48 protein-coding genes, 3 tRNA genes and 1 riboswitch (1 of these 52 running past the window's edge) are annotated in these 57671 nt (G+C 51.3%); of the genes, 11 read left to right on the top strand and 40 right to left on the bottom strand.

Features of this window, described 5'->3' with window-relative positions:
* Positions 1 to 191: 191 nt before the first annotated feature.
* The 7 genes from HMPREF3201_RS05425 to HMPREF3201_RS05455 are packed head-to-tail and all read right to left on the bottom strand — an operon-like array spanning position 192 to position 7657.
* Positions 192 to 1328: an amidohydrolase gene (locus HMPREF3201_RS05425; protein ID WP_062412106.1), complete on the bottom strand. Its 1137-nt coding sequence runs from the start codon at positions 1326 to 1328 to the stop codon at positions 192 to 194.
* Positions 1329 to 1346: 18 nt separating this feature from the next.
* The gene (locus HMPREF3201_RS05430) at positions 1347 to 2276 is read right to left on the bottom strand and encodes a S66 peptidase family protein (protein ID WP_062412107.1); all 930 of its coding nucleotides are present in this window, start codon (positions 2274 to 2276) and stop codon (positions 1347 to 1349) included.
* A gap of 4 nt (positions 2277 to 2280) precedes the next feature.
* A complete protein-coding gene (locus tag HMPREF3201_RS05435; protein WP_062412108.1) occupies positions 2281 to 3870 on the bottom strand; it encodes a peptide ABC transporter substrate-binding protein in 1590 nt (529 codons plus the stop codon).
* Positions 3867 to 4838: an ABC transporter ATP-binding protein gene (locus HMPREF3201_RS05440; protein ID WP_062412109.1), complete on the bottom strand. Its 972-nt coding sequence runs from the start codon at positions 4836 to 4838 to the stop codon at positions 3867 to 3869. The genes HMPREF3201_RS05435 and HMPREF3201_RS05440 overlap by 4 nt, the downstream gene beginning before the upstream one ends.
* Positions 4825 to 5820 carry an ABC transporter ATP-binding protein gene (locus tag HMPREF3201_RS05445; protein WP_062412110.1) on the bottom strand — a complete coding sequence of 332 codons (996 nt, stop codon included), beginning with the start codon at positions 5818 to 5820 and terminating at the stop codon, positions 4825 to 4827. The genes HMPREF3201_RS05440 and HMPREF3201_RS05445 overlap by 14 nt, the downstream gene beginning before the upstream one ends.
* Positions 5817 to 6722: an ABC transporter permease gene (locus tag HMPREF3201_RS05450; RefSeq protein WP_062412111.1), complete on the bottom strand. Its 906-nt coding sequence runs from the start codon at positions 6720 to 6722 to the stop codon at positions 5817 to 5819. Before HMPREF3201_RS05450 ends, HMPREF3201_RS05445 begins: the two co-directional genes overlap by 4 nt.
* Positions 6723 to 6724: 2 nt before the next feature.
* Positions 6725 to 7657 carry an ABC transporter permease gene (locus HMPREF3201_RS05455; RefSeq protein WP_062412112.1) on the bottom strand — a complete coding sequence of 311 codons (933 nt, stop codon included), beginning with the start codon at positions 7655 to 7657 and terminating at the stop codon, positions 6725 to 6727.
* Between the two features lie 145 nt (positions 7658 to 7802).
* Between HMPREF3201_RS05455 and HMPREF3201_RS05460 the strand changes: the two genes are divergently transcribed.
* Positions 7803 to 9011 (top strand): MFS transporter, encoded by a 1209-nt coding sequence (locus HMPREF3201_RS05460; protein ID WP_062412113.1) that lies wholly within the window; start codon positions 7803 to 7805, stop codon positions 9009 to 9011.
* A 5-nt stretch (positions 9012 to 9016) separates the two neighbouring features.
* On the opposite strand, the gene HMPREF3201_RS05465 is transcribed toward HMPREF3201_RS05460, so the two are convergent.
* The 15 genes from HMPREF3201_RS05465 to recG form a co-directional block, all read right to left on the bottom strand.
* A complete protein-coding gene (locus HMPREF3201_RS05465; protein WP_062412114.1) occupies positions 9017 to 10627 on the bottom strand; it encodes an FAD-dependent oxidoreductase in 1611 nt (536 codons plus the stop codon).
* A gap of 9 nt (positions 10628 to 10636) precedes the next feature.
* Entirely contained in the window at positions 10637 to 11308 is a 672-nt protein-coding gene (locus tag HMPREF3201_RS05470; RefSeq protein WP_062412115.1) for a 2Fe-2S iron-sulfur cluster-binding protein, read from the bottom strand.
* A gap of 75 nt (positions 11309 to 11383) precedes the next feature.
* A complete protein-coding gene (locus HMPREF3201_RS05475) occupies positions 11384 to 14818 on the bottom strand; it encodes a pyruvate carboxylase (RefSeq protein WP_062412116.1) in 3435 nt (1144 codons plus the stop codon).
* A gap of 187 nt (positions 14819 to 15005) precedes the next feature.
* Positions 15006 to 15701 (bottom strand): twin-arginine translocase subunit TatC, encoded by a 696-nt coding sequence (gene tatC, locus HMPREF3201_RS05480; RefSeq protein ID WP_062412117.1) that lies wholly within the window; start codon positions 15699 to 15701, stop codon positions 15006 to 15008.
* 68 nt (positions 15702 to 15769) lie between these two features.
* Positions 15770 to 16282: a nitroreductase family protein gene (locus HMPREF3201_RS05485; RefSeq protein WP_062412118.1), complete on the bottom strand. Its 513-nt coding sequence runs from the start codon at positions 16280 to 16282 to the stop codon at positions 15770 to 15772.
* A gap of 175 nt (positions 16283 to 16457) precedes the next feature.
* Positions 16458 to 16541: transfer RNA gene (locus HMPREF3201_RS05490), tRNA-Leu, on the bottom strand.
* Between the two features lie 96 nt (positions 16542 to 16637).
* Positions 16638 to 18023 (bottom strand): alanine/glycine:cation symporter family protein, encoded by a 1386-nt coding sequence (locus HMPREF3201_RS05495; RefSeq protein WP_062412119.1) that lies wholly within the window; start codon positions 18021 to 18023, stop codon positions 16638 to 16640.
* A 106-nt stretch (positions 18024 to 18129) separates the two neighbouring features.
* A riboswitch (glycine riboswitch) is annotated at positions 18130 to 18217 on the bottom strand.
* Positions 18218 to 18385: 168 nt separating this feature from the next.
* Positions 18386 to 18778: a cytidine deaminase gene (locus tag HMPREF3201_RS05500; protein ID WP_062412120.1), complete on the bottom strand. Its 393-nt coding sequence runs from the start codon at positions 18776 to 18778 to the stop codon at positions 18386 to 18388.
* Entirely contained in the window at positions 18775 to 19536 is a 762-nt protein-coding gene (gene surE / locus HMPREF3201_RS05505; RefSeq protein WP_062412121.1) for a 5'/3'-nucleotidase SurE, read from the bottom strand. Before surE ends, HMPREF3201_RS05500 begins: the two co-directional genes overlap by 4 nt.
* 11 nt (positions 19537 to 19547) lie before the next feature.
* Entirely contained in the window at positions 19548 to 20798 is a 1251-nt protein-coding gene (locus HMPREF3201_RS05510; protein ID WP_062412122.1) for a glycosyltransferase family 2 protein, read from the bottom strand.
* A 20-nt stretch (positions 20799 to 20818) separates the two neighbouring features.
* Positions 20819 to 21490, bottom strand: coding sequence for a CDP-alcohol phosphatidyltransferase family protein (locus HMPREF3201_RS05515; RefSeq protein WP_062412123.1), 672 nt, complete (start codon positions 21488 to 21490; stop codon positions 20819 to 20821).
* Positions 21487 to 22140, bottom strand: coding sequence for a phosphatidylserine decarboxylase (locus tag HMPREF3201_RS05520; RefSeq protein ID WP_062412124.1), 654 nt, complete (start codon positions 22138 to 22140; stop codon positions 21487 to 21489). The genes HMPREF3201_RS05515 and HMPREF3201_RS05520 overlap by 4 nt, the downstream gene beginning before the upstream one ends.
* A gap of 14 nt (positions 22141 to 22154) precedes the next feature.
* Positions 22155 to 22886: a WecB/TagA/CpsF family glycosyltransferase gene (locus HMPREF3201_RS05525; RefSeq protein WP_172980543.1), complete on the bottom strand. Its 732-nt coding sequence runs from the start codon at positions 22884 to 22886 to the stop codon at positions 22155 to 22157.
* Positions 22887 to 22904: 18 nt separating this feature from the next.
* Complete coding sequence (gene guaB / locus HMPREF3201_RS05530) at positions 22905 to 24368, bottom strand: IMP dehydrogenase (RefSeq protein WP_062412125.1); 1464 nt, start codon at positions 24366 to 24368, stop codon at positions 22905 to 22907.
* A 119-nt stretch (positions 24369 to 24487) separates the two neighbouring features.
* Positions 24488 to 26527 carry an ATP-dependent DNA helicase RecG gene (gene recG, locus HMPREF3201_RS05535; protein WP_062412126.1) on the bottom strand — a complete coding sequence of 680 codons (2040 nt, stop codon included), beginning with the start codon at positions 26525 to 26527 and terminating at the stop codon, positions 24488 to 24490.
* A 135-nt stretch (positions 26528 to 26662) separates the two neighbouring features.
* Between recG and rpmB the strand changes: the two genes are divergently transcribed.
* Complete coding sequence (gene rpmB, locus HMPREF3201_RS05540; RefSeq protein ID WP_062412127.1) at positions 26663 to 26854, top strand: 50S ribosomal protein L28; 192 nt, start codon at positions 26663 to 26665, stop codon at positions 26852 to 26854.
* Between the two features lie 159 nt (positions 26855 to 27013).
* Here rpmB and HMPREF3201_RS05545 read toward each other — a convergent pair whose 3' ends face one another.
* The 3 genes from HMPREF3201_RS05545 to ppsA form a co-directional block, all read right to left on the bottom strand.
* Positions 27014 to 27844 carry a pyruvate, water dikinase regulatory protein gene (locus HMPREF3201_RS05545; protein WP_369794833.1) on the bottom strand — a complete coding sequence of 277 codons (831 nt, stop codon included), beginning with the start codon at positions 27842 to 27844 and terminating at the stop codon, positions 27014 to 27016.
* Between the two features lie 2 nt (positions 27845 to 27846).
* Positions 27847 to 28485: a helix-turn-helix transcriptional regulator gene (locus tag HMPREF3201_RS05550; RefSeq protein ID WP_044503208.1), complete on the bottom strand. Its 639-nt coding sequence runs from the start codon at positions 28483 to 28485 to the stop codon at positions 27847 to 27849.
* 189 nt (positions 28486 to 28674) lie between these two features.
* Complete coding sequence (gene ppsA, locus HMPREF3201_RS05555) at positions 28675 to 31077, bottom strand: phosphoenolpyruvate synthase (RefSeq protein ID WP_062412181.1); 2403 nt, start codon at positions 31075 to 31077, stop codon at positions 28675 to 28677.
* Between the two features lie 330 nt (positions 31078 to 31407).
* Here ppsA and HMPREF3201_RS05560 point away from each other — a divergent pair, with 330 nt between their 5' ends.
* Complete coding sequence (locus HMPREF3201_RS05560) at positions 31408 to 33486, top strand: transglycosylase domain-containing protein (protein WP_062412129.1); 2079 nt, start codon at positions 31408 to 31410, stop codon at positions 33484 to 33486.
* 61 nt (positions 33487 to 33547) lie between these two features.
* Here HMPREF3201_RS05560 and HMPREF3201_RS05565 read toward each other — a convergent pair whose 3' ends face one another.
* Positions 33548 to 33997, bottom strand: coding sequence for a GNAT family N-acetyltransferase (locus HMPREF3201_RS05565; RefSeq protein WP_062412130.1), 450 nt, complete (start codon positions 33995 to 33997; stop codon positions 33548 to 33550).
* Positions 33998 to 34201: 204 nt separating this feature from the next.
* Positions 34202 to 35365 carry a putative hydroxymethylpyrimidine transporter CytX gene (gene cytX, locus HMPREF3201_RS05570; protein ID WP_062412131.1) on the bottom strand — a complete coding sequence of 388 codons (1164 nt, stop codon included), beginning with the start codon at positions 35363 to 35365 and terminating at the stop codon, positions 34202 to 34204.
* Between the two features lie 239 nt (positions 35366 to 35604).
* Here cytX and HMPREF3201_RS05575 point away from each other — a divergent pair, with 239 nt between their 5' ends.
* The 3 genes from HMPREF3201_RS05575 to HMPREF3201_RS05585 are packed head-to-tail and all read left to right on the top strand — an operon-like array spanning position 35605 to position 38676.
* Complete coding sequence (locus HMPREF3201_RS05575) at positions 35605 to 36750, top strand: efflux RND transporter periplasmic adaptor subunit (RefSeq protein WP_062412132.1); 1146 nt, start codon at positions 35605 to 35607, stop codon at positions 36748 to 36750.
* A gap of 14 nt (positions 36751 to 36764) precedes the next feature.
* Entirely contained in the window at positions 36765 to 37469 is a 705-nt protein-coding gene (locus HMPREF3201_RS05580) for an ABC transporter ATP-binding protein (RefSeq protein WP_062412133.1), read from the top strand.
* The gene (locus tag HMPREF3201_RS05585; RefSeq protein ID WP_062412134.1) at positions 37459 to 38676 is read left to right on the top strand and encodes an ABC transporter permease; all 1218 of its coding nucleotides are present in this window, start codon (positions 37459 to 37461) and stop codon (positions 38674 to 38676) included. The genes HMPREF3201_RS05580 and HMPREF3201_RS05585 overlap by 11 nt, the downstream gene beginning before the upstream one ends.
* Before the next feature lie 48 nt (positions 38677 to 38724).
* On the opposite strand, the gene HMPREF3201_RS05590 is transcribed toward HMPREF3201_RS05585, so the two are convergent.
* On the bottom strand, positions 38725 to 39246 hold the full coding sequence (locus HMPREF3201_RS05590) for a flavodoxin (protein ID WP_062412135.1): 522 nt from the start codon (positions 39244 to 39246) through the stop codon (positions 38725 to 38727).
* Between the two features lie 218 nt (positions 39247 to 39464).
* Here HMPREF3201_RS05590 and HMPREF3201_RS05595 point away from each other — a divergent pair, with 218 nt between their 5' ends.
* Both HMPREF3201_RS05595 and ychF read left to right on the top strand, forming a co-directional pair.
* The gene (locus HMPREF3201_RS05595) at positions 39465 to 40706 is read left to right on the top strand and encodes an LL-diaminopimelate aminotransferase (RefSeq protein ID WP_062412136.1); all 1242 of its coding nucleotides are present in this window, start codon (positions 39465 to 39467) and stop codon (positions 40704 to 40706) included.
* Between the two features lie 14 nt (positions 40707 to 40720).
* Entirely contained in the window at positions 40721 to 41827 is a 1107-nt protein-coding gene (gene ychF, locus HMPREF3201_RS05600; RefSeq protein WP_062412137.1) for a redox-regulated ATPase YchF, read from the top strand.
* A gap of 84 nt (positions 41828 to 41911) precedes the next feature.
* Here the strand turns inward: ychF and HMPREF3201_RS05605 are convergent, their stop codons facing one another.
* The 6 genes from HMPREF3201_RS05605 to HMPREF3201_RS05630 all read right to left on the bottom strand — a co-directional run bounded on the left by HMPREF3201_RS05605 (position 41912) and on the right by HMPREF3201_RS05630 (position 47682).
* Complete coding sequence (locus HMPREF3201_RS05605) at positions 41912 to 42184, bottom strand: helix-turn-helix domain-containing protein (RefSeq protein WP_227163151.1); 273 nt, start codon at positions 42182 to 42184, stop codon at positions 41912 to 41914.
* 128 nt (positions 42185 to 42312) lie between these two features.
* Positions 42313 to 43722, bottom strand: a complete 1410-nt coding sequence (locus HMPREF3201_RS05610) for an FAD-binding oxidoreductase (RefSeq protein WP_062412138.1) — start codon at positions 43720 to 43722, stop codon at positions 42313 to 42315.
* A gap of 257 nt (positions 43723 to 43979) precedes the next feature.
* Entirely contained in the window at positions 43980 to 45881 is a 1902-nt protein-coding gene (locus HMPREF3201_RS05615) for an ABC transporter ATP-binding protein (RefSeq protein ID WP_062412139.1), read from the bottom strand.
* A gap of 257 nt (positions 45882 to 46138) precedes the next feature.
* A tRNA-Ala gene (locus HMPREF3201_RS05620) sits at positions 46139 to 46214 on the bottom strand.
* Between the two features lie 55 nt (positions 46215 to 46269).
* Positions 46270 to 46725: a flavodoxin family protein gene (locus tag HMPREF3201_RS05625; protein WP_062412140.1), complete on the bottom strand. Its 456-nt coding sequence runs from the start codon at positions 46723 to 46725 to the stop codon at positions 46270 to 46272.
* 219 nt (positions 46726 to 46944) lie between these two features.
* Positions 46945 to 47682: a hypothetical protein gene (locus tag HMPREF3201_RS05630; RefSeq protein ID WP_062412141.1), complete on the bottom strand. Its 738-nt coding sequence runs from the start codon at positions 47680 to 47682 to the stop codon at positions 46945 to 46947.
* A gap of 1719 nt (positions 47683 to 49401) precedes the next feature.
* Between HMPREF3201_RS05630 and HMPREF3201_RS05635 the strand changes: the two genes are divergently transcribed.
* Positions 49402 to 50253, top strand: coding sequence for a hypothetical protein (locus HMPREF3201_RS05635; protein ID WP_062412142.1), 852 nt, complete (start codon positions 49402 to 49404; stop codon positions 50251 to 50253).
* Between the two features lie 100 nt (positions 50254 to 50353).
* Here HMPREF3201_RS05635 and HMPREF3201_RS05640 read toward each other — a convergent pair whose 3' ends face one another.
* The 3 genes from HMPREF3201_RS05640 to HMPREF3201_RS05650 form a co-directional block, all read right to left on the bottom strand.
* Positions 50354 to 51820 carry a pyruvate kinase gene (locus HMPREF3201_RS05640; protein WP_231726830.1) on the bottom strand — a complete coding sequence of 489 codons (1467 nt, stop codon included), beginning with the start codon at positions 51818 to 51820 and terminating at the stop codon, positions 50354 to 50356.
* 335 nt (positions 51821 to 52155) lie between these two features.
* Positions 52156 to 53319, bottom strand: coding sequence for an acyl-CoA dehydrogenase family protein (locus HMPREF3201_RS05645; RefSeq protein ID WP_062412144.1), 1164 nt, complete (start codon positions 53317 to 53319; stop codon positions 52156 to 52158).
* 360 nt (positions 53320 to 53679) lie between these two features.
* Positions 53680 to 53756, bottom strand: a tRNA-Pro gene (locus HMPREF3201_RS05650).
* Positions 53757 to 54000: 244 nt separating this feature from the next.
* Between HMPREF3201_RS05650 and HMPREF3201_RS11755 the strand changes: the two genes are divergently transcribed.
* Both HMPREF3201_RS11755 and HMPREF3201_RS05655 read left to right on the top strand, forming a co-directional pair.
* Positions 54001 to 54360 carry a hypothetical protein gene (locus HMPREF3201_RS11755; protein WP_154254178.1) on the top strand — a complete coding sequence of 120 codons (360 nt, stop codon included), beginning with the start codon at positions 54001 to 54003 and terminating at the stop codon, positions 54358 to 54360.
* Between the two features lie 40 nt (positions 54361 to 54400).
* Positions 54401 to 54763: a hypothetical protein gene (locus tag HMPREF3201_RS05655; protein WP_082709400.1), complete on the top strand. Its 363-nt coding sequence runs from the start codon at positions 54401 to 54403 to the stop codon at positions 54761 to 54763.
* Between the two features lie 128 nt (positions 54764 to 54891).
* On the opposite strand, the gene HMPREF3201_RS05660 is transcribed toward HMPREF3201_RS05655, so the two are convergent.
* The 3 genes from HMPREF3201_RS05660 to HMPREF3201_RS05670 all read right to left on the bottom strand — a co-directional run.
* Positions 54892 to 55911: a LacI family DNA-binding transcriptional regulator gene (locus HMPREF3201_RS05660; protein WP_062412145.1), complete on the bottom strand. Its 1020-nt coding sequence runs from the start codon at positions 55909 to 55911 to the stop codon at positions 54892 to 54894.
* Between the two features lie 121 nt (positions 55912 to 56032).
* Positions 56033 to 56650 (bottom strand): DUF4867 family protein, encoded by a 618-nt coding sequence (locus tag HMPREF3201_RS05665; RefSeq protein WP_062412146.1) that lies wholly within the window; start codon positions 56648 to 56650, stop codon positions 56033 to 56035.
* A protein-coding gene (locus HMPREF3201_RS05670) for a sugar porter family MFS transporter (RefSeq protein ID WP_082709401.1) crosses the window boundary here: on the bottom strand, positions 56650 to 57671 show its 3' portion. 418 nt of this gene lie beyond the right edge of the window; 1022 of the gene's 1440 nt are visible here — the last part of the coding sequence; the start codon falls outside the window, past its right edge; the stop codon is at positions 56650 to 56652. The genes HMPREF3201_RS05665 and HMPREF3201_RS05670 overlap by 1 nt, the downstream gene beginning before the upstream one ends.

The following is a 57671-nucleotide window of genomic DNA, read 5'->3' on the forward strand; positions in this document are numbered from 1 at the left end:
ACGACTTGTTTATCTTACCAAACTACGAAGAGCTTGTCAAGCATTATTTTGAATTTCTTCATAAAACCCGACAACCATAAACAGGCACAATAAAAAAAATTGCATTTTCTTTCTCACGTCTCGTTGCAGCTGGTTTTTATATAATAACATTAACGCCGAGAAAAGTCAATCACTTTTCTCGGCGTTTTTTCTTAATGTTCTTCTCCCATGACGTCAAGTCCTACCATAGCCATGGCTTTGGCCCCGGTCAGGGCCTGCATTTTTCCAAGGTCACTGCCGGCCGCTGCTGCAAATTCCGACGTATGACCGGACATGCCATAACCGATACAGATTTCCGGTTGGCTGACTCGCGTCACTTGACTGACATTGCCCACATCCGTCGAACCTTCGGCAAAATCATCGCTGCGAAGGCCGAATTCTTCATAGAGCTGATTGAAGGCGTCGGCAAAGTAGACGTCCATCTTCGGATCATTGATCATATTTTTATAAAGCGGTTCATAATGTACCATCTCTACCGATGCCTGGTGAGCCGCCGCAACATCCTGAGCCATCTGTTTGATATCGGGCAGCATTTTATTTTCTAAATAGTCCACCGTCAAAGCTCGAATCGTCGCCTTGAGAACGGCCCTGTCGGGGACGATGTTCGGGGCCGTACCGCCTTCGGTAATGATAGCACCGATGATATGGCGTTCGGTCAAGGTCTTTTCGTACTCTTTCAGACGGGCGTAAAAGTCAACTAGGGCATCGAGGGCGTTGATGCCGTGATACTCCGTATCGGCGACATGGGCGGATTTTCCCCAAAAGGTAAATTGTAAGGGATGGGTCGCATAGGACGTACCGCCAATATAAGTCTTATCGACACCGGGATGGACGATGACAGCCGCATGAAGAGCGTCGAAGACACCGTGTTCACTCATATAAACTTTACTGCCCACCGTTTCTTCGGCAGGGCAGCCGTAGACATGAACCGTCGCTTTATCGCCGGCAGCTTTGGCAAAAGCCAGGGCCGCACCGATACTCATGGCAGCAATGAGGTTGTGTCCGCATCCGTGTCCGATTTTCGGCAGGGCATCGTATTCCGCTAAAAAGCCCATCTGAAAAGGCCCCTTTCCAAGGGTTCCATGAAAGGCCGTCGGAAAAGCATCGGCAACGGGATTGTCGATGGTAAAACCGTGGTCGGTCAAGATGTCTTTCAGTAAAGACGAAGCAAAAAATTCCTCTTGCCCCAGTTCCGGACGGGCGTGCAGCTTATCGGCGATTTCATAGATGAGGGGTTTCAATTCGTCGACATAACGGCAGGCGTCTTCTTTTAATTGTTTATACTCCATCAGGATTTCCTCCTACAGTCAGGGTAAAAATACGAGTTCTGCCCGATCCGGCTTGGCATCCAGGCGAACCTTCTGGCCTAAGGGCAGCCAGGCATTATCGGCACCGTGGCCAAAGGACAGGCCCTTAATGGCCGGCTTTCCCCATTTTTTGGCATAGGCCTGAATGACTTCGTTGACGGTCCATTCATAAGTGCTCCCTTCCGTGGGATTGCAGCGGTAAAATTCACCAAAGGCGATGCCTTTCACCCCGTCGATGAGGCCGGCCTGCTCGATATGACAGAGCATTCTGTCGAGAGAATAGGCGTCTTCCCCGACTTCTTCCAAGCAGAGAATGCCGCCTTCAGACTGTAACGCATAAGGTGTCCCCATGGTAACCGACAGCAGCATCAAGTTGCCGCCTAAGAGGGGGCCCGTCGCCGATCCGGGAACGAGGGTCTCAGGATGCATTTCCGGTGCCGAGGGCAGGACCCGGGGATCATAGGGATGGGCCAGGCCCCAGCGCAGTTCATCCCTCGTATACGCGGAAGCCTTGCGAGCCAGGGACATGACCATCGTCCCGTGGATGGGGCGAAAATGGCAGCGCTGCAAAAAGACGGTATGCAGGGCCGTAATGTCACTGAAACCGACGAAAATTTTCGGATGGGCAGCAATCAAATCGTAGTCGAGGAGCGGCAAAATCCGCGTTGCTCCGTAGCCGCCGCGAAGGCAGATAATAGCCTTCACCTGATCATCGGCAAAAGCAGCGTTGATGTCGGCCGCCCGCAGTTCGTCACTGCCGGCCAGATAGCCGTCATGAGCCGATACGGATTTCCCTACGGCTACCTGATAGCCAAGTTCTTTTAAAAAGGCAATGCCCTGGGCCGCGTCATCTTCAGCAAGGGCCGCGGATGGGGCCACGACGGCAATCGTATCGCCCGGATTCAACGGGGCGGCACAACGATAATCCATAAAGTTACGTCCTTTCTTCGTCATCGATATAGGCGTTTTTAAAATCTACCAACCCCAACTGCGACCAATGATAGCCTTTAATATAAGGCTGGGCCACGTACGGCTGGGTCGTGTAGTAGATGGGAATGATGACACAATCGTCAAAAAGCATCTGTTCGGCCTGATGCATATAGGCCATGCGCTGGGCTTCATCATTCGTCGACTTGGCCCGGCGAATCAATTCATTATAAGCCGGATTGTGGTACTGAGCGTCGTTTTCCTCATCGGCAAAGACGTCGAGGAAGGTCATGGGATCGGCATAATCGGCAATCCACGAAGCTCGGGCGACCTGGTAGTCCCCTTGGGCCCGGGAAGCCATGAATACCTTCGATTCCTGATTCATGAGCGATACGGACACGCCAAGATTGTTTTTCCACATTTCCTGAATGGCTTCGGCTACCGCCTTGTGCATCTCGTTGGTGTTAAACAAGATGGTCACCGGCGGCAGGGGATGGGTTTCATCGTAACCGGCTTCACGCAGGAGCTCTCGTGCCTTTTCCGGATCTTCCGTAATGAGATTGCCCCCTTCTTCCCGAAAATCACGGCCCGTAGCCTTATCTTTCAGTCCCGGCGGGACCCAGGCATAGGCCGGTTCCTTTTCAGCCCGGATGATATGGTCGATGAGCCCTTGCCGTTGAACGGAAAGGGCAAAGGCCTTGCGAACACGGACGTCGTCAAAGGGCTTTTGCTGGACATTAAAGACGTAGTAATAGGCGCCTAAATAAGGAGCAATTTTATACAGCCCCATTTTTTCCAGACGCTCTTGGTCGGCCGGCGGCGGTTCAACGGTCATATTAGCCTGATTGCTTTCGACCAGAGTCAATCTCGTCGCCTGAGAATCGCTGATGGGCAGGTCGATGTGGCTGAGTTTCACCGCATCGGCATCCCAATAGCGTTCATTTTTAACCAATTTAATTTCACTGGAATGGTTCCAACTGACGATTTTAAAAGGTCCGCTGGAAACCATACCTTCAGCATCGGCAGCCCACGTATCAGGCTTTTCTTCGACGAGTTTCCGAGGTACGGGATAGTAGCAGTGAAAGGCTGTCAGATTCAGGAAATAAGAAGTCGGCTCTTTTAAACGGACTTCTAAGGTTTTATCGTCGAGGGCTTTGACCCCGACTTCATCGGCAGAGGCCTTCTTCTTAAAGTAATCTTCGGCCTTATCGATACAAAAGAGCATATACGCATTTTCCGAAGCTACGTCAGGATTTACGACGCGCTTCCAAGAATATTCGATATCGCCGGCCGTAATGGGCGTACCGTCGCTCCACTCGATTCCGTCGCGGAGATGAAAGATATAAGTCCGTCCGTCATCTGAAATATCCCAGCTCTTGGCCAGGGCCGGTTGAGGCACGTCATCGACGAGACGGGTCAGGCCTTCAAAAATTTGTAATTCCGTATTGCTTTCAGCTAAGGCCGTCGTCATCGCCGGATCGAGGCGGGACGGTTCTGCTTCTAAGACGTAACTCACCGTATCCGGCCGTTCTACGCCGCAGGCGCTGAGAAAGACGGTCATGAGGATGGCCATGAATAACAGGATATATTTTTTCATCGGTCCGTCCCTCCTTTCGCATGGTGACAGGCAACGAGGCGCCCTTCCCCGACGGGACGAAGAACAGGCACTTCTCTCCGACACCGTTCATCACCATAGGGACAGCGGGGATGGAAGACACAGCCCGACGGTACATCGAGGGGACTGGGGACTTCACCTGACACAAGAGTCTTTCGCCGATAATGAGGATCCGGTCGGGGCACGGACGCAATGAGCATCTGCGTATAAGGATGGAGGGGTCGATGAAAGACGGCATCGCTCGGACCTAATTCAACGAGACTTCCCAAGTACATGACGCCGATGCGTCGACTGAGGTGATGAACCATACTCAAATCATGGGCAATAAAGAGATAGGACAACTGTCGTTCCCCTTGGAGCCGCTTCAGCATATTGACGATTTGGACCTGGACCGACACGTCGAGGGCTGAAATCGGTTCATCGCAGAAGATGCATTCCGGATCGACCGCCAGAGCTCTGGCAATGCCGATGCGCTGGCGTTGACCGCCGCTGAATTCATGGGGATAACGCTGGGCTGTTTCCGGTCTCAAATCGACTTGCGTCAATAAGTCAGCCACGCGCTGACGCCGCTCCGTATCGTTAGAGCAGAGTCCGTAATTGCGAAGAGGCTCGCTGATGATATCTTCGACAGTCATCCGCGGGTCCAAAGAGGCATAGGGATCCTGAAAGATCATCTGAACCTGACGGCGATAGGCCTGGCCTACGCCAGGATCGTCGATGTTACGGTCTTTATAAAAGATACTTCCCGCGGTCTTAGGATATAAGCCCAATAAGGTACGGGCAAAGGTCGACTTACCACAGCCCGATTCCCCGACCAAGCCGACGGTTTCACCCGGTTCAATCGTAAGGGATACACCATTGACAGCGGTCAACAGCTTTTTCGGACGGCCCAGCCAATTGCGATCGACGACAAATTGCTTGGTAAGTCCTTTAGCTTCAATGAGTGCCATCGTCTCCCCTCCTTTCTGCCGCTGCCAGCCAGCAGGCATAGTGATGATGGGGACCTGCTTCTTCCCGCGGCGGTTCCGCTTCCATACAGACTTTCATCGCCTGAGGGCAGCGCCGATAGAAACGGCAGCCTTTTGGCATGTGGAATAAATCCGGGGCCTGGCCGGGAATCCCCGTCAATACCTTATCCCGGTCAGACGGATCAGGCAGGGAGGCTAAAAGACCTTTGGTGTAAGGATGAACAGGACGGTAAAAAATATCGTCGGCCGTCCCTTCTTCGACGACGGTACCGGCATACATGACATAAATGCGGCGGCACATCTGAGCGATGACGCCTAGGTTATGGGAAATGAGGACGACAGCCATACCGAGTTCTGCCTGCAGTTTCTTCAAGACATCCAGGACCTGGGCTTCTGTCGTAACGTCGAGGGCCGTCGTCGGTTCGTCGGCAAAGAGGAGTTTCGGCGAACAGGATAGGGCCATGGCAATGAGACAGCGTTGGCGCATGCCACCCGATAATTGGTGCGGATATTGATCGAGCCGCTTTTCCGGCGACGTCAGGCCGACGGCCTTTAAGAGTTCTAACGCCTTTTCCCGCTGCTCATTTTTGGACAGCTTCTGATAGAGGGCAAGGCCTTCACAAAGCTGGGCACCGATGGTGAGGACCGGATTTAAAGACGTCATGGGGGCCTGAAAAATCATGGCCATATCGCGGCCGCGAAGACCATTCATGTCGCGTTCTGACAAGGGAAGGATGTCGCGGCCTTCCCATAAAATCTCTCCGGATTGGTATTCTGCCGCCCTTTGAGGCAGTAATTTCATGACCGCCTGAGACGTAACCGACTTGCCGCAGCCCGATTCACCGACGATGCCGACAGTTTCACCGGCGTGGACCGTAAGCGATACGGCATGAACCGCTTCTAACAGGCCCCGATAGGTATGGAACGAAATGGACAGGTGACGCACTTCAAGTAACGGTTTCATCGACTTCCCTCCTTCTGGTTCTGCGGATCTAAGGCATCGCGCAGGCCGTCGCCTAAGAACATGAAGCCCAGCATGGTAATGCACAGAGCCAAGGCCGGAAAGACGAGCTGAAAGGGAAAGGACCGCATGCTGTTAATGCCTTCGGAAGCGAGAACGCCCCAGCTGGCCATCGGTGCCGATACGCCGAGACCGATAAAGCTTAAAAAGGCTTCCGTAAAGATCGCTTCCGGAATCGATAAGGTCAAGGTGACGATAATCGGTCCGACGCAGTTGGGAATCATATGACGCCGCAAGATCTGCCAGGTCGACGTCCCGCAGGAACGGGCGGCCATGACGTATTCCTGCTGTTTCAGACTGAGGATCTGACCGCGGACGACGCGGGCCATATTGAGCCAGTAGGCGATGCCTAAGGCCAAATAAATATTGAGCAGTCCCGGTTTGAAGACGACCATCAGCAAGATGACGTACAGCAGCATGGGAATGGAGTACAGAATATCGACGATGTGCATCATGATCCGGTCGACTCGACCGCCAACCAGGGCTGAAATCCCGCCGTAGAGGACGCCGATGAAGACGTTGATAAGACTGGCTACCAGGCCGATGGACAAGGAAATGCGGGCGCCGTACAGGACGCGGACAAAGAGATCTCGTCCGAGCGAATCGGTACCGAACCAGTGTGCCGCCGACGGCCAGGCGTTGGCATCGGCCAGGCTCTGATCGGCATAGGTATAAGGGGATAAAAAAGGCCCGATGACAGCCAGGAGGGTCATGACGATGACGATAGCCATCCCCCAGAGGGCCAGGGGATTTCCTTTCATTCGGCGCCAGCCCCGGTCCCGCAGCGTTTGAGGTGCCACATAAGGTTCCTGACGGTCGGCTGCCGTAATCGGTGTGAAATCCATGGCTATTCCTCCTTTCGGCTGTCGACAGTGATGCGCGGATCTAAGAGCGGATAGATGATGTCGACGAGTAAATTCATCATCATGATGAGAAAACTGTAAAAAATCGTAATGCCTAAGATGACCGTATAATCGCGGTTATAAATACTGGTAACAAAATGACGCCCCAAGCCGGGAATGGCAAAAATCGTCTCGACGATAAAGCTCCCGGTCATCAAGGCCGCCGCCAAGGGGCCGATATAACTGACGACAGGCAAGAGGGCATTGCGCAGGGCATGGCGGTACAATAAAGACCAGGGACCAATCCCCCGCGAACGGGCCGTCCGTATATAATCTTGTCCCAAGGCATCGACCAGGCTCGACCGCGTCAAACGCATGATAAAAGCCGTCGGCTGCGCAGCCAGGGCCAAGGCCGGCAGGATGACATAGGCCGGTCCCTTCCACAAGGCCGCCGGCAAGACGGGCCAGGTAAAGGCAAAGAGTTGTATGAGGACAGCCGCTAAAATAAAACTGGGCACCGAAACACCGAGGGTAGCCCCGATCATCATCCCGTAATCGACCCAGGTATTCTTATACCAGGCAGCGGCCATGCCAGCCAGGATACCGGCCCCGATAGCCAGAAGAAGGCTGATCAGCCCGAGCTCAGCCGAGACGGGCAAGGTTTCGGCGATAATGTCGTTGACCGTTTTTCCGGGATACTTGTAGGACGGGCCGAGGTCGAGCACGGCGGCGTGGCGGACGTAATCGACATACTGATCCCACAACGGTTCATCGAGATGGTACCGGGCTTCGACCGTCGCCATGACGGCCGGCGGCAGTTTCTTTTCCTGTGTAAACGGTCCGCCGGGAATGGCGTGCATCAGGCCAAAGGTAATGGTAATGACCGCCCATAGGACGATACAGGCGCCAATCAGGCGCTTTGCAAGATAAATGGCCAAGGAGAATCATTCCTTTCCAACATAGATAAATTCATTATACGGCGCGATATCGCTCATGACAAGGCGATAGCCGTTGTTATTATCACGGCGGCGGCGTATAATAGTAAATTGACTACGTTAACAAATCGAAAGAAAGGTGATCGCTGTGAACTGGAAACTTTGTTTAGCAATTCTAACGTGTAACGTCGTCTTCATGTCCTCAAGCTACACCATGCTCATCCCCTTCCTTCCTATGTACCTGACGAGAGATCTCGGCGTCGATGCAGCGTCGGTCAATATTTGGTCGGGCATCGTCTTTTCCTCGACGTTTCTCATCAGCGCCGTCATGGCCCCTATCTGGGGACGGATGGCCGATAAACGAGGCAAGCGGCTCATGGCTATTCGAGCCAGTTTTCTCTTATCCATCAGTTACTTTCTCGGCGGCATCGTAACGTCACCGCTGGAACTGACCTTCATGCGCATGTTCCAAGGTTTTGCCTCGGGCCTGTGGCCCATGGAGCTGGCCATCATGACCACCTATGCGCCACCAAAAAAACTGGGGATCTGCCTGGGCGTCATGCAGGGGGCTCTCACGGCCGGCGGCATCATCGGCCCCCTCTTCGGCGGCATCTTAGCCGAAGCCTTCGGCATGCGCCGGTCCTTCTTTTTGGCAGCCGCCGCCTTGTTCCTCAACTTTTTAGTCCTGGTCTTCTTCATTAAAGAACCGCCGACGGACACGGCACCGGCTGCCGATACGGCAAAGGCCGATGACAAAAGCGGCAAAGTCAGCCTCTGGAAGATTCCCGTCATCCGCCTGATGCTCCTCAGCGCCGCCTTGGTACAGGCCGTCATCCTCATCGTCCAGCCGATTTTAACGACCTATATTTCCCACCTGGCCGGAGATATTGACAACCTGGTCTTCGTAGCCGGCCTGATCTTTTCGCTGGGCGGCTTTGCCAGCGCCATTACGGCTCCTCTTTGGGGCCGCTTCGGTCAGCGTCACGGCTTCGTCAAGACCTTGCGCATCGTCCTGATTTTGGCAGGTATTTTCTTCCTCATCCAGTCGCTGCCCGATACGCTGTATACCTTCGCCGCCAGTCAATTTGCCGTCGGCCTGTTCTTCTCCGGCATCTATCCGTCGATCAACGCCATCTTGGCCGAAAGGACGAGTGCCAGCATCAAAGGCCGCGTCTTCGGTTTCCTGTTCTCCGCTCAGCAGATTGGTTCCATGGGCGGCCCGATCTTAGGCGGCGTCATCGCCACTTACATCGGCATGAAATACGTCTTTTTGGCAGCCGGCGCCATTCTCTTGTGCCTGAGTTTTGCCATCAACTGGAAGGTCCGTCACCTTCACGGCGAAAAAATTACCGATTAAAAGCCTTATCCCCGGGTTCCCCGATTGTGGGTGTAATCGGGCAGGAGTTTCGGTGACAGGATGTTCCCTGTAAAACCGGCAGCGGCCCGTTCCCGGTCAAAGCGGCGAACGTGGTCGAGATTCCCCTTTCCGGGATGAGCGGTCTTGCTGTAGGCAGCCGCTTCGGTTCCGGCAATCCGACCAAAGACGATGATATCCAAGAGGCTGTTGCCCATGAGGCGGTTCTTACCGTGAATACCGCCGACGTCTTCTCCGGCAGCATAGAGGCCAGGAATCTTGGTTTCACTCTTCGCCCCGATGCAGATGCCGCCATTTTGATAATGGAGGGTCGGATACACTAAAATCGGCTGTTTTCGGATATCGATGCCGAATTTTTCATACATATGAATCATGGCCGGTAGCCTCTTTTCCATCGTCCCCTCGCCATGGATCAAATCGACCATAGGCGTATCGAGCCAGACCGCCTGGCCATGCAGGGCATAGACGCCATTGTTCCGTTCCTGGCACTCGCGGATGATGGCCGCCGCTACGACATCCCTCGTTTCCAAGGGATGGAGGAAGGCATCGCCGTTCTTATTGACCAACATGGCATCGAGAGAACGGACCTTCTCCGTAACCAAAGCCCCATAAATTTGGGGCGGATAGGCAGCTCCCGTCGGGTGATACTGAATGGCACCGGCATAGAGAAGCGGAATGCCGGCCCGATAGGCCATGACCAATCCGTCAGCCGTCGATCCGTAATGGTTCGACGTCGGAAACCCCTGATAATGGAGGCGTCCAGCACCGCCGGCAGCCAGGATGACGCTTTTGGCCCGGACGACGTGATATTCCTGAGTATCGAAATCGTACAAGACGGCACCGGCAGCCTGTCCGTCCCCGTCAAGGAGCAATTCGACAGCCGGTGAATATTCAATGACATCGACGCCGGCATTGCGGACTTCATCGCGAAGAACGCGCATGATTTCCGCTCCCGTGTAATCCCCACAGGCATGCATCCGTTTATACGACGTCCCGCCGCCGTGGGTCGTTACCATAGCGCCGTCACTGTCCTTGTCGAATAAGACGCCTAAGGAGCTGAGCCACTGGATGGCTTCCGGTCCGCGAAGGACCAATTCAGCGAGAAGTTCGGGGATATTCTTATAATGACCGCCGCCCATGGCGTCCAAGTAATGTGCTGCCGGCGAATCATGTTCCTTATCGGCAGCCTGTATCCCGCCTTCGGCCATGCCCGTATTGGCATCGCCCAGGCGCAGTTTCGTGGCCATGAGGACCTTGGCTCCATGGCGGGCCGCTTCAATGGCCGCTGCCGCACCGGCTCCACCGCCGCCGATGACCAGGACGTCCGTTTCAAACTGGATATGGTCTACATCGACGTCGGCTTCATCCATACGGCTCTTGCCCTGTAAGAGGACAGCCAGCTCCGACGGTACCTGATCGCCCTTATTGGGACCGACAGAAAGGCGGGTAAACCCTTCTTCGTGATAATCAGGATGAAACTGTTTTAAAAGGACGTCTTTTTCTTCTGCCGTAAACCGCGGCAGTTCCTCCGACAAGCGGAGATTGCGCGTCGCTTCGACCCGCGACTGAGACGCCCGCATTTCTTCGGTATATATCATGAGGTCCTCCTATTTTTCAATGGTCCGCCCTTCATACAAGCGGCGCAATTCGTCGTCATCGGCATTCATTAAGCGTTCTACATCGGCAATATACTGCCCTTCTTGAATGGCCTTTACGCGGTCTTCCAAATGGCGGCTCTTTTTGGCAATATACTTGCCCAGGAGGCGCCGCGCCAAGAGACCGACCGGTCCGTGACTGATCTTGGCCGGGCAGCTGGCGGCACAGATATTGCAGCAGACACAGCGAAAAGACTCTTTTGCACAGCCGGCATAATCGCCCTTCTGAGCCAAGGCGATATACTTCATGACTTGGATTCCCTGAGGACAGTTTCGCGTGCAGGCATTACAATGGATGCAGTTATAGATTTCAGGATAAAGCTGGCCGACGACGTTGCCGGCAACGGGAAGATCATCCATATCGTATTCCATCTTTTTGATGGGAAACGATTCTAGCCGGCCGACACACATGCCGTCTTCGACCTTCGTCTGACAAGCCAGGGCCGAATGCGTTTCAGTCTGTCCTTTCAGACGATAAACGACGGCACAGGCTCCACAAAAGCCGCTTCGACAGCCGCAGCCTCGAACCAGGCGGAAGCCGGAATATTCCATAGCCCGCATAATCGTCAAATCTTCAGGGACGGAAAACATCTTACCCAGTAAATAGACGGTTACCATTTTCATAGCTATTTCTCCTTTAATGAAAAAGGTGCTGCCGCACATGCGGCAGCACCTTTTATTGCTTTATAAACCGTAATCTTATTCCAAGACTTCGAGCAGGCAGTCGCCGCTGATGATAGCTTGGCCTTTGACGGCATAGATTTCACCGACAGTACCGTCGATGGGCGACGTAATCGTCGTTTCCATCTTCATGGCTTCGGTAACAACCAAGGGTTCGCCCTTCTTGACTTTCTGGCCCTTGGAAACGAGGACGTTGACGACCGAACCGGACAAAGTGGCGCCGATGTCACCGGCCTTATCGGGATCTGCCTTACGGCGGGAAACGGTCTTCATGTCGACGCTCTTATCCTGAATGCGGATTTCACGTTCGGCACCGTTGAACATGAAGGTGACCGCGCGGATACCGCTTTCGTCAGGATCGCTGATATTAATCAGGGTGATGATGAGATCCTTCCCTTCTTCGATTTCAACGTGAAGTTCTTCATTTTTCTTCATGCCGAAGAAGAAGGTCGGCGTATCGAGAACGCTGACATCACCGAATCTCTTGACCTTTTCATTGTAGTCTTCGAAGACTTTCGGATACTGGCAGTAGGCATTGATATCTTCGGCTTCGTGTTTGTAGCCGTTTTCAGCCAATTTGGCGCGGACGGCGTCGAAGTCGACCGGTGCCAGGCTCTTGCCCGGACGTTCCGTAAGCGGTTTCTTTCCTTTGAGGATGATCTTCTGAAGTTTTTCCGGGAAGCCCTGGTACGGAATGCCGATACGGCCTTCGAAGAATTCGACGACGGACTGCGGGAAGTCGAGGACGTCGCCCTTATCGTAAATATCCTGTTCGGTCAGGTTGTTCTGGACCATGAACAAGGTCATGTCGCCGACAACCTTAGACGACGGCGTAACTTTGATGATATCGCCGAACATCATGCTGACCGTATGGTACATCTTTTTAATTTCATTCCAGTGGTCGCCAAGGCCCACAGCCTTCGCCTGCTGACGGAGGTTGGAGAACTGACCGCCCGGCATTTCATGCTGGTAGACTTCCGTATTCGGATAGGCTTCGGCTTTGTCGACACCTTTGTAGTACGGACGAACTGTTGCCCAGTAGCGGGACATTTCTTCCATAGCATTGACGTCGAGATCCGGCTGACGATCCTTGCCGCTCAAAGCGTAATACAAGGTGCTCATGCTCGGCTGGCTGGTACCGCCGGCAAAGGCAGAATAAGCTACGTCGACGATATCGACGCCGGCATCGATAGCCCGGCTGTAGGTCGTAATAGCATTGCCTGAGCCGTCATGGGTATGGAGGTGAATCGGCAGGTCAACAGCATCTTTCAATGCCGATACCAGACGGTAGGAAGCTTCCGGTTTCAAGAGGCCGGCCATATCTTTAATGGCGATGATGTTGGCGCCGGCATTCTTCAATTCCTTAGCCATATTGACATAGTATGCCAAGTCGTATTTATTCCGCGACGGATCGAGGATATCGCCGGTATAGCAGAGAGCTACTTCGGCCAATTTATTGTTTTCACGAACGGCCTGAATCGTGCCGTACATATTGTCTAAGCTGTTCAAGCTGTCAAAAACGCGGAAGACGTCGATGCCGTTCTTGGCCGAGAGGTCGATAAAGTTTTTGACGACATTGTCCGGATAGCTCGTATAGCCGACGGCATTGGCACCGCGGACGAGCATCTGAAGAAGGATATTCGGAGCCTTTTCACGCATCTGACGCAGGCGGACCCAAGGATCTTCATAGAGGAAACGGTAGGCTACGTCGAAGGTTGCCCCGCCCCAGCATTCATAGGAGAAGAGATTGGGCAGCTTCTTAGAAGCCGATTCCAGGACGCGAAGCATATCGATGGTGCGGACACGGGTTGCAAACAGGGACTGGTGAGCGTCACGCATGGTCGTATCGGTAAAGAATACCTTATGCTGATCTTTGATCCACTGGGAGAATTTTTCCGGTCCCATGGCATCGAATTTCTGTTTCGTGCCGTCAGGATAGGGTCCGTTTTCGACACTCGGCATTTCCAAGGGTTCAAATTCAGCTTTTTCCTGATGACCGGCGCCGGCATAGCCATTGATGGTCGTATCGCTGATGTACTCTAAGAGTTTCGTGCCGCGGTCCTGTACGACCGGAAGGTTGAACAGTTCCGGATGATCATCGATGAAGTTGACGTTGTAAGAGCCGTCGACGAATTCAGGGCTCTTCAATACGTTGATCAAGAAGCCGATATTGGTCTTGACGCCGCGGATACGGAATTCCTGAAGGACGCGGAGCATCTTCTGAACGGCTGCGGCATGGTTGAGGCCATAAGTCGTCGTCTTGACCAACAGGGAGTCGTAGTACGGCGTAATGATCGAACCCGTATAGGCATTGCCGCTGTCGAGACGGACGCCAAAGCCGCCGCCGCTGCGGTATACCGTGATTTTACCGGAATCCGGCATGAAGTTGTTCATCGGATCTTCCGTCGTAATACGGCACTGGATGGCATTGCCGAGACAGTGGACCGATTCCTGGGACTTAATACCGATTTCATCGCTGTCGAGGGCATAGCCTTCAGCGACTTTGATCTGGGTCTGGACGATGTCGATACCGGTAATCATTTCGGTAACCGTGTGTTCTACCTGGACACGGGGGTTGACTTCGATGAAATAGAAGTTGCCGTCAGGCGTAACCAAGAATTCGACCGTACCGGCATTGACGTAATGAACGTTTTTCATCAATTTCAAAGCAGCGTCGCAAATCTTCTGACGAAGTTCGACGGGCAGGGCCGAAGCCGGAGCCGTTTCAACGACCTTCTGATGACGGCGCTGAATGGAGCAGTCACGTTCAAAGAGATGAATGACGTTGCCGTGTTCGTCGCCCATGATCTGGACTTCGATATGTTTCGGGTTGATGATACATTTTTCGAGATAAATTTCATCGCTGCCGAAAGCCAGCTGTGCTTCCGATTTCGCCCGTTCATAAGCATCGCGCAGTTCTTCCATGGAGTCGACCATACGCATGCCGCGGCCACCGCCGCCGTTTACGGCTTTAAGCATAATCGGGAGTCCGACTTCCTTGGCAAATTTTTCGACTTCTTCGTAGCTTTCTACGCGGCCGTCACTGCCGGGGATGTACTGAATACCGGCCTTCTTTGCCTGAATACGGGCATTGATCTTATCGCCGAACATGATGAGATGTTCAACCTTAGGACCGATAAAGATAATACCTTCTTCTTCACAGCGTTTCGCTAAGTCCGCATTTTCGGACAAGAATCCGTAACCGGGATGGATGGCATCGACGTCGTGCTCATGGGCAATACGGATAATATCTTCAATATCTAAATATGCATCTACCGGTTTTTTGCCTTCACCGACGAGATACGATTCATCTGCACGGAAACGGTGCAGCGACAGCGAATCTTCTTTGGAATAAATCGCAATCGTGCGGATTCCCAGTTCATTACAAGCCCGGAAAACACGAATGGCAATTTCTCCGCGGTTGGCAACTAAAACCGAACGAATTTTTTTCATGAAAATACCCTCCTGCGTATAAAAATTGAATCAGACCGGTAAACGCACAGCTTAATCGACGCCCATACATTCACCGCTTTCTCTATTATAGCAAAATGGAAACACATTACAAGAGACGGCCACTTTGTATACAAAAAAATACTGTATACATGCGTCACAAAATCATTATATTTCAATAAATATGCCCCTAAGGCTTCATGAATCGCATGAACAAAATCGTTCCCTCATAGAGAAAAATCAAAGGCACGGCAATGGCCGTCTGGGTAATCATATCCGTCGTCGGCGATACGACGCCGGCAAAGATGAAGGCACCTACAATAAAGACCCGCCTTTTCTTTCGAAGGGACTTCCCGGTCACCAATCCCAGGTGAGCGAGGATGATCAAGGCCAGTGGCAGTTCAAACCCAATGGCAAAAGGCAGGACGAAAGCGATAAAAAAGGACAAGTAGGCCGCCAAGGAAAACATGGGCTGTAGGGATACGGCAGAAAAGCTCAGAAAAAATTGGACGGCTTGGGGAAAGACGACGAAGAAAGAAAAGGCCGCCCCGCCATACCACAGAATGAGGGCTGCCGGCATAAACCAAACGAAGGCCCTGGACTCCTTGTCCTGCAGGCCCGGCCGTAAAAATCGCCATAGTTCATAGCAATGAATGGGCAGCGTCACAAATAAGCCCGTAACGGCAGCAATCTGCAGGTAGGAAAAAAAGACTTCCGCCGGGTTCAGGAAATAAAGCTTTCCGGCCGGCGCCGAGATGACGGCAATGATATCTTCGACATGGGCATACGCGGCGATACTGCCAATGAGCCAGGCTGTCAGCGAAAAGAGGATGCGCCGTCGCAGTTCCGCTAAATGGAAGGTTATGGGCGTTTTTTCTTCAATCATAAAAATCCCTTCTTTAACAATAAATAGGAAAAGGCCCTGCCAAATAACGACAGGACCCTTTCGAGGCCTTACAAAAAGTCTACGTAATGAATGCGGGATGGATCATAGCGGTCTTCATGCGGTTTGTCTTCTGCCGTTGCCTGCGGATAGCCGAGAGCAACGATGGCAAAGGGGGTAACGCCCTTCGGAGCGCCCAAAGCACGGCGTACCAAGACTTCGCGAGCCCGATAAGGCGTAACGCCAAGCCAAACAGCGCCGAGATCGAGGTGTACTGCTTCGATGAGGATGTTCTCCACAGCAGCACTGAGATCAAGGGTCGTAAAGGCAGGAAAACGCATGTGTTCGTCACGAGAACAGACGACAATCGCCAGGGCCGCACCATTAGCACAGCCAGCATAGGGACTGCATTGAGATAAGTCCTGAATGACCCGTTTGTCGCGGACGACATAAAATTCCCAAGGTTGTTGATTTCCGGCAGATGGAGCAGCCATGGCAGCGCGCAGCAGCTGTTCGATCTTTTCATCTTCTACCATGGTAGGTAAAAATTTCCGGATACTCCGTCTGGCAAAGATTTCATTCATGTAAATCGACTCCTCCCTATAATCATTTATCCATTTTATTATAACATATATAGATAGAAAGAAAACAGGGGCGGATTGAAAAAGAGTGTGACTCCGAAAATCAACCTTCTTTATCATTCTATAATTACGAAAAAAGAAGCACAGTACAAAGCTTTGTACTGTGCTTCTCAAGGTTTGGTGCCGAGGGAGGGACTTGAACCCTCACGGTGTTACCCGCCTGATTTTGAGTCAGGTGCGTCTGCCATTCCGCCACCCCGGCATAGCTCTTGTGCCTTGCAGAATTTTTACTCAGTGCTTGGCACAAGATTAATTATACCATAATGGAGAGAATCGTCAAGTATTTTTTACAAAAGATTTAGTGACCTGGCGTTGCTTCTTCTTCTAAATCGTCGGGCATATCCTTCTTTTCTTCTTTCAAGTAATCGAAGTATTTTTTCGTTTCTGCTACGACGACGCCGCTCAAGCCGATGAGGGCAATGAGGTTCGGGATAGCCATCAGACCGTTTACGATATCGGCCAAGATCCAGATGACGTCGAGTTTGATGAAGGCGCCGCAGGCGACGAGGGCGATAAAGATAATACGGTAGGGCATGATGCCTTTAACGCCGACGAGGTATTCGACGCAGCGTTCACCGTAGTAGTTCCAGCCGAGGATCGTCGTGAAAGCAAAGAGGGTAAGGCCAACGCAGAGGATGATGCTGCCATAGGTCGGGAAGGCCATGGTAAAGGCGGCATTGGTAAGAGCTGCCCCGTTGACGTCACCCATCCAGGCACCGCTGACGACTAAGACGAGGCCCGTCAAGGTGCAGATGATGATCGTATCGATGAAGGTACCGGTCATGGAGATGAGGCCCTGTTCAGCCGGCCATTTGGTTTTAGCAGCTGCAGCGACAATCGGTGCACTGCCGAGACCCGATTCGTTGGAGAAGACGCCGCGGGCTACCCCATTTCGCATGGCAACCAAAACGGTAGCGCCGAGGAAACCGCCGGCAGCAGCCGTCGGAGTGAAGGCGCTGACGAGAATCTGTTCGATAGCTGCCGGAACCTTATCGGCAAAGACGACCAGGAAGGCAACCGTCGAAATGATGTAGATAATGGCCATGGCCGGAACGACTTTAGAAGCTACGCGGGCGATGGACTGCAGGCCGCCGATGGTAATGGCTGCAACCAGGATGGTCAGGACGACAGCCGTGTATTCGACGGGAATGCTCGTCGTCAACCGCGTGATTTCGACGATGGAGTTAACCTGAGCAAAGGTACCGATACCGAAGAAAGCGACGAGGACGCCGAAGAAAGCAAACAGGAATGCCAAGGGTTTATATTTTTTACCCAACCCATTTTCGATGTAGTACATCGGGCCGCCGGCGATTTCACCGTTCTTGTCGACCGTCCGATATTTGACGGCTAAACAGCCTTCAGCATATTTCGTGGCCATGCCGACGAAAGCTGCCATCCACATCCAGAAAATAGCTCCGGGACCGCCGGCATGAACTGCCGTCGCAACGCCGACAATATTACCGGTACCGACCGTAGCTGCCAGAGCCGTGCACAAGGCTTTAAAGCTGTCTACGTCACCATCGCCCTGATTCTTGGCCGTGAAGATGAGCTTCAAAGCTCTCGGCAATTTCGAAATCTGCAGTAAGCGAAGGCGAGCCGTCAATAAGATACCCGTCCCGATGAGCAGGATCAATAAAGGCGGTCCCCAAATAAAACTGTCAATGGCATTCAATGTTTCCAACATCTTGCATACTCCCCTTTTAGTGTATTTTAGTATAATAACAAAAAAAGACCTGTCATCATCACTCTGAAGACAGGTCCTAAAAGGTCGCACAAAAGAAAGGTTTTCTTTCGTTAGCTCTGTCCTTTTGCCTGAGAGATTGGAAACAATATCCTTGCACCTTCGGCGCCCAAATGGGACTCTCCAGAGTCGTGTCCACATACGGTCCCACCCCTTTAGAGGGCACCTGAGAGTTTGACTCCGTCGGTAGGCTTTTGCCTTCTCCCGTATGTTTCGTTCACGCAATATGTATGATGTGCTGTTATTATAACGCGGCTTTCAAAAAAATGCAAGCCCTTTATGGAAATTTGTCCGTATCGACGATACTATTGAGACAAAGCGTCTCCCGAAAAGGCGTAAGGCAAGAGATCTTCCCAGGAAACGACTTCGACGTCGCCCTTCAGATTGGCCATGATAATCCGTGGAATGCGAAACTCGGCCATGACTTGACGGCAGGCACCGCAGGGCGAGCAAGGCCTTTCCGTATCAGCTACGACAGCCAGGGCTTTAAAGCCCCTCTCCCCTTCGGAAAGGGCCTTAAAAATGGCCGTCCGTTCGGCGCAGTTACTCAAGGGGTAGCTGGCGTTCTCGATGTTGCAGCCGCCAAAAACCCGGCCCGACTCCATCAAGACGGCAGCGCCGACGGGAAAATGAGAGTACGGGCTGTACGAATGGCGGCGATAGTCGATAGCCAATTCGATAAGGTCGGCATCACTCATAAATGGAGGGCTCCCTTCAAATGATCCAGAGAGCGTTCTGCCGTCTGCTGCCATTTGAGCGGCGTCAAGGCGATATGACCGTCGCGCACGCTGGCGACGTCACTGTCTGGCGGTGCCGTTTCCATGTCGATATCACCGACGATTCGATAGCAGATACTGCCGTCGAGGTCGCGCTTTTCGGCAATGACGTTGTGATAAATCTGAACGGTCTGGGACGTAATCCGAACGTTTTTTAAGCTGATTTCCCCTTGGGGCGGCACGTTGACGTTGACGATGCCGGGAAAACGGCCCTGAAGGGTGATTTTTTGAATCAACTGCCATACCAAGCGAGCCGTTTCCACGCAGCGTTCTTCGGTCATATCTTTCATCGATACGGCAAAGGCCGGCAGGCCGTAGTAAGGCCCTTCCATGGCAGCCGACACAGTCCCGGAATAGAGGACGTCGCTGCCGAGATTATAGCCGTCGTTGATGCCGGAAATGATGAGATCCGGCTGGTCATCTTTGAGGAAGTATTCAAGGGCCATCTTGACGCAGTCTACAGGCGTACCGGAAACGGCGATTTCCCGGATGCCTTCTTTTTCACGAGGGAGTTCCTGGCAGTAAAGGGCCTTATTAATCGACATCGAATGGGATGCAGCACTGCGCTGGCCATTCGGCGCAACAACAGTCAGCCGGCAGTTATGGGCCGAAAGTTCTCGTTTTAACGTCTGCAGGCCCAGCGCCTTCAAACCGTCATCATTGGTCAACAAAATGTGCATAATAAAGCCTCCTACTTTTTATTTTCCTTCCGCAGCAAGGCTGCGCTTTCATACGACAGGGCCCGCGTATGCAGGGTGTGACTCCACTTCATCTTATGCCGATCCTTGAACCCCAGGAAATTGACGGGAATCCAGCTGTACATGAATAGCGGGTAGACGATGAGGTACAGCCAGGATTTACGGGGCACTTTGATTTGCAGTAAGACGATAATCGGAATGAGGTACTGCCCGACGCCGATGATCGTCCAGATTTGAACGGGCACGATCGTATTTAAGATATTGGTATAAAAGGGCCAATAGGAATTAATCGATGCCAGGACGGCGTATATCGTCGAAGCCATCATGAAAAACGGCTGTGACAAGGTGATGATGCCGTCAAGCATGCGAATATTCCCGGTCTTGATGCCCCGGGCAAACAGCTTGGGAATAAATCGCTCACCGCAGTCGCACTGCCCTTGGGCCCAGCGCTTACGCTGGCGGCAGGACTGCATGAAGCCGACGACCTTTTCGTCATAAATGATGGCGTCATGAGCCCAACAGGTGCGCACGCCTTCGAGGAGGACCTTCATGGAAAATTCCATGTCTTCCGTCAGGCATTCACAGCCCCAGCCGTATTTGCGGACGATTTCCGTAGCAATGCACATCCCCGTACCGCCCAAGGCCGTCGACAGACCGATGTTGTACTTGGCCAGGTGCCACATGTGATTGATCAGCCAAAAGGCGATGGAAAAGGTACCGGCAATCCAGGAGTCGGTCGGATTCTTCGAATCCATATAGCCTTGGATGACCTTTTCGCCCTTCATGAGGTGGTGGTTCATTTCCCGCAAAAACTCGGGATGGACCAGGTTGTCGGCGTCAAAGACGACGAAGGCGTCATACTGCTTTTCCTGGGCCAGCATTTGCGAAAACATCCAGTCCAGGGCATAGCCCTTGCCCACTTCTTCCTTATTGGTCCGGACCTTGACGATGGCCCCGTGTTCGCGGCAGATATCGGCCGTATTATCCGTACAATTATCGGCAACGACGTAGATATCATACATATCCCTTGGATAATTAAGCTGTTTTAAGTTATCGATGAGCTGCCAAACGACGCGCTCTTCGTTATGCGCACAAATGACGGCAGCGAAAGTATGCTTTGGGGCTGCCGTACTGTGCTCGCGCCGCTTCATCAATCCGAAGCAGGCTAACGTAAAGTAATATAGTGAATAAAAAACGATGATGACTTGTATGGGTATCATAACGATATCCAATATATGTTCCATATGCGACTCTCCCTAAATACTTAGCGAGCTGCTGCGACGTTCATAGCCGTATTGACTAACCCGAAGATGATGTACAGTAAGAATGGCAGGGTAATGACCAAGTGCCAATCTACGTACAGAACCAGGGCACCGATAATCACAGCAATAGCCAGGGCCGACTTATGGAGCACATCGGGACTGGCACCTTTGAAGTCGGGGTGATGAATCTGGCTGACCAGATTATACCCCAGGAGGACGACTAAAATCGCAACCAACCAGGCCGGAAGCACGGCACCGGAAATGACGAAGGTTGCGATGAGGCAGCCCCCGTTCGGAATCGGCATGCCCTGAAAATAGCCGTGGACGACGCCGGTATTGAGATTAAAACGCGCCAGGCGAATGCCGCCCAAAGCTGCGTAAATAATAGCAGGAATCGCGCCGACCCAGCCCAGGGTCTGTAAGGAATAGGTATAAATCAAAAACGCCGAAGCTGCCCCAAAGGACACGACGTCCGACAGGGAATCCAGTTCTTTGCCGAATTCGCCGGCAACTCCCAGGGCTCTGGCCGAACGGCCGTCACAAGCATCGCAGACGACAGCCAAGAGGATGCAGATCCCGGCCCAAACGTATTCCCCATGGAGTGTCATCATCATACTCAGGACCCCAAAACTAAGGTTGCCTGAGGTGAACAGACACGGTATTATCTTCTTCATGAAACAATCCTCCCTATCACCGATTCACCGCCGCGAACCTTATCGCCCTTTTTGACGGTGATTTCAACGTTGTCGCGTACATAGATTTCTGCACAGGACCCGAATTTTATCATGCCGTATAACTGGCCATGCTGTAATTCATCGCCTAAGGTGACCCAGGAGACAATGCGCCGGGCCAGGACGCCGGCAATGATATTGACTAAAATATCCGTACGTGTCGAATGAATGCCGATGGAGTAGCGTTCATTTTCGTAACCGACGCCATCTTTATAGGCCGGACGGAATCGACCGCAGGTATACTGCTGAAAGTCAATCGTTCCCGGAAGGGGTGCCCGATTGACATGGGCATCGAAAATAGACAGGAAAATAATGACTTTCCGACACTTCTGATTCAGATATGTATCTTCATCGACCTCTTCGATACCGACGACGGTACCGTCAGCCGGCGATACCAAAAGACTGTCATCGGTCGGCGGCCGGCGCCGGGGGTTGCGGAAAAAATACATAAAATACAAGGCCAGCAAAACCGGCAGGACTGCCGCATAGGCATTGATGAAATAGCCTGCCGCCAGGGCCAGTAAAAGCGGCACAATGATAAATGGGTAGCCGTCTTCTACAATATAGGGTTTGTTTAAGACATCACTATTCAATTTATCACCTCAACTCATTGGCTTCGCTTGCTGCCCTTTACAGCCAGTACGAACCGCGGCAGCGCCAGCATGCGCTTAAAGCGTGTCGGCTCTTTAAGGAGACGATAGAGCCATTCCAAGCGGTTTTCCTGCATCCACTTCGGTGCCCGGGCCGCTTTACCCGCTAAGACGTCAAAGGTCCCGCCGACACCCATACAGACACAGGGACCGAGTTCATACAAATGCTCGTGTATCCATTTTTCTTGCTTTGGCACGCCGAGGGCGACTAAAAGGATTCGAGTGCCCTTGCTGCCGATATCTTCGATAATCTTTTTTTCTTCATCATCTGAGAAAAAACCCGAATGAGTCCCGACGACATTGAGCGTCCCGAGTCGCTTCTGCATATTGGCCGCAGCCTGTTCAGCAATGCCGGGAGCCCCTCCAAAGAGGTAGACAGCCGTTTGGCGTGCAGCTGCTTCTTGCAGCAGACTGCACGCCAAATCGACACCTGTAACGCGTTCTTTAAATTTCTTGCCCTGTTGCTCTGCAGCCCACAAGACACCGGCCCCATCGGGAACTACCAGGTCGGCCTGCTGCAGGATCTGCGCCAGTTCGGAATCGGACTGGGCCCGCATGACCATCTCCGCATTGGCCGTCGCAATGGAAGCGGCACGGCCTTCATCGATACATTTGAAGGCCAGTGTCTGCGCTTCTTTCATGGTGACATTGCCGATGGGAATGGACAAGATATCGATTATACTAGTCAACGTATCCCTCCGCCCTGCTTAGTTTACGCTGTAATTCGGAGCTTCTTTCGTGATATTGACATCATGGGGATGGCTTTCACGAAGGCCGGCTGCGGTAATCTGGATGAACTGCGTATTTTCAATCATTTCTTTGATGTTGTGGCAGCCGCAATAGCCCATGGAGGCCCGGAGACCACCGACCATTTGATAAATAGTATCGGCAGCCGGTCCTTTATAAGGTACACGGCCTTCAATGCCTTCCGGAACGAGCTTCTTAGCATTGGCATCTTCCTGGAAGTAACGGTCTTTACTGCCCGATTCCATGGCAGCCAGGGAGCCCATGCCGCGGTATTCTTTGTAGCTTCGGCCCTGGTAAATGACCGTTTCGCCCGGGCTTTCTTCCGTACCGGCAAGGAGGTTGCCCATCATGACGACGTTGCCGCCGGCTGCAATGGCCTTGGCCATGTCGCCGGAATACTTGATGCCGCCGTCAGCAATGATAGGAATGCCGTAGCGCTGTGCGACTTTAGCGCATTCGTGAACAGCGGTAATCTGCGGTACACCGATACCGGCGACGATACGAGTCGTGCAGATCGAGCCCGGCCCGATACCGACTTTAACGGCGTCGACACCGCATTCGATAAGAGCTTCTGTAGCCGCACCGGTTGCGACGTTACCGGCAATGACCGGAAGATGGGGATAGAGTTTCTTGATTTCTTTCAAGGTGTTGAGTACGCCCAAGGAGTGGCCGTGTGCCGTATCGATGACGACGACGTCGACTTTGGCAGCGACGAGAGCATCGAGGCGGTCGGTCATGTCATGGGTAACGCCGACAGCGGCAGCAACCAGAAGGCGGCCGTTGCCGTCTTTGGCAGAATTCGGATATTTCGTAGCTTTTTCAATATCTTTAATCGTGATTAACCCCTGCAGGTTACCTTCTTTATCGACGAGGGGCAATTTTTCAATGCGGTGCTTGCGGAGAATTTCTTTGGCTTCTGCCAGCGACGTGCCGACGGGAGCCGTAATCAGGTTTTCCTGGGTCATGATATCGCCGATGCGGCGGCTCATGTCTTCTTCAAAGCGCATATCACGGTTGGTGATGATCCCGACGAGTTTGCCGTCGACCGTAATAGGTACACCGGAGATGCGATATTTACCCATCAATTCATTGGCATCGGCCAAGAGGTTATCCGGGTGAAGGAAAATGGGATCGATGATGATGCCGTGTTCCGACCGTTTTACCTTGTCGACTTCACGGGCCTGAGCTGCAATGGACATATTCTTATGAATAACGCCAATGCCGCCTTCGCGGGCAACGGCAATCGCCATAGGGGCTTCCGTTACCGTATCCATACCAGAACTCATAATAGGAATATTCAGTTTGATATCGCGGGTCAGGTTCGTTGATACGTCCACTTCTTTCGGAAGTACGTCAGACTTGGCCGGAACCAAGAGAACGTCATCAAATGTCAAACCTCTCATACCAAATTTATCAGATCTCATATTTGCACCTCTGTTTTGAAAAATATAAGAAATAAAAGGGGTAAATCCCCTTAAATAGCTTATCCCTTATTATAACTGAAATCACCTATTCTGTACATAATTTTAAAGCAATTTTCTCGTCAGTTGTTCAAAAGGCCGGCAAAAGACTTGCCGAAACGACGCTTCAAAGCTTCTTCTACAACTGCCGCATCGCCCGAGGTCTGCCACCACTTCCTGGCTTCGTCACGGGCGGCTTCCAAGATGGCTACATCGTTTATGATGTCGGCTGCCTTTAAGTCGGGCAGACCGTGCTGCAGGTAGCCAAAGAGCTGACCCGAACCGCGCAGGAGCAGATCCTTTTCAGCCAGGGTAAAGCCGTCATGAATCGTTTCCATCCATTTAAGGCGCTGCTTCGTTTCTTCACTGCCGCCTTTCGCCATGAGGATGCAGTAGGCCTGCAAATCACCGCGGCCAACGCGGCCGCGAAGCTGGTGGAGCTGAGCCAGTCCGAAGCGCTCGGCGCCATCGATGAACATGATGGTCGCATTGGGTACGTTGACGCCGACTTCGATGACACTCGTCGCCACCAAGAGGTCGATATCTCCCTTTTGAAAGGCCTCCATGACGGCTTCCTTTTCTTTGCCGGCCATGCGGCCATGGACCAGGCCGCAGGTGCGTTTCTTGAAGAATTTATGGCGCAGCTCTTCATAAAGGTCGGTCGCGGCCTGAAGGTCAACAGACTCCGACGCTTCCACCAGAGGACAGACGACGTAGCACTGCTGTCCCGCTTCCATGAGCTTGTCCATGAAGGTATAGACCCGCCGGCGCAGGGCTTCGCCGACGGCATAGGTTTTGACCATCTTTCGTCCCGGCGGCAGTTCACGGATGGACGACACGTCGAGATCCCCATACAACGACAAGGTGAGCGTCCGGGGAATGGGCGTAGCCGTCATGAATAAGGCATGGGGTTCCTGCCCTTTCCGGGCCAGGGCCGAACGCTGACGGACGCCAAAACGATGCTGTTCATCAGTTACGACCAACCCCAGGCTGTAAAATAAGACGTCGTCCTGAATGAGGGCATGGGTTCCGATGAGGATGTCGATGGCCCCGTCGTGAAGGTCCGCCAGAATCTGCTGCCGTTCCTTTCCCGTCGTCCGACCGGTCAAAAGCGCGATGCGGACGTCGAGGTCCTTAAAAAGGCGGAGAAACTCTTCATAATGCTGAGCTGCCAAAATGCCTGTCGGCGCCATCAGCGCCCCTTGGTAGCCGTTTTCAACGATCTTTGCCAAAGCCAGGGCGGCGACGACGGTTTTCCCAGAGCCGACATCCCCTTGAACGAGGCGCTGCATCGCAACTTCACTTTCCATATCGTTCTGAATGTCTAAAAAGGCCCTTGTCTGTCCCTTGGTCAGGGTAAACGGCAGGTGCTCATAAAAAGACCGGAGAAGGCGGCCGTTGGGGCCACATTTAATCCCCTTCCGCTTCCCCTCGCGGTGACGCCGCAATAAGAGGCCGAGCTGCATATCGAAGAGTTCTTCAAAGGCCATCTGTTTGCGAGCCTGTTCCTTGGCCTCCAAAGATGGCGGAAAATGGAGGGTTTCATAGGCGGTAAGAGAGGGCATCTGGGAAAAAGCCGAATGGCGGCCTGCATCCCAGCCGGGGAGGATATCCGGGTGAACTGCGGCTAAATCAAGGGCTCCACGGACGGCCTTTCGCACATCCTGCTGACGAAGGCCATCGGTCAGGCCATAGACGGGGACGAAACCCGAGCCTTCTACCCGTCCCTCTTCCGTGTCGGGTGAATTCATCTGCCGCCGGCCATAGGCCCATTCCAATTTCCCAAAAGCGGTCAGTGTCATGCCGACCTTGAACTGGCGCTTCTTAAAAGCCTGGTTGAACCAAACCAACTCGACGGCACCGGTCCCGTCGCCGACGGCCACTTTCAGCAGCGACAACCCCCGTCGCGGCCGGGCCTCCTGAACGGAGGCGACAGTCCCGCACAAAAGGATGGCTTCCCCGGTCCCGCACGGAGCCTGACCGATGGACCAAATGTGGCTGCGGTCCTCGTAATCGCGAGGAAAATACTGCAGAAGATCCGTCACCGTCATAAGGTGCAGCCGGGCAAAAAGCGCTTCCTTACGCGGTCCGATTCCTTTTATATCGCGAATAGAAAATTCCATAAAAAAACTCCTTGTCAAGAACTTTCATTTATTGTATCATATTTTGTAGGCTTTTTATAAATAAAACTTGCGTTGCCCTATGATTTATGATAAGATTTATACGTTGTACTGTGATGGTGCAGGGAGGTGTAACTAATGGCAAACTTTTGCGAAGTATGTGGTAAAGGAACAATGAGCGGCATGAATGTCAGCCATTCCCACTTAAAAACGAAAAAAACCTGGAAACCGAATATCCAGCGAGTCCGCGCTATCGTCGACGGCGAAATTAAACGAGTTAACGTCTGCACTCGTTGCCTTCGTTCCGGCAAAGTCCAGCGTGATGTTTAATGACTATCGAAAAAGCGTTGCCTATAACGGCAGCGCTTTTTTAATGCCAAAAACCTGGGGAAAACGCCGCCAGGCTTCGTAAAGCGCAACCAACAAAAGGCGTAAAAACAAAAAGGATTGGTCCTCGGACCGAATCCTTTTTTTATTTTCCCCTGAAGGTTATCCCTCATCAGGGTATAATTCTTTATTTCGTTTGACGATTTCCATGACTAAGTTTGCCGTCTCTTCGATAGCCTTTGACGACACGTCGATAATCGGGCAGTGCAGACGCCGCATGACCCCGCGAGCATACTCTAATTCTTCGTTGATCCGTTCAATATTGGCATAGCTAGCATTGGCATCAAGGCCCATGCTGCGAAGCCGTTCGGAACGAATAAAATTCAATTTGAAGGGATCGATAATCAGGCCGACGATTTTGCGGGCCGGAATCTGGAACAATTCAGGCGGCAGATTGACTTCCGGTACGAGGGGCAGATTGGCCGCCTTGACCCGTTTATGAGCCAAATACATGGACAGCGGCGTCTTCGACGTCCGCGATACGCCGACGATGACGATGTCGGCCTTTAAAAAGCCCATGGGGTTCTTTCCGTCGTCGTACTTTACGGCAAATTCAATGGCTTCGACGCGCTTGAAGTATTCTTCGTCGAGCTGATGGATCATGCCGGCTTTCAACGTCGGTTCCGTATCGGTCAAGGTGCCGACACCGGCCAGCATAGGACCGATGATGTCGACGACGGTGACATTGGCCGAGGCCGTCAGGTCCTTCAATTTACGGCGCAAAGCCGGAGAAATGATGGTATAGCAAATCATGGCCCCGTCGGCTTCGGCCTTACGGACCAATTCTTCGATCTGCTGATCGGAGCGAATATACGGTACACGGATGATATTAAATTCTTGCTTATCGTATTGACTTGCCGCTGCCCGGGCGACGCGTTCGGCCGTCTCACCCAGGGAGTCGGAGCAAGCATAAATAATCGGCTTTTTTTCCAAGATTATCTCCTCCCTAACCCACATTCTACAAATAAACGGTTGATGTTGGTCTTTGAAATTCTTCCGATGACCTGCAGTTCTTTTTTATCATCTTCATCGCTGGTGATGACGTTGACGACAGGCAGACAGTCGATTTCGTATTCGTTCAAACGCTGGGCGGCGACGATGGCCTTTTCATCGGGCTGTACATAGATCACCTTGCTCACCGGCGTCATGACCATTCTCACCGGCAGGGTCCGCAGGTCATTGCTGCCCATGGCTGTCTTCAACAAATCCTTTCGCGATACGACGCCGGCCAAAATATTGTCGGTTCCGACGAACACCGTCCCCACATCTTCCGTAAACATGGCGATGATGGCATCGTAGGCACTCGTGTGCTCGCCGACGATGACCGGTTGAGACAGGCAGGAATCGATGGTAATATCAGTAATGGCCCGCGACAGCAGGTCTTTTTCCTTATTTCCTGTAAAAAAGTAGCCTAATTTCGGACGTGCATCGATGAGTCCCAGCATCGTCAAAATAGCCAGGTCTGAACGCAAGGCCGCCCGAGTCACATGAAGGCGATTGGCAATATGCTGGCCCGTAATCGGACTGTTTTCCTTTACAATCTGTAAAATTTTCTCCTGACGTTCCGATAACATAGCGTCTTTTCACCTCCTATGTACCAATAGCACTCTCATTCGCTTACTATCATATCATATATAGGGCTAATCTGCGATATAAAGTATACATTATTTATAATCACATCATACCGAATAGTCCTACCCGAAAAAGGCGGTCCAATCATGTCGTTGGACCGCCTTTCTTCGGCTCACTTCGTCACGGGACGATTACCACGTATAATCTTCAGTATCAGCACGGCCTTTTCCAGTCAGGGAATCGAGGAGGATTCGCTGTTCGACCTGAGCAATGTGCTTACGCGTCGAGATAACGGCATCGGGGTTGACGGAAATGGAGTCAATGCCGCTCTTGACCAGGAATTCTGCAAAATCAGGATAGACGCTCGGCGCCTGGCCGCAGATAGAAACGGTCTTGCCGTCCTTATGAGCCACGGCGATGAGGTGGCGGATTGCCCGTTTGACAGCTAAGTTCCGTTCATCAAAGAGAGGTGCTACGGTATCATTATCACGGTCGCAGCCCATGATCAGCATCGTCAAGTCATTGGAACCGATGGAGTAGCCATCGACGAACTGGTTGAACTGGTCAGCCAGGATGATGTTCGACGGGATTTCAGCCATGAGCCATACCTTAAAGTCCGGACCGCGATGGAGTCCTTCCTGGGCCATGAGGTCGACGACTTTCTGCATTTCATCGACACGGCGGCAGAAGGGAATCATGACGTTGAGGTTCTTGAAGCCGTATTCTTCGCGGACTTTACGAACGGCCTGCAATTCGAGTTTAAAGGCTTCTACGTATTTGGGATCGTAGTAGCGGGACGCACCGCGCCAACCGAGGAGGGCGCTGCTTTCTTCCGGTTCGTATTTATCGCCGCCTTTGAGGTTGCGGTATTCGCTCGATTTAAAGTCGCTCAGGCGCAGGGTTACCGGGCGCGGAGCCAAGGCCTGGCAGACTTTGCGGATGCCTTCGGACAACTGGTCGACGACGTGGTCCGGACGGCCCGTTTCGATGAGATATAAAGGATGTTCATGAATGAAGGTCGTCCAAATGAATTCTTCACGCATGAGGCCGATGCCGTCACACGGAAGGGTGCCGTATTTTTCAGCCAGGTCGGGATTGCCGAGATTCATATAAATCTTGGTCCCCGTAACCGGTACCGACTCAGCAGCGACGACAGTCGTCCCGGCCGTACCGCCGGAAGCTTCAGCTGCCTTGGGTTTTACGAGGTCGGCTACGACGCCTTCATAGACGATGCCATTGGTTGCATCGACGGTGATTTCAGCTCCGTCAGGAATGGCCGTCGTCGCTTCGACGCTGCGGCTCTTGGTCCCGACGATACAAGGAATGCCCAATTCACGGCTGACAATGGATGCATGGCAGGTCATGCCGCCGGCATCGGTAACGATGGCTTTTGCTTTCTTCATAGCCGGTACCCAGTCCGGAGCGGTCATGGTCGTAACCAGGATTTCGCCGTCTTTAAATTCAGCAATCTTAGACGGATCGAGGATGACGTGAGCTTTGCCGGCAGCACTGCCTGGGCTTGCCGGAAGGCCTTTTACGATAACCTTGCGGTCTGTCGTCGTAGCCACCGGTGCCGCAGCGGCTTCACCCTTTTCTTTATTCTTCTTCGACCAAACCGTTTCCGGCCGAGCCTGAAGGAGCCATACTTTATTGGTCCGTTCATCGACGCCCCATTCCATATCCATGTAGCAGCCGTAGTGTTTTTCGATTTTTTTAGCATAGACAGCAAGTTCCCGGATCTGTTCGTCCGTAATGACCTGCTGCTTCTGCAGTTCCGGAGGAACGAGTCGTTCTTCGCAGTCGCCGCCGGGCTTGCGGACCAATTCAACAGGCTTCGTGTTGACCATCCGCGATACGATGGACAGATCGTCTTTGCGGATCTTGAAGTTATCCGGCGTAACCGTCCCTTGGACGACGTATTCGCCAAGACCCCAGGCGCCTTCGATGGTAATCGTCGTATCGTCACCGGTTACCAGGTCGACCGTAAACATAACGCCGGCCGACTTGGAGAAAACCATCATCTGAACGGCAGCGCTCAAAGCGACAGTAAGGTGATCAAATCCCTGTTTCGTCCGGTAATACGTAGCCCGGTCGGTAAAGGTCGAGGCATAACATTCCTTTACTTTTTGGATGACCATGTCGGCACCTTGTACATTGAGGTACGTATCCTGCTGACCGGCAAAGCTGGCATCGGGCAAGTCTTCTGCCGTAGCGCTGGAGCGAACGGCAACAAAAGGCTGGGCTTCGCCGACTTTCTGGCCTAATTCTTCATAGCTCTTACGAATTTCTTCGGCTAAATCATCCGGCATCTGCACATCACAGATGGCCTGACGGATTTTAGCGGTAACATCACGAAGTTGAACGGCGTCTTCCACGTCGGTCAATCCTTTTAACAATTCCGGAATCTTAACATCCATGCCTGTTTCATGCATAAAGTGGCGGTACCCGGCAGCCGTCGTCGCAAAACCGTAAGGAACAGGAACGTCCGTCTGGGACGTCAATTCGCCAAGGGAAGACGATTTACCGCCTACGAGCGCTACGTCTTCTCTGCGCAATTCATCAAACCATAATACATACGCCTTTTCTCTATCCATTGCCATCATCTTTACCTCCTGCTGGTGCATTAATTTGTATATGCTAAATTGTCTTTTTCATACGTTTATAGTACGCTAATAAGTTCACAATGTCAATAGTTTTTTCAAAAAGATGGATTACTCTCTTTTCAAGAGTATACTACATATGAAAAATTTTCAGATTCAGTGTATCGTAAAACGTTTAAAAACCAGGGTCCACTTTAAAGTTTCTCAACCTCTTCGATATATATAGGATAATAAAGCCGATTGTGGTATAATAAGGAGTTAGTAATATTTTAATTTATATATAATAACCTTATAATGAGTACAAACGTCATGTAGGAGGAAAAAATGTATACACCCAGACGCAGAGCAAAAAAAGCCAAAGAGGCCGGTCCATTTCGCCGCATCCGCCTTTTTATCGCCTTATGCCTTGTTGTTTTTGCCGGCTTAGGGTTTGGCTATATTTTTGCTGCCTATCAGAGCTTACCGACGGTAAGCAATAGCATGCGGCCTGCCGTATCGTCCCAGGTCTTCGATGCCCATGGACGCCTGATCACGACCCTTCATTCCGATCAGAACAGGCTTCCCATCGACATCAATAAAGTGCCGCAAAACCTGCAGAATGCCTTTATTGCAGCCGAAGACAACCGCTTTTATCAACACATCGGTATCGATCCCATCGGCATCGTCCGCGCCTTGTTCACCAACTTGACCAACCGCGGCATCGCCCAAGGCGGCAGTACGATTACGCAGCAGCTTGCCAAAAACGCCTTCCTGTCTCAGGAACAGACGTTGAAGCGAAAGATTCAAGAAGCCATGCTGGCCTTAGAAATCGAGCAAAAGTACAGTAAAAAAGAAATCCTCGAAATGTACATGAACCAGATTTACTTCGGTCAGGGCGCCTACGGGATCCAGACAGCCGCCAAGACATACTTTAATAAAGACGTCAGTGAATTGACCCTGACCCAGTGTGCCCTCTTGGCGGGTCTTCCCAAGAGCCCGAATTACTATTCGCCGTTCAATAACCTGAGTGAAGCCAAGCAGCGGACCAACGTCGTCCTCGACCAAATGGCAAAATACGGCTACATCTCGCAGGCCGAAGCCGATCAGGCCAAGAATCAGGACCTCGACCTTTCGAAGAACCACCAGACTCAGGAAAGCGACGAAAACGCATCCTTCATCGACTACGTATCCCAGCAGGTCGCTCAAAAATACGGCGACGATGCCCTCTACAAAGAAGGCCTCAAGATCTACACCACCCTCGACGTCGACAAACAGCACGCAGCCGTCCAGGCCCTGCACAACCTGCCTGAAAACTACACCGATGAAAACGGTCTGACCCAGCCTCAGGGCGCCATCGTCTCCATCGATCCCAAGACAGGCTACATCTTAGCGATGGTCGGCGGCCGCGGCCAAGACAGCTTCAACCGCGCCAGCCAAGCCGTCCGTCAGCCGGGTTCCGCCTTTAAACCCTTCGTCTATCTGACGGCCCTGCAGCACGATATGACGCCCGATACGACGATGGAAGATAAACCGGTCACCTACGGCAGCTGGAGTCCGAAGAACGCCAGCGGTTCCTATCGAGGCTCGATGCCCCTCAGCGTCGCCTTGGCAAACTCGGTCAACACCATTGCCGTTCAGCTCGCCGACCGCGTCGGCCCCAGCAATATCATTGCCAACGCCAAGAAAATGGGCATCACCACCCTCGACGACAAGGACGACAACTTAGCCATGGCCCTCGGCGGTCTGACCCGAGGCGTCACGCCCCTTGAAATGGCCAGTGCTTACGGCACCTTTGCCAACAAAGGCGTTCACGTCAAACCGACGGCCATCGTTAAAATCCTCGACCGCAACGGCAACGTCCTGGAAGATGAATCGACCCTTGGAAAAGAAGAAAACAAGACGCGCGTCATGTCCGAAAAAGAAGCCTATGAAATGACAGTCATGTTAGAAGGCGTCATCGACTACGGCACCGGTACAGCCGCCGCCCTCGGACGGCCGGCAGCCGGCAAGACCGGTACGACGGACGACAATAAAGACGCCTGGTTCGTCGGCTATACCCCGGATATCGTAACCGCCGTTTGGATCGGTGACGATACGGGTGCCCACAGCCTTGGCGAAGTCTACGGCGGCACGATCCCGGCAGAAATCTGGAAAGATTACATGTCCTCTGCCGCAGCGGACGAGCCCGACCGGGAATTTGCCGTTCCGGCCGGTATGGAACGGATGCGGGCACGAACAGCCCTTTCCAACAACAGCGCCCGCGTCGCTGACGACTCCAAGAAAGAAGCCGCAACCGAAAAGAAAGAATCCGACGATAAAGAAAAGACCGACGAAAAAGCCGAGTCCCGGAGTGAAGAAGCTTCGAGACAGCCGTCAGAAGAAGCACGAAGACAGCAGGAAGACAGCAACAATAAAGCACAGTAACGCCAAAAGAGCAGCCGCACCGACAAGGGTGCAGCTGCTCTTTTTTTCTGTTTCCTGGCAATTATTCTTTTCTCATATAGACAAAGGACAGTCCCGTCGCCTCCGTCACTTCCTTAACCGGTCGATAACCCATTTTTTCGTAGAGCCTGATATTGGTCCAGCTTTTCGTACAAGTATATAGCTCTCTCGTCTTTCCGGCACAGACTGAATCAACGGCTTCCAAGAGTTTTTCTGCCAATCCCTGGCGACGGTAATCGGGATGAGTCATGAGCCGGCCCACGTCGACGATATCCCCGTCATGGCGATAACGGATGACGCCGACGATGACATCTTCATCGGTGACGAGTTTCAGTGTCGTCCAATGGGCAAAATCGCGCTGGAAGTCATCTTCCGTTTCTTGGAGCGCCGGTACGTCGCGGCTGCCGATCATGGCGGCTTCGCTCTCAAAAGCCAGTAACTGCAGCCGATATAATTCAGGAATATCCGGCTCCCCTGCGGTCATTATATTCATGGTCCCCACTCCTTTGACGTCAAGGTGATGCTTCTTCCATCAATATTTTTATTATACACAAGGGGCTTCCTCCATCCAAGAGTACCCTTAAAACAGCAAAAAAAAGCAGCCCCAAACGGAGCTGCTTTCAAGGCACCTATGAGCCGCAGAGAAATGTTAGTCAAGAGAATCGTTAAGTCGACTCACAGCTGACTCATCATGATGTCAGGCTTTTACGATTTTATGGATAAGGGTGCTGATGACCATGATGATGACGACGACAGGAACGGTAATACCGACCGGCGTATCAACACTGAGCAGATAGCGATACAAGATGACACCGAGGACCCATAAAACAATGTTGAGCCAATTGACGCTTTCTGCCGTATGATCTCGCTTCAAAATAAAGAAGTCTGCCAAGAGGATAGCCGTCATAGGCGCAAAGACGGATCCGATGAGATAGAGGAAATCCTGGAACTGATCGGGCGCTGCAAAAATAGCCAAGACGACACCGAGTACCGTCGCTGCCAGGGCCATGATCTTATCCGAAGCCTTAGGCGCTAAGCTTTGGAAGCTGACGCCGGCGGAAAAGGCATCGAGGAAGGTCGTCGTAACCGTCGACAGTAAGACGACGAGGATACCGGCGATTCCCATGCCGGCTTGGAGCATGATGGCAGCAATGTCGTCCTGCCCTGTAAACAAGGCGGCGCCCATGCCGATGATAAACATCCAGGAGCTAGCGATAAAGTACGCACCGCAGCTAGCCGCCGTTGCCAGGACCGGCTTCTTGGCCGTTCTCGTATAGTCCGAAATAATCGGCAGCCACGATAAGGGCATAGCGACAGCCAATTCTACGGCACCGCCAAAGGTGAGTTCTCCGTCCGGAACGATTGGCGTTCCGTTTTGGAATACGACCATGCTGAGGACAATCGTCAAAATAAACAAAGCTGCCATGACGACGACATTGACCTTGCTGAGATTCTTAAGGCCCATGACGATCCACAAGGCGATGAAGGCGCCGATGATAATACTCCACCAAGACACGCCGATAGCAGCAATGGTGTTAGCCGCCAAAGCGGCACTGCCTACCATAACGGCCGTCCAGCCGACGAGCTGGATGACGTTCAGGCCGGCAAAGAGCTTTGCCCCCTGCGTACCAAAGGAGATGCGCACCGTTTCCATGGCACTGCCTCCCGTCCGGCCGCCGATGAGGCCTGCCAGATACATGATGATGCCGCCGATGACATGCCCCAAAATGATGGCTTCCAGGGCCCGGACAAAGCCCAAGGGAGCCAAGAGCATGCCGGTCAAAATTTCTGCAATGGAAATCCCCGCGCCAAACCACAACAAGCCGTTGGAAAAGGCCGAGGTCTTTCGTTCATTTACCATATAGTATCAAACCTTTCTATTATAAAGACTGGTATAAATAATAACCTATCTCAGTATACCATATTCTTTCCGAAAACCCTATGGCGAAGGGAAGATTTATCACAGTTTTAACTCACTTTACAATAACTGAGGGCTTTTCCTTTATCCTTGGACCTTGACCATGCTATACTTGTACTGATTATAAGCTTAACATTACTATTGGCAGCAGATTTCAAGTATTATACGTTTGGAGTGATATCATGAGAATAGACAAGCGCCTGAAAATTGCCATTGCCGCTGTCGTCATCGCCGCCTGTGCCTTTGGCGGGTACACGTACTACCAAAGCCAGCAGAAGGCAAAACAAGCAGCCGCCGTAGAAACGGCAGAAGTCGTCCGCAAGGATTTGAAGTCGACCGTATCGGCGACAGGGACCATCAGCCCCGTCGATTCTGTCGAAGTATCGCCGAAGATCACGGCTCGTATCAGCCAGGTTCTGGTCAAGGAAAATGACCACGTCACGGCCGGCCAGACCGTCGCCATCCTCGACGGCAAAGATTTCGAAGCCCAGCGTGATCAGGCTCAGTACAAGGTCACCAATACCAAGGTGGAATACGAACGAGCCGAACAGCTCTACAATCTCGGCGCCGGGACCAAGCAGGACCTGGACACGGCTAAGTTTAATTACGATACGGCCCTCAGTACCTTATCAGAAGCCGAATCAGACGTAGCCGAAACAGTCATTACAGCCCCGATGGACGGCGTCGTCGTCGGCGAACCGAAGACGGTCGGCACCATGGCCGTTCAGGGCAACAGCAACCCGACAGTCATCATGCGTATCGCCGATACGGCAAATAAACAGATTTTAGCCCAAGTCGACGAAACGGATATCGGCAAGGTCCAAGTCGGTCAGGAAGCTACCTTTACGGTAGACGCCTATACGGACCGCACCTTTACGGCCAGAGTCACAAAAATCTCCCAGACCGACACCAGCAACACCTGGGATACGAACAGCTCCACGTCGTCCTCTTCGTCGAGTTCATCCAGTTCTTCAGCCAGCGTCATCTACTATTACGTCACCCTCGACGTCAATGACCCTGACGACGTCTTAAAACTGGGCATGACGGCCCGCGTCGACATTACGACGTCGGAAAAACAAGACGCCTTAGTCGTCCCCATTGCCGCCTTGAAGACCAATGACTCTGGTTCCTACGTCGTCCGCGTCAACGACGACGGCACGACAGAACAAGTTCCGGTCAAGACCGGTATCTACAGCAGTGACTACGTCGAAATCCTGTCGGGCCTCACCGAAGGCGACAAGGTTTCCATTACCTATACGGCCACCAAGTCCTCTTCGTCATCATCCTCCTCGAAGAGCAGCAGCCGCCAAGGGCCACCGCCCATGTAAGGGAGGTCCTTACCATGAATCCAATCATTGAACTCCAAGGTATCGAAAAGATATACCACATCGGCGGTGAAGATTTCGCCGCCTTAGCCGGCATCACCCTCAACATCGAAGAAGGGGAATTTGCCGCCCTCATGGGGCCGTCCGGTTCCGGGAAGTCGACGCTGATGAACATCCTCGGCTGCCTCGACCGACCGACAGCCGGCTCCTACCAGCTTGGCGGCAAGGAAGTCGCTCACCTCAATGACGATGAATTAGCCGTCGTCCGCAACCAGCACATCGGCTTCGTCTTCCAGAACTTCAACCTCTTGTCGCGAATCACAGCCCTCGACAACGTCGCCCTGCCCTTGGTATACGCCGGCGTCGGCCGCAAAGAGCGGACTGAACGGGCCATGGATAAACTGAAATCCGTCGGCCTTGAAACCTGGGCCCACCATAAACCAAACGAGCTCTCCGGCGGCCAGCGCCAGCGCGTGGCCATCGCCCGGGCCCTGGTCAACAATCCGCACATCATCATGGCCGACGAACCGACGGGCAACCTCGATACGAAGTCGACCAAAGACATCATGCGCCTCTTTGAAGAGCTCCACGAAGACCATAAGACGATCATCCTGGTCACACACGAACCGGAAATCGCCGCCTGCGCCACCCGTCAGCTCCTCTTGTCAGACGGTAAGATTACCAAAGATGCCGGAAAGGGGGTCGTTATGGATGTTATTTAGTGAAAGCGTCCAAATCGCCATTACGGCACTGTTATCCAACAAGCTGCGCTCCATCCTGACCATGCTGGGCATCATCATCGGTGTCGGCGCCGTCATCGCCATGATCTCCATCGGCATGGGCGTCCGGCAGAACGTCACTAACTCCATTGCCAGCCTCGGCAGCAACATGCTCATCGTCATGCCGGGCTCGGCCAACAGCGGCGGCGTCCGCTCGGCAGCCGGCTCCAATAAAAAATTAAAATACGACGATGCCGTAGCGATTAAAAATAAAATCAAAAATATCGACTACGTGTCGCCGACGGTCAACAGCTCGTACCAGGTCGTCAACGGCAACCAGAACTGGAATACATCGGTCTACGGCGTTACGCCGGAATACCTTCATATCCGGTCCCTTACCGTCCAGTCGGGCTCCTTCATCACCCAATCTGATTTAAACTCGCGAAACCGCGTCGCCGTCATCGGGACGACGGTCGCCACCAACCTCTTTGAAGAAGCCAACCCGGTCGGCAAGACGATCCGTATCAACAATCAGCCCTACAAAGTCATCGGTGTCCTCGAAAGCAAGGGGCAATCATCGGTCGGCCAGGACCAGGACGACGTGGTCATCGTCCCCTTGACGACGGCCCAGGAACGACTGATGGGCATTACCTATATCAAGGCCATCAACATCCAGGTCTCGAGTGCCGATAAAATCGAACAGGTACAGTCGGAAGTCGAAACGCTCCTGCGCCAGCGTCATCACATTACCAACGGCAAGGAAGACGACTTCAACGTCCGCAACCTGACCAGCCTCATGGAAACGATGACCCAGACGACGACCATGCTGACCTTATTCTTAGGCAGCATCGCTGCCATCTCCCTCGTCGTCGGCGGGATTGGCATCATGAACATCATGATGGTCTCGGTCACCGAACGAACCCGTGAAATCGGCATCCGCAAGGCCCTGGGAGCTACCTTCCAGAATATCATGATGCAGTTTCTCATCGAGTCCGTCGTCATCGGCGTCATCGGCGGTCTCCTCGGCGTCGCCTGCGGCGTCGGCATCGCCTTGGCCATAGCCGAGTCAGGCCTCTTCGAGACGGTCATCACGGCAGCGCCAATCATCATTTCCTTTAGCTTCTCCGTCGGCATCGGCCTCTTCTTCGGCATCTACCCTGCCCGAAAAGCAGCCAAGCTCGACCCGATCGAAGCCCTTCGCTATGAATAAAAAAGAAGCACTGTTCCTTATGGAGCAGTGCTTTTTGCATGTCAAAAATTATCCGTTCAGCCAGCGGCGCACATCGCTTTCAGCATCTTGAACGGTCGAACCCAGGATGACCAGACTCGTTCCCAAAGTGGCTTTCGGGCAAAGGGCGTGGATATCTTCCAGGCTGCGGCCGATGCCGCTTCCTTCGTGAGTACAGAAAGGATAGATGGTCTTGCCGGAAAAGTCGTGATTTTCTAAAAAGGTCCACATGGCCATGGGCATGGTGCCGCACCAATTGGGATAGCCGAGAAAGACGAGGTCGTAACCGCTGATATCGTCGAGATCCCGGGCCAGTGCCGGCCGAAGCCTCTTTTCCCATTCATGGCGGGCCAGGGAGACCGTTTCTTTATACTCGTGAGGATAGACGGCTGCCGCGCGGATATGAAACAGGTCACCGCCGGTCATACGACTGATCATCTTGGCGGCCTGTTCCGTATTGCCGACCTTGAGATTGACGATCTTACCGCTGACGTAATTCATCCCGGCATGTGAAAAATAGGCGATGAGACATTTTTTCCCCTTGTAATCCATAGACAGGTCACTCCTCCCGGCTCGATGGGCCTCGAACATATTGATTATAATTTCATTATACGGCAAAAAGAAAAGCGATTCAATCACCGTCACGAATGGCAGTCATTTTATTTTCTCATGCCTGCCGCCGTCCCCTTACCTTTCCAATGTCCATAGAATGTAGTAAAATAAAGGAGCTAACAGATTTTTACTATCAACGAACATAAGGAGGTCCATTTATGGCTCACGTAAATGAAAACTACTTGAAACTCCCCGGAAACTACCTCTTTGCCACGATTGCAAAGAAAGTAGAAGCCTACTCCAAAGCACATCCGGAAGCGAATATCATCCGTCTCGGCATCGGCGACGTCACCCGTCCCCTGGCATCGGCCATCATCGACGCCATGCACAAAGCCGTCGACGAAATGGGCAAAGCCGAAACCTTCCGCGGTTACGGCCCCGAACAAGGTTATGACTTCCTCCGCCAGGCCATCATCGACGGTGACTATAAAACACGGGGCATCGACCTCGATCTTGACGAAGTCTTCGTCGGCGACGGCGCTAAGACAGACGTTGCCTGCATCCAGGAAATCTTCGGCAGCGACCTCAAATTCGCCGTAGCCGATCCGGTCTACCCGGTCTATCTCGACTCCAACGTCATGTGCGGTCACACGGGCGAATGGAACGCCGAAAAGGGCATTTACGACGGCGTCGTCTACCTTCCCTGCACACCGGAAAATGGCTTCAAAGCCGTACCGCCGACGGAAAAAGTCGACATCGTCTACCTCTGCAACCCCTCCAACCCGACGGGCACGGCCATGAGCAAAGAAGAACTGGCCAATTGGGTCTCAGCCGCTAAGAAGAACAACTTCATCATCATCTATGACTCGGCTTATGAAACGTACATCACCGAACCGGACGTTCCCCACAGCATCTTTGAAGTCGAAGGGGCAAAAGAAGTCGCCATCGAACTTCGCTCTTACTCCAAATGCGCAGGCTTCACGGGCACTCGCTGCTCCTATGTCGTCGTTCCCCACGCCTGCACGGCTTATAAAAAAGACGGCACGGCTGTCGAACTCAATCCCTTGTGGAACCGCCGCCAGTGCACCTTCTTCAACGGCACGCCGTACATCGTCCAGCGCGCTGCCGAAGCGTACTACAGCCCGGAAGGCCAGAAACAGTGCCTGGCTGACGTCAAATACTACATGGAAAATGCCCACATCATCCGCGACGGCCTAACCAAAGCAGGCTTCACCGTCTACGGCGCAACCAACTCGCCTTACGCCTGGGTACAGACGCCGAACGGCATGAAGAGCTGGGACTTCTTCGACCTTCTCCTCGAAAAAGCACACGTCGTAACGACGCCGGGTTCGGGCTTTGGCCCCCACGGCGAAGGCTACCTCCGCCTGACGGCTTTCGGTACCAAAGAAAATACCATTGAAGCTGTCAACCGCATCGCTAATTTAAATTTATTCAAATAAAGGTGGTTTAACCATTGAGTACAAATTTGGAAGTAGGCATCGTCGGCTTGCCGAATGTCGGTAAGAGCACCCTTTTCAATGCCATTACCAAGGCCGGCGCAGAAGCGGCAAACTATCCCTTCTGCACGATTGAACCGAACGTCGGTATCGTAGAAGTACCGGATCCGCGCATCCAGGTCCTGACCGACATGTACAACCCGAAGAAAACGATTCCCGCCGTCATGCGTTTCGTCGATATCGCCGGCCTCGTTGCCGGTGCCTCCAAGGGCGAAGGCCTGGGCAATAAGTTCCTCAGCCATATCCGCGAAACCGACGCCATCGCCGAAGTCGTCCGCTGCTTTGAAGATTCAAACATCACCCACGTCGACGGCTCCATCGATCCCATTCGTGACATCGAAACGATCAATACCGAGCTCTGCCTGGCCGACCTGGAAACAGTACAGAAACGGGCCGACCGCATCGCCAAAGTTGCCCAGTGCGGCGATAAAGAAGCCAAGGCCGAATACGACGTCCTGAAAAAAGTCCTGGCCTGCCTTGAAAACGGCGAACCGGCCCGCAAAGCCGGTCTTACCAAAGACGACCTGCCTCAGGTCAAAGACCTCAACCTCTTGACCTTAAAGCCCATCATCTACATCGCCAACGTCGCCGAAGATGAAGCCGGCGACCCCGATTCCAACCCCAACGTCAAACGCGTTGAAGAATACGCCGCTCAGGAAGGCGCCCAAGTCGTCGCCGTTTCGGCCAAGATCGAAGCGGAAATCGCCGAGCTTCCTGCCGACGAAGCCGCCGTCTTCTTAGAAGAACTGGGACTCCCCGAATCGGGCCTCGATAAGCTCATCAAAGCCAGCTATGCCCTCCTCGGCCTGATCAACTTCTTCACCGCCGGGGCCGACGAAGTCCGTGCCTGGACCATCGTCAACGGCACGAAGGCCCAGAAAGCTGCCGGCAAGATCCACACCGACATCGAACGGGGCTTCATTCGCGCTGAAATCGTCTCTTACGACGACCTCATCGCCTGCGGCAGTGAACAAGGAGCCAAAGAAAAAGGCCTGGTCCGCCTCGAAGGAAAGGATTACATCATGAAAGACGGCGATGTAACTTATTTCCGTTTCAACGTCTAACCAATCGCTAACATCTGACAACCTCTAAAATACGAAAAAAGCTCATCCCGTGACAGCAGTTTACTGCCATGGGATGAGCCTTTTTCATAAGACTTGTACTTCTTCTTCACTCTTCAGATTGGGTCGAGGCGTCCGTTCATCCGTCAGCCCGGCAATGTAATCTAACGAAGTATGATACAGCTTCGCCAGTTGAATCAGTTTTTCCACGGGAATCTTCCGTTTCCCCAATTCGTACATGCCGTACCCGACTTGTGAACATTTTAAGATTTTGGCTACATCAGCTTGAGAAAGTCTCGCCTCCAATCGGAGCGTCTTCAAACGGCTGTAGTATTTCATGTCATCACCTGTTTTCATCATTATCGTATTCCAGAAGTACATTAGTAATGTCCTTTATACTATTATAGTAAATATATAAAAAGACGGCAACGATTATCTGCATATAATCGTTGCCGTCTTTGCAAGTTAGGCAATCTTTTATGAAATACTTAACAAATTTGTACCAATTTACCGGGATTCATTACATTATTGGGATCTAAAGCCTTCTTAATGGCTTTGATGACATTTAGTTCTGCTTCCGGCGTGCAAAGGGCGAACTCTTCCAATTTCTTAAATCCGACGCCGTGTTCGCCGGACATCTTGCCGCCCAGAGCATAGACACGAGGGAAGAGGTCGCGGTGGAAGGCCTTGATCTTTTCAAACCATTCTTCCGGTGAGAGGCCCTTCGCATTCAAAGGCAGGACGTGGATGTTCCCATCGCCGATATGAGCAACAGTGACGCAGTAGAGATCGTACTTTTCGCGAAGTTCCGGAATCTGTTTGGTGATATCGGGAATCTTATCGAGGGGAACGACGAAATCTTCCGTCTGGAACATCTTGTCGACGTCGCGGGCCGCTTCAGCAAACTGCTTGCGCAGCTTCCAAATACGCTTATCGGCTTCAAATTCGTCGATAGACCCATTTTCTTCGGCCAAATCGCAGAGCTGTTCCATCTTGCGGTCCGAATCGTCTTCACTGAAGGATTCGACGGTGACGATGACGTAGTCGCAGCCTTCGTCGACGTGGGGCATCTTCATATCCAAGAACTTGCAGGTCATGCGCAGCGCTTCATTGTCCATGAATTCAATACTCGTCGGGTCGATGCCGGCTTTCAAAATTTTATTCGGCAGGGCGAAGGCTTCTTCATCGGTCTTGAATACGCAGACCATATTGAAGGTATACGGCGGCATGGGGCGGAGTTTGACCGTGACTTCCGTAATGATGCCGAGGACGCCTTCCGAGCCGGCAAAGAGCTGTTCCAGGCAAAGGCCGGTAGAACATTTCTTTAAGCGGGCACCGGCATCGAGGATATCCCCCGTCGGCGTAACGACTTTCAGGCTGTAGATCTGGTTGCGCGTCGTCCCGTATTTAACGGCTTTATTGCCGCCGGCATTGTTGGCTACGTTGCCGCCGATCATGCTGCTGTCAGCGCTGGACGGATCACCGGCGTACAGGAGGCCGTGTTTAGCCGCTTCCCGCTGCAGGTCACCGGTGATGACCCCGGTCTGGCAGACGGCATACATATTGTCGGCATCAAAGGTGAGAATCTGATTCATCCGTTCCAATTCGACGACGATGCCGTGATAGACAGGGATAGCGCCGCAGGCAACACCGGAACCGGCCGAACGAGGCGTAATCGGTACCAGGTATTTATTGGCCAGTTTGACGACTTCCGCCACTTCTTCCGTCGAGCCCGGGAAGACGACGACTTCCGGTTTATGGAAATAATGAGAGTTCCCTTCTTCATCGGTCTGATATCTTTCGAGATAATCGTCATCGGTCTTAACGAACTTATCCCCCAAGACGCGACGTAATTCATCTAATAAAGCTGGTGTAACGGAATTAAATGATGCTGCCATATATAAACGCTTCCCCTCTGTCAGTCTGGATTTATGTATTCCAAAAGGCTATAGTAAATTCACTTCTTCATGGAAGTTGAACATAGTATACCATATCCCAAAGACTTGTAAAGCCACTTTTTCTTCATTTCTTAGGATTACACCCGTTTATTCTCTAATCTTGAAATGAAAGAACGTGATTTTTACATAAAGTTTTACGTTTTACGGCAGCATCACTTTTACCGGTTATATTTATTTTTTATATCTTCTATGCTTGATTAAGATTCAGCCAGTGATTCCCACTCTTCATAGGCGGCATCGAGCTTGGCCTGGGCCGCTTCATAGTCCGCCGTCAGGCTCATCATAGCCTCGGCGTCGGTCTGATTTTCAGGCATATTCATCTTTACTTCATACATTTTAAGGGTCGCTTCGAGTTCAGCGATCTTCAGCTCTAACTTTTGAAGCTTCGCTTCCTGACCGTAGACCGGTGCCTTTTGAACTTTGGCGGCCGGAGCCGGTGCCGACGACTTTTTGGCCGCCGTGTCTTTTTCCGGAAGGGCTTCTATTTCATCTTCGGCAGAAAGTTCCTGGGCTTCCCGGAGTTTTTCCCGATAATAGCTGTAGTTTCCGACGTATTCCGTCAGTTTCTTGTTTTCGAGAACCAGCGTACGGCGAGTAATCTTATCGAGGAAATAACGGTCATGGGAAATGACGAGATAGGTCCCGCCAAAATCGAGGAGAGCCTGTTCAAGGACTTCTCGCGTGGGAATATCCAAATGGTTGGTCGGTTCGTCGAGGATGAGGAAATTAGGTCCCTGCAAAAAGAGTTTGAGCAGAGCCACTCGCGCCTGTTCCCCACCGCTTAAGCTGTCGATGACCTTAAAGACGTCGTCGCCGCGGAAGAGGAAGTGGCCTAAGGCCGACCGGGCTTCGTCTTCGCCGTAACTGAAGGCATTCATGATTTCATCGAGAACGGTCCAGGCCCCGTGAAGTTCCGTATGTTCCTGAGCAAAGTAGCCGATATGGACCTTGCTGCCCAGGGTAATATGGCCGTCTGTCGGCTCCTTTTCCCCCATGATCATGCGGATAAGGGTCGTCTTCCCGGCTCCGTTGGGGCCGATGAGGGCCGCCGCTTCCCCGCGGCGCAGGAGAAGGGACAGATGATCAAAGAGCTGACGGTCGGCAAAACCACCACTGACCTTATCGAGGGTCAGTACCTTTTGGCCGCACTCTTCGACGGGCTTAAAATTAAAGCAAAGGGATGCTTCATCGGGCTGCCATTCGATCCGTTCCAATCGATCGAGCTGAGACTGGCGGCCCCGGGCCTGTTTTGCCTTGATGCCGGCCTTGTATTTACGAATATATTCTTCCGTCTCATGAATATGTTCCTGCTGTTTCTTATAGGCCCGTTCGAGGGCTTTTTGCTGCTGGTCGTGCTGTTCGACATAGCGCGTATAATTGCCCTTGTACTTGGTCACCTTGCCGTGAGACAGCTCTAAGATGCCTGTCGCTACCCGGTCGAGGAAATAACGGTCATGGGAAACGATGAGAATGCCGCCGCCGTACGACAAGAGGTAGCCTTCGAGCCATTCCAGCATGTCCATGTCGAGATGGTTCGTCGGTTCGTCGAGGAAGAGATAGTCCGGACGGCGCACTAAGGCCTTGGCCAAATTGATGCGCGTCTTCTGGCCGCCGGAAAAACTCTGGACAGGCCGATCCATGTCGGCTTCCGAAAAGCCGAGACCGCGGACGATTTTGCGGGACATCGATTCGTACTCATAGCCGCCGAGCCATTCAAAGCGCTCCTGAAGGCGGGCATAGCGATTCATCAGCCCTTCGTCATCGGGGCTGGCCTGCATCTCCTTTTCAAGGACTTTCAAATCCTTTTCCATGCGCATGACGTCCTGCCAGGCCTCGGTAATCAACTGGCCGAGGGTAATGTCGTCGGCATAGGTCACATCCTGCTGCAAATAGCCGATAGACTCCCCTTCCGATACGATAAAGGCACCGGCATCGTATTCCTCTTCCCCAATCAGACACTTGAGGAGCGTCGACTTCCCGGCCCCATTGGCCCCGATAAGGCCGATCCGTTCGCCGCGGCGGATTTCAAAACTGACGTCCTGGAAGACCGTGCGCACGCCAAAAGACTTACCCAATTTCTGTACCTTAATGCTGCCCATATAGCTTACCCTTACCCTCCTGCAAGAACTAAAAATCGATTCCTATCATAAGTTATAATTATATCATGAAAAGGCATCTCTCTCAACGCATGAGGGCTGTGAGGCCTATTCTCCAGACTGCCGTCGCTATGCGTATCAATCGATATTTACAAGATTCTCTTTTTTATAAATGCCCCTTATTTGCCCCCCTCGGCACTTTTATTTTAATATAAAAATAACCACGCGGCTTATAAACCGCGTGGTTATCACATTTATTATGGTGGAGATAAGGAGGATCGAACTCCTGACCTCTTGCATGCCATGCAAGCGCTCTCCCAGCTGAGCTATACCCCCATGTATTGGTTACAAAAGAGATTATAGCACTACCAGCTGGTAGCTGTCAAGCATTTTATGCAGCCGGATTATTTTCAATACGACTGTAGGTATTTTCGGCGAAGTTCTTCACCGTTTCCGTATCTAGGAGTTCATCGACGCCTAAGGGAATCTCAGCCATGCTTTCGTCGACGTAGACGACGTGCGTACCGGCAACCCAAACGCCTTCCGGCAGGAGTTCTACGGCCTGACGCAGATTCTTCGAGATGTCGTCAGAGAAGAGGTCGCGGTGCATGGTAGCAAAGAGAGCTACTTTCTTAGCCTTCAGCCGCGGCAAAAGGGACCGGGACTTTTCATCGAGCTTAAGATTCAAGAACCAAATGCCGGCAAAGACGATGTCATAATCATCGAAGCTTTCTGGGGCCTCTTCCATAGGCAGAAAATCGGTGTTGGCTGGTAAAACAGAAAGGACCGCTTCAGCTAATTTTTTCGTTCTTCCCGTTTCGGATGAGTATAAGACTAAGGCTTTCATAAAATCTATCTCCTTTCGCTAGAATAAGTGTCTTTTTCTATGACTCTACTATACGCTAGAAACGAAAAGAACGCCGTTGCATTTGCAACAAAGAAAATTTATTTTCGAAAGGTCTGCACAGCAAAGGATATCCGAAATCAGGTACACTCTGATCTTCCTAATTCATCGCAAAAAGACGCCAGCCACAAGGGTTATATTCCGAGCGATTATTTTTTATACTTATAGCTCGGAAGACAACTGAGCCTTATATTGTTTATATGCTTCATTATAAATGGCTTCCCGATATGATTCTGGAACCGGTATTTCCTCCCGGCCCCAATACCGGTCGTATGCATCACGTCCGGATACCGTTCCCTTATCAAAATCACAGATATAGCTATCATTATGAGAATTTCCCCATAAAACATATACGAGTGCTCTATGATTTAATGCATCGACTTCAATATTATTCAAATCAATAGAATATTTGTCCAATTGACCTTGCGTATAAACAACCTTCCATAAAGGCTTAGCATACAGCGGTTGTCTACCACAAAGTCGTGAAACCAGATCCGTCAATGTATCCCCGGGGAACAGATTAAAGGTGACTCCCTCCGGAGCCTCAAAATTCGTAGTCTCTGCATTGGGCGCACCATTAATATATTTTGACTCGCCTATTTTTGTGACGGTTCGATTTTTAAAATCAATCATTTCATGATTCAAATGCGTTGGTACATACACGCCATTTCGATTAACAGAGCGTTCATACTTTATCCAGTACGTAACGCGATCTTGCTCCTTATCATATTTAATAGTCTGCGTATCAAGCGACATCTTCCAATATGAGTCTTGATTAAATGCCATCCATCGATCAGATTCATCATTGGCATACGCAACATGGCTTATCAGACTGACAGTTACAATAAGTAAAAACATCAACAACTTTAAAAAATTTCTACATTCAACAAAAGTAATCATAATACCCGGCCTTCCTACTCTATTGTCTTACATCGATCAACAATTTTTATGGGGGCAGCAAGTCCTTCTCGGGACTTCTGACGCCAAGGAAATTATAAGTAAGATATCCAGTAATAAAATAAATAGTAATCTTCCATTTTTAACCACTCATTTTGCCATTCTTATTTTTATAAATAAAACATATTTTTATTATACACCTTTTACAGGGTTATTTTTTGCTCGAACAGAACGAATCCATTCCCCCCTTCCGAATCCCCTGGGCTCCCATCCTATGCGCCCATAAAAAAAAGCTTCCGAAAAAATCGGAAGCTTTTTCTTTATTTCAGAGCCGTCCTGTTCTCATGCTCTTTTGTGAGCGGTTGTGCCGAAGAAAGCACGCATTTTCACTCAACCGAACAAGGCCTCATACAGCCAAAACAGGAAACAGAGAAAAAGAATGATCGGTAAATGAGAAAATACCCAGCGGCCGATGTAAAAAGCTATCAGAAATGTACGCATAACCATAGCTCCTTTCGAGGATCACAGCAAAAAAACACCTGATGCCTACTGCATCTGATACTGGTTCTGCTCATGATAGCCAAAAAAGAGGCCGCTTCAACATCCTTCTTCTTTTATCTCCGAAATAATGACACATTTTTATATTTTATATATCGTTCAGATGACTTTAAAATCATCTTACCATATTACGGACTAAGGTGCAATGAAGCAAACATCAAAAGAGCCTTTCAGAGCTGAAAAGGATCTGTCCCCCGAAGGCAACCGGAGTCACCGACTCTGGTACTTCGCGCAACGGCTTATTCTTCAGACTGATACTACCGGCCGATTCGCCCAGCCTGCAAAAACCGAGGGAAAGAGAATCCCTTAGACGTTTTTTAATTGTCAAAACAGATCTTCCCCGTAAATCAGTAAAACAACGACGCTGTACGGAGAATATCAAAGTGCCTTCAATGATACTGCGTTATTTCCAGCGTCTTTACTATTGCTATTGCAATAGATACGATTAGCCCCTCAATTCACACAGACGGCGATGTCCCAATCTGTCATCTAACGTATCCGCATCGCCAGCTTTAGCGCGTATAAAGAAGTTCTTCTTGCCAGTCGGCTCATTCGGATGTCTCGCTAGATGATGGACTTTTCTATCCACTAATCGATAACACGAAAAAAACACTTGACAATTTCCATACAGGGTATCTAACTTTTCTCAGTCTGTCTCTACCACATAATTATTTCATTGTCAATACTGTTCAACAAAAAATATATTGTAAATAAAATATATTTTTTCAACCCAACTATTGCATTTACAATAGTTACATGTTACAATAGCTGTGTAAGAATAAAGAAAGACTATTCATGTTACTGGGAAAGCCGAAGGGAGGGGCCTTAGGAATGACTCAGGATGCATCTGGAAATAATGAACAGCACGCAAACATTCGCCCGAGCTGAAGAAAATGCTTCGGCTGTATCTCCGGCTGAATGCCCAGATGCTCCGGAAATTGTTAGCCATCGGGATTGCGGTCGTCGAGAGAAGAAAAACTTTACCCGCTTTATTACAACAGTGAGGCGCAGTATTGCTTTTCTTTGCCGAAAACGCCGACGATAATCGGATCCAATGCAGTATCTCATATCTACATTAACCTGATTTTGCTGAAGACCTCAGTGTACGAGAGTATGTAAGGGATTTGATTTTAAGTTATTGGGAATTAGAAAAGGAGCGCTATGATGAGCAATTTCGAAAAAGATGCGAAGAACATGACGGGAACCGTTGCCAAAGAAGGGTACGAAGCGAGTGTCGGCGCTAGGGCCCTTGCTCGTGCTGGGAAATGCCCTAACCTGAAAGGACATGTTCACGAGCAGATCTTCTGCGACAAGTTCAACATGAACCCCCGCAATATCTTGGAGGGAAATCACGCCCAGCTCACGAAATCGACGACGGCAAAAATGAAGGATGTCGTTGTCTTGAACAAGAAGGGCCAGGTTGTGAAGCATTTTCAGCTGAAGGACACGACCAGCAGCTCCGGCGTTGCTAAGACGTCGAAACAGATTATCGAGAAACATTACGGCAAGACCAAGGTCATGGGCACCGAAGAAACGGCTAAGAAAGTCGCCGACAAGATTGCCAATAAGACGAATCAGAAGATTCACAGTACCAATATTTCGACGAAAACGACTACTCGCATCGCCGATAAGGCTTTGGGAAAGATGCCGACGGCGGCGGCGCTGCGCTCGGCTGCTAAGAGTGGCGGCGTCAGCGGGGCCGTCTTCGGCGCCGGTATCGAGGCCGTTTCTTCGGTTATCGATGTCGTTGACGGGAAAAAGGACGTCGACGATGCCGTGATCGACATCGCCGGCGCCGGCATTAAGGGCGGCGTCACTGGTGCTGCGTCGGCCGCTGCCGGCAGTGCGGCTGCCGGTGCCGCCGGTGCGGCTGTGGCAGCCGTTACCGGGACGACCGTCGGCGGGGCCTTGGCGGCGACGACGGTTGGCGCCGCTACGGTTGTGGCAGCCCCGGTTGTCATTGGCTTTGCGGCCGCCTGTGCCGTCGGCAGTTTCATTTCCGACCTCTTCGATTAGTAGATTTTCCTAATTCCTATTTTTAACAAGTACCACAGAAATTGCAGAAAAAAACAGAGAAGGAATGTTCTTCATTCCCTCTCTGTTTTTTATTGCCCCTTTATGATTTTCCGTTTTCAAACATATGCTGGGCAATATGCAAGGCCCGAAGCTGGGATGTTTTCTTATGTTGATGCTGTTCCATTCGCAGCAAAATGTTGGTCAAGGCCGTAACGGCTTCTACGATGTACGGTCCTTTATTGAGCATGACGCATTCGGCGCGTTCCCCCATAGCGGCGTCGGTAATTTCAGCCCGCGACGGGAGGCCTTTCTTAACTAGGTTTTCGAGTACCTGGGTTGCCCAGATGACTGGGACATGAGCTGCTTCACAGATCCACATGATTTCTTCCTGCAGTTCGGCCAAGCGCCTGTAACCGACTTCAACGGCCAGATCGCCGCGGGCAATCATGATGCCCAGGGGCTGTTTTGACGCAGCTTGTACGATGATTTCCGGCAGGTTGTCGACGGCTTCCTTGTTTTCAATCTTAGCTACCAATGCGATTTGGCGGTAGGCCTTGCCGCAGCGTTGTTGAAGTTCCTTCTGCAAGAGGGATACGTCAGCCGCCGATTTGACGAAGGAGTATCCGATGGCATCGGCATACTGCACGACGAAGTCTAAATCTTCTTTATCTTTATCCGTAAGAGGCGACAGTTCTACCGGCGTCTGGGGGAAGTTCAAACTCTTTTCGTTCTTGATTTTCCCACCTAAGGGCTTGGTATAGGTAATGGTCAAATAAGCCCCTTCGGGCGTTACTTTTTCAACGATGGCCCGAATCTTCCCGTCATCGATGAGGACTGGATGGCCGGCCTCCATGTGTTCAAAGATTTCAGGGATACTGCAGGAGATGACGATATTGCCCTTATACTCTTCGGGATAGGTTGAAATCGATCCCGATACCAAAAAGATCTGCTCACCCGGCATGACCCGCGCTTCACCATAGCGCAACAGGACCGACTCGATGCGAACTTTCGGTCCGGCCAAATCCATGTAAACCTTACAATGATTCCCCGTTTCCTGTTCGGCCCGATGGATATAGGAAATCATCGTCCCCCACAGCTCCTTCGAGTCGTGCGCACAGTTGATACGGGCACAGTCCATGCCGGCTGCCACTAAGTCACGAATGAGAATGCCATTGTCTTCTGCCGCTTCTGTCGGCAGGGTTACCATGATTCGCGTCCCCGTCTTGGCCGTTCCAAAAATCCGCCCCGTATTATAGGCCAAGAGGCCGTCTCCATAGAAAAACCGCCGCTGCTGCGGATAAGGAACGAGATTTTGCTCCGGTTCCTGACAGATTCGCCCCAAGGACGCCATGACGGCATCGAGCTTGGTAATCGCCCTTGCTTCGCCCCGTCCGAGGGACGACAGGCCAAAGGGAAGGAGCGAACGCTGTATCTTTCGCAGGTCGTGACAGCGAAGGGCCAGATAAAAGGCCAGATTCCAAGCACTGTATGTAAAGTGTCGCCGCTGAATCAGCGGTTTCCACTGCCGGTATAACGAGTCGCCTCGCGAAAGGACGTCCTTCCTCAATCGGCAAAGGACGCTATACAGTTCTTTCGCTGATGGATATATGTCTTGTTCCACTTCAATTCACCTCATTTGCATAATTTTTATTCATATAATTCATATCATTTATTATATTCCTGTAAGCAAACTTTCTCAACGCCGCCAGCCTTGCTTTACATTGATTTTACACCCCTACAAAGTGCTGTAGCTTTATCTTAAAAACACGTTGTCCTACACACTATCCCAAAAAGCCTTTTCTAAAACAAAAACGACGGTCAAACCTTCGGCAGGTGCAACGATGGCCCCGGCACAAAGAGCGCCGGGGCCAAGTACAACAGTCTTTGTCTTATAAAGGAAGCTTATTTCTGAGCCGCTACGAAACCGGCGATGACCATGCGCTGAACTTCGTTAGTGCCTTCATAAATCTGCATGATCTTAGCATCACGAACCAATTTTTCAACCGGATATTCACGGCTGTAACCAAAGCCGCCGAGAATCTGAACGGCTTCTAAAGCAACTTCTACGGAAATATCCCCGGCGAAGCATTTTGCGATAGCGGCTTCACGAGTGTAGCTCCGTTTCGGTTCTGCATAATACGTATTGAGGAAGTTGATGATGGCCGAGCGAGCGACTTCGGTCTTCATGTCCATGTCAGCCAGTTTAAAGGAAATGACTTCATGTTTGATGATTGGTTTGCCAAAGGTAACGCGTTCTTTTGCATATTTAACAGCTTCATTGATAGCCCGCTGAGCAATACCAACAGCCAGGGATGCTACCATCGGACGAGCGAGGTCCAAGGTCTGCATGGCATAAACGAAACCCTTACCTTCTTCACCGATGAGGTGGTCAGCCGGAATATGAACGTCCTGGAAAATAACTTCTGTCGTATTGGAGAGGCGGATACCCATCTTATCTTCTTCTTTACCGACGGAAACGCCCGGGCGGTCGCGTTCAACGATAAAGGCCGAAATCCCTTTTACGCCCTTCGATTTATCGGTAATAGCAAAGACGGTGTAAACGGAAGCGACGCCGCCGTTGGTAATGAAGCATTTCGTACCGTTGATGACGTATTCATCGCCCTGTTTTACAGCAACCGTCGTCCCGGCAGCCGCATCAGAACCCGCATTGGCTTCCGTCAGGCAGAATGCGCAGAAGCCGCTGCCTTTTTCACCGGTCAAGTATTCGGCATACAATTTCTTTTGCGCGTCGTTACCATGCTGGAGAACCGGTTTGAGGCCCAAGCCAGAAGCTGCAATAGCCGTAGCTACGCCGGCATCGACTTTAGACAGTTCTTCATAAACAGCTGCAACGGTGTAGTAATCCTGGCCCATGCCGCCGTATTCTTCAGGAATCTCTAAGCCGCAAAAACCGATATCGACGGCTTCCTGGTAAATATCCAAAAGCTTCTGACCCGGTTCTTTCGCTTCATCCAATTCATGCACGAAGGGAGCTACTTTCTTTTCTGCAAAGTCCCTTGCTAAGGCGACGAGATCCTGCTGATCCTTATTGAGAATATAACCCATGATAAAAAACCTCCTCTAACGGATAATAAAAAATAATACGACGGCGGTAACTATACTATTCATACTTATATTCTATCAAATATCCGCATATAAAGAAAGTTTAAAATAAAGAAAAAGCATATTTTAATTCTATTTTAAGAATGAATCGTTAAAAATAAAAATTTCAATAAACGGCTTGTTATTCGATAAATCCTTTGCCTGACAAAAATCAATCCTACAAAAAAAGACGAGTCATGAACCCGTCCTCAAAAAAAGCATCGTAATCGCTTACGAAAAATTATTCATGCACCTACGCTGCAGCTACTTTTTATGAAAAAAAAGCCACTCTCCAAATCGAATGATTCGAAGAATGGCTGTATTTGGTCGGAACGGCGAGATTTGAACTCGCGACCTCTTCCACCCCAAGGAAGCGCGCTACCAAGCTGCGCCACGTCCCGTCAACTATCGACCCTTGTCCTGTCGACCTTTTAATTCTAACCGATTCAAGGATACTTGTCAAGGTATAATTTTTCTCACCTCTATGATAAGGACTTTTCACTGCGGAATCATCTGCCGATTTTATGTGCTGACTCTATTTCCGATAAAAAATAAGAGATTTACTTCCATTTATGCTACTCGGAATGGATATATGTAACGATTAGTTGTATACTATATGTATAAATAAAACAAGAGGTGGTAAATTTGAATACTTTAGTAAAAACGCATTACATTAGAAATAACCTCATAGCCCTTTTCTTCGGAGTGATAGTACCAGCATTTCTCTTGACAAGTTCTCGCAGCAACGCTTGTGGTGCCTACTTATTAACGGCACTAATCGCACTAATACCAACAAATATTGCCTATAGTAAGGGTAGGAATTTCGCTAAATGGTTTATTTATAGTACCTTTTTATGGATTATTGCCATAATTCATAGTATAAAAATTACTCCTAATGATAAATCAAGAATCAGAGCCGGATATCATAAATGCCCTTACTGCGGCGAACTCAGCCGCCCGGAAGCCACCGTTTGTCATTGCTGCGGCCGAGATTTATTTATATAATAGCCTGGAATAATTTCTAAACAAACGAGAGGTATCTATTATGGAAAAACCACACAATGTACGTTACTCATTAATAGCTTTTTTAATCTTTTCTATTCTCGTTCCCATCCTATTATCCGATGTGAACTTATTGGGGAATAAAGGTGAGCTCTATATGGAGTATTGGATTTTCTCGGTATTAGCGCTAATCCCTGCCAACATCGCCTCCAACAAAGGCCGCAGCTTTGCCATTTGGTATATCTATGGACTTTGCCTTTTTCTAATCGCCTTCATTCATAGTTTATGCATCAAGGACAATGATATTGCTAAAACGTTCAAGGGCTGGCATAAATGCCGACACTGCGGCGAATTTAGCCAACCGGAAGCGACGGTTTGTCACTGCTGCGGCCGGGATTTAGCTTAGCATCATTCTTTAAAATACTCAAACACATCAAAAGGCCCTTCCCTATCATGATGGTATATACGGTCATGACAGGAAAGAGCCTTTTCGCGTCTTACTGACAAGTGGTCCCCTTGCCTCGCATTCTCCGCTTATAGGTTTTCCAAGAGCTTTATTTCATTTTTCAGGATGTAGCGTTCCCGTTCCGGTTTCTGATCGTTGACCAGGTACTGAAAGGCCAAATCCATGGCCCGATAGCCCTGCTGGTAGGGGTGCTGATAGATGATGGTCTTTAAGACGCCCTGCTTCATCATGTCGACCGTCGTCGGCGTGCTGTCGAAGGCGACGATGGTCAGGTCTTTTTCTTTTTTAAGGCTGACAACAGCCCGGCAGGCACCGTACACGCCGCCGGCGACGATGAACAAGGAGTCGATATCCGGATGTTCTTCGAGCATCTTCTTCGTTTCTTCATAAGAGCGGATTTCATCGTCCTTATTGACGGCTGTCGCCAAGATAGAAAATCCCGGAACTTTTTCCATGCGCCGCTGGAAACCTTCAAGGCGAAGTTCATGGCCCCAGGCCTGACGAGAACCGGTCACGACGCCGATTTTAGCAGTCTGGCCTCGCAGGAGCTGCAGCAAGGCGCAGGCCGTTTCACCGCCATTGGTGTAGTCACTGCCGACATAACACTGGCGGCGGCAGTTTTGTACGTCATTATTGACGTTGACGACGAAAACGCCTTTATCGACCAAGGCATTGATGGCCTCAGCAATTCGCGTATCGTTGATGGGGCTGATGATGAGACCGCTCACGTGGATGGACTCCAACTCGTCAATGAGTGCCAGCTGAGCCTCTACGTCGTAGCCTTTCATGCGGCGCATGGTCAGCTTCATACCGTAAATCTGATAACGGCTTTCTGCCGTTTCGATACCGCGGATGATTTCATCGAAAAAGGCATTGCCCTCTGAATTCAAAATGACGCCGACGATGGGCCGGTGCCGTCTGGCAGCCAAGGCCTTGCCGGCCGGATTGGGTTTATATCCTAATTGCTTTACCATATTCATGACCGCTTCGGCCGTTTCCGGCTTGACGCGCCCGCGGCCATTGAGGACTCGGTCGACGGTCCCTCGCGAAACACCGCAAAGTTCGGCAATTTTTTTAATCGTTACCATACTTCTCCCTCACTTATCCTCATACTTAAGGTTAACTGGTACCCTCTATTGTACCAAACATTGCGGCATGATAAAAGGAACTATTTACAAAGTTCGTCCTTTATAAATAGTTCCTCATCCTTTAAATCTGTATATTTTCTCCAACCAGGCCTATCCAAGCCTTGTCCTTTTGCAGTCCGCTCTCTTCATGAGCGATGAGCCACTTATTAATGGCAAAGAGGAGGGCATTCTCGCCGTGACCGCCGCCCTTTTCCGGCAAGGGTTCGTTGGTTCCCTTGGGAAGGACGACGCCGCAGCGGAATTCTTTGCCGTCTACACTGCACGGCGCAAAGTGAAGTGTCGTCGCATAGAGCTCGACGGCCGTCCCTGCCGGCACGAAGAAGGCTTCGACCCGTGCCGTATCGTATGTATAGGAGGATACATCGATATCTTGCTGCCGGCCAACTAATAAGATGAGGTCTGTCGCCGCAATGTCGATCTCTGAAGACCGGTGATACTCTAGGGCATTGAGTTTATTATTATAGCCGCTGCAATGACCGAATTCAATGGGAAGGAAACCGAAGGATTCCTGTTCCAAGGTCTTGGCCAAGGGAAGGGCTTCAAAAGCGCCGACAGAAGGTTCATACATCGTTCCTTCCGAGACGACAGGGACGTCTTTCATTACGTCTACAAATTCATTGACATCGACATCAAGGACGCGTCCGTAGACGGCAAATTCTTTATCGGTTACTTTTTTCATTAGTCATTACCTCCATGAACCCCAATATTTTTTAACTTCATGCCAGACATTAAATTCTTTTCAATCTGTTCCAGAGAAACATTTTTCGTTTCCGGGACAAAGGCAAAGGTCAAGGCGATGAATACGGCATTCAAACCGGCATACATCCAGAAAGTCATGGAAGAACCGAGGGCATCGATGAGGCTGAGGAAGGTAGCACCGACGACGGCACAGGTGATCCAGTTGGTCATGGTCGAGCAAGCAACGCCGAATTCACGCATCTTAAGCGGCTGGATTTCCGAGCACAGAACCCAAACGATCGGACCGGCACTCATGGCAAAACCAGCGATGAAGATCATGGTCATGATAGCCGATAAGTAGCAGACCCAGGGAGCGGGATTTCCGCCTTCAATGACGGCCATGCAAAGACCCATGACGACCATAGCGGCGGCCATGACGGCAAACCCGATTTTAAGGGCCGGTTTACGACCGGACTTATCAACGGTATAGACGGCAATCAGGGTTGCCAAAACGAAGACGATCCCATTTATGACCGTACCGATCATCTGATCTTCCGTGCTGGAAAAACCGCCCAGACTGAGGATTTTCGGCGAATAATACATGATGACGTTAAAGCCTGTAAACTGCTGCATGGCTTGGAGCAGGACGCCGAGGAAAACGGCACGACGCACGTTTTTATTGGATCTTAATAAGGACCAACCGGCCTGTTTTACTTTCAGCGTATCTTTAATATCATTTAATTCAGATTTTGCTAAGGAAACATCGGCATGGAGGGTCTGCAACACTTTTTCTGCTTCTGAAAAACGACCCTTGGCAGCCAACCAGCGCGGACTTTCGGGCAGTACAAAGACGGTCAAGATCAAGATGACGGCCGGAATGGCAATGACTGTCAGCATCATCCGCCAAGAACCACTGTAACTGAAATACGTATTAGACAGGAAGGCCGATAGAATCCCGACAGTAACCATAAACTGGTAACCTGAAATGACCTGGCCTCGCGAGTCTTTATCGGCCATTTCCG

Origin of the sequence: Megasphaera sp. MJR8396C (assembly GCF_001546855.1) — a bacterium.
In the GTDB taxonomy this organism is placed as follows: domain Bacteria; phylum Bacillota; class Negativicutes; order Veillonellales; family Megasphaeraceae; genus Megasphaera.

Excerpts from the sequence above, each read along its gene's own strand:
- tatC (WP_062412117.1), bottom strand. The coding sequence starts at position 15,701 with ATGATTGAAGAAAAAACGCCCATAACCTTCCATTTAGCGGAACTGCGA.
- ppsA (WP_062412181.1), bottom strand. The coding sequence starts at position 31,077 with ATGGATAGAGAAAAGGCGTATGTATTATGGTTTGATGAATTGCGCAGA.
- HMPREF3201_RS05660 (WP_062412145.1), bottom strand. The coding sequence starts at position 55,911 with ATGGTAACGATTAAAAAAATTGCCGAACTTTGCGGTGTTTCGCGAGGG.
- HMPREF3201_RS05605 (WP_227163151.1), bottom strand. The coding sequence starts at position 42,184 with ATGATGAAAACAGGTGATGACATGAAATACTACAGCCGTTTGAAGACG.
- HMPREF3201_RS05500 (WP_062412120.1), bottom strand. The coding sequence starts at position 18,778 with ATGAGTGATGCCGACCTTATCGAATTGGCTATCGACTATCGCCGCCAT.
- rpmB (WP_062412127.1), top strand. The coding sequence starts at position 26,663 with ATGGCAAACTTTTGCGAAGTATGTGGTAAAGGAACAATGAGCGGCATG.
- HMPREF3201_RS05645 (WP_062412144.1), bottom strand. The coding sequence starts at position 53,319 with ATGGGTTATATTCTCAATAAGGATCAGCAGGATCTCGTCGCCTTAGCA.
- HMPREF3201_RS05560 (WP_062412129.1), top strand. The coding sequence starts at position 31,408 with ATGTATACACCCAGACGCAGAGCAAAAAAAGCCAAAGAGGCCGGTCCA.
- HMPREF3201_RS05580 (WP_062412133.1), top strand. The coding sequence starts at position 36,765 with ATGAATCCAATCATTGAACTCCAAGGTATCGAAAAGATATACCACATC.
- HMPREF3201_RS05585 (WP_062412134.1), top strand. The coding sequence starts at position 37,459 with ATGTTATTTAGTGAAAGCGTCCAAATCGCCATTACGGCACTGTTATCC.
- cytX (WP_062412131.1), bottom strand. The coding sequence starts at position 35,365 with ATGGTAAATGAACGAAAGACCTCGGCCTTTTCCAACGGCTTGTTGTGG.
- recG (WP_062412126.1), bottom strand. The coding sequence starts at position 26,527 with ATGGAATTTTCTATTCGCGATATAAAAGGAATCGGACCGCGTAAGGAA.
- HMPREF3201_RS05450 (WP_062412111.1), bottom strand. The coding sequence starts at position 6,722 with ATGGATTTCACACCGATTACGGCAGCCGACCGTCAGGAACCTTATGTG.
- HMPREF3201_RS05610 (WP_062412138.1), bottom strand. The coding sequence starts at position 43,722 with ATGGCAGCATCATTTAATTCCGTTACACCAGCTTTATTAGATGAATTA.
- HMPREF3201_RS05510 (WP_062412122.1), bottom strand. The coding sequence starts at position 20,798 with ATGGAACATATATTGGATATCGTTATGATACCCATACAAGTCATCATC.
- HMPREF3201_RS05665 (WP_062412146.1), bottom strand. The coding sequence starts at position 56,650 with ATGAAAAAAGTAACCGATAAAGAATTTGCCGTCTACGGACGCGTCCTT.
- HMPREF3201_RS05475 (WP_062412116.1), bottom strand. The coding sequence starts at position 14,818 with ATGAAAAAAATTCGTTCGGTTTTAGTTGCCAACCGCGGAGAAATTGCC.
- guaB (WP_062412125.1), bottom strand. The coding sequence starts at position 24,368 with ATGAGATCTGATAAATTTGGTATGAGAGGTTTGACATTTGATGACGTT.
- HMPREF3201_RS05635 (WP_062412142.1), top strand. The coding sequence starts at position 49,402 with ATGAGCAATTTCGAAAAAGATGCGAAGAACATGACGGGAACCGTTGCC.
- HMPREF3201_RS05445 (WP_062412110.1), bottom strand. The coding sequence starts at position 5,820 with ATGAAACCGTTACTTGAAGTGCGTCACCTGTCCATTTCGTTCCATACC.
- HMPREF3201_RS05625 (WP_062412140.1), bottom strand. The coding sequence starts at position 46,725 with ATGAAAGCCTTAGTCTTATACTCATCCGAAACGGGAAGAACGAAAAAA.
- HMPREF3201_RS05575 (WP_062412132.1), top strand. The coding sequence starts at position 35,605 with ATGAGAATAGACAAGCGCCTGAAAATTGCCATTGCCGCTGTCGTCATC.
- HMPREF3201_RS05425 (WP_062412106.1), bottom strand. The coding sequence starts at position 1,328 with ATGGAGTATAAACAATTAAAAGAAGACGCCTGCCGTTATGTCGACGAA.
- HMPREF3201_RS05565 (WP_062412130.1), bottom strand. The coding sequence starts at position 33,997 with ATGAATATAATGACCGCAGGGGAGCCGGATATTCCTGAATTATATCGG.
- HMPREF3201_RS05595 (WP_062412136.1), top strand. The coding sequence starts at position 39,465 with ATGGCTCACGTAAATGAAAACTACTTGAAACTCCCCGGAAACTACCTC.
- HMPREF3201_RS05485 (WP_062412118.1), bottom strand. The coding sequence starts at position 16,282 with ATGAATGAAATCTTTGCCAGACGGAGTATCCGGAAATTTTTACCTACC.
- HMPREF3201_RS05470 (WP_062412115.1), bottom strand. The coding sequence starts at position 11,308 with ATGAAAATGGTAACCGTCTATTTACTGGGTAAGATGTTTTCCGTCCCT.
- HMPREF3201_RS05590 (WP_062412135.1), bottom strand. The coding sequence starts at position 39,246 with ATGGATTACAAGGGGAAAAAATGTCTCATCGCCTATTTTTCACATGCC.
- HMPREF3201_RS05515 (WP_062412123.1), bottom strand. The coding sequence starts at position 21,490 with ATGAAGAAGATAATACCGTGTCTGTTCACCTCAGGCAACCTTAGTTTT.
- HMPREF3201_RS05435 (WP_062412108.1), bottom strand. The coding sequence starts at position 3,870 with ATGAAAAAATATATCCTGTTATTCATGGCCATCCTCATGACCGTCTTT.
- surE (WP_062412121.1), bottom strand. The coding sequence starts at position 19,536 with ATGCACATTTTGTTGACCAATGATGACGGTTTGAAGGCGCTGGGCCTG.
- HMPREF3201_RS05430 (WP_062412107.1), bottom strand. The coding sequence starts at position 2,276 with ATGGATTATCGTTGTGCCGCCCCGTTGAATCCGGGCGATACGATTGCC.
- HMPREF3201_RS05550 (WP_044503208.1), bottom strand. The coding sequence starts at position 28,485 with ATGTTATCGGAACGTCAGGAGAAAATTTTACAGATTGTAAAGGAAAAC.
- HMPREF3201_RS05495 (WP_062412119.1), bottom strand. The coding sequence starts at position 18,023 with ATGTTGGAAACATTGAATGCCATTGACAGTTTTATTTGGGGACCGCCT.
- HMPREF3201_RS05440 (WP_062412109.1), bottom strand. The coding sequence starts at position 4,838 with ATGGCACTCATTGAAGCTAAAGGACTTACCAAGCAATTTGTCGTCGAT.
- HMPREF3201_RS05630 (WP_062412141.1), bottom strand. The coding sequence starts at position 47,682 with ATGATTACTTTTGTTGAATGTAGAAATTTTTTAAAGTTGTTGATGTTT.
- HMPREF3201_RS05465 (WP_062412114.1), bottom strand. The coding sequence starts at position 10,627 with ATGATATATACCGAAGAAATGCGGGCGTCTCAGTCGCGGGTCGAAGCG.
- HMPREF3201_RS05615 (WP_062412139.1), bottom strand. The coding sequence starts at position 45,881 with ATGGGCAGCATTAAGGTACAGAAATTGGGTAAGTCTTTTGGCGTGCGC.
- HMPREF3201_RS05655 (WP_082709400.1), top strand. The coding sequence starts at position 54,401 with ATGGAAAAACCACACAATGTACGTTACTCATTAATAGCTTTTTTAATC.